The 56,827-nt window shown below is 71.9% G+C and carries 51 protein-coding genes; 26 read left to right on the top strand and 25 right to left on the bottom strand.

The window, feature by feature from the left end; genetic code table 11:
• Positions 1-32: 32 nt before the first annotated feature.
• Positions 33-1,901, bottom strand: coding sequence for a hypothetical protein (locus ABFX54_RS33055; protein WP_346110504.1), 1,869 nt, complete (start codon positions 1,899-1,901; stop codon positions 33-35).
• A gap of 165 nt (positions 1,902-2,066) precedes the next feature.
• On the opposite strand from ABFX54_RS33055, the gene ABFX54_RS33050 reads away from it, so the two are divergent.
• The 5 genes from ABFX54_RS33050 (at position 2,067) to ABFX54_RS33030 (ending at position 10,071) form a co-directional block, all read left to right on the top strand.
• Positions 2,067-3,716: an MmpA family trehalose lipid delivery protein gene (locus tag ABFX54_RS33050; RefSeq protein WP_346110503.1), complete on the top strand. Its 1,650-nt coding sequence runs from the start codon at positions 2,067-2,069 to the stop codon at positions 3,714-3,716.
• A gap of 127 nt (positions 3,717-3,843) precedes the next feature.
• Positions 3,844-3,978, top strand: coding sequence for a hypothetical protein (locus ABFX54_RS33045; RefSeq protein WP_281262581.1), 135 nt, complete (start codon positions 3,844-3,846; stop codon positions 3,976-3,978).
• An 11-nt stretch (positions 3,979-3,989) separates the two neighbouring features.
• A complete protein-coding gene (locus tag ABFX54_RS33040) occupies positions 3,990-4,793 on the top strand; it encodes a glycosyltransferase (protein ID WP_346110502.1) in 804 nt (267 codons plus the stop codon).
• The gene (locus ABFX54_RS33035; RefSeq protein WP_346110501.1) at positions 4,790-5,941 is read left to right on the top strand and encodes a glycosyltransferase family 4 protein; all 1,152 of its coding nucleotides are present in this window, start codon (positions 4,790-4,792) and stop codon (positions 5,939-5,941) included. Before ABFX54_RS33040 ends, ABFX54_RS33035 begins: the two co-directional genes overlap by 4 nt.
• Positions 5,938-10,071 (top strand): alpha-(1->3)-arabinofuranosyltransferase domain-containing protein, encoded by a 4,134-nt coding sequence (locus ABFX54_RS33030; RefSeq protein WP_346110500.1) that lies wholly within the window; start codon positions 5,938-5,940, stop codon positions 10,069-10,071. Before ABFX54_RS33035 ends, ABFX54_RS33030 begins: the two co-directional genes overlap by 4 nt.
• On the opposite strand, the gene ABFX54_RS33025 is transcribed toward ABFX54_RS33030, so the two are convergent.
• Positions 9,998-11,143, bottom strand: a complete 1,146-nt coding sequence (locus ABFX54_RS33025; RefSeq protein WP_346110499.1) for an acyltransferase family protein — start codon at positions 11,141-11,143, stop codon at positions 9,998-10,000. The two genes, ABFX54_RS33030 and ABFX54_RS33025, sit on opposite strands and share 74 nt — an antisense overlap.
• Before the next feature lie 167 nt (positions 11,144-11,310).
• Here ABFX54_RS33025 and pgfA point away from each other — a divergent pair, with 167 nt between their 5' ends.
• Together pgfA and ABFX54_RS33015 are read left to right on the top strand one after the other, a co-directional pair.
• Positions 11,311-12,234, top strand: a complete 924-nt coding sequence (gene pgfA, locus ABFX54_RS33020; RefSeq protein WP_346110498.1) for a cell envelope lipid trafficking protein PgfA — start codon at positions 11,311-11,313, stop codon at positions 12,232-12,234.
• Positions 12,235-12,394: 160 nt separating this feature from the next.
• Positions 12,395-13,501 (top strand): NAD(P)H-dependent flavin oxidoreductase, encoded by a 1,107-nt coding sequence (locus ABFX54_RS33015; protein ID WP_346110497.1) that lies wholly within the window; start codon positions 12,395-12,397, stop codon positions 13,499-13,501.
• Between the two features lie 4 nt (positions 13,502-13,505).
• Here the strand turns inward: ABFX54_RS33015 and ABFX54_RS33010 are convergent, their stop codons facing one another.
• From ABFX54_RS33010 to ABFX54_RS33000, 3 genes are all read right to left on the bottom strand, one after another.
• On the bottom strand, positions 13,506-13,910 hold the full coding sequence (locus ABFX54_RS33010; protein WP_346110496.1) for a type II toxin-antitoxin system VapC family toxin: 405 nt from the start codon (positions 13,908-13,910) through the stop codon (positions 13,506-13,508).
• Positions 13,903-14,181 carry a type II toxin-antitoxin system Phd/YefM family antitoxin gene (locus ABFX54_RS33005; protein ID WP_346110495.1) on the bottom strand — a complete coding sequence of 93 codons (279 nt, stop codon included), beginning with the start codon at positions 14,179-14,181 and terminating at the stop codon, positions 13,903-13,905. The genes ABFX54_RS33010 and ABFX54_RS33005 overlap by 8 nt, the downstream gene beginning before the upstream one ends.
• 61 nt (positions 14,182-14,242) lie before the next feature.
• Complete coding sequence (locus ABFX54_RS33000; RefSeq protein WP_346110494.1) at positions 14,243-15,052, bottom strand: crotonase/enoyl-CoA hydratase family protein; 810 nt, start codon at positions 15,050-15,052, stop codon at positions 14,243-14,245.
• A gap of 228 nt (positions 15,053-15,280) precedes the next feature.
• Between ABFX54_RS33000 and ABFX54_RS32995 the strand changes: the two genes are divergently transcribed.
• The 5 genes from ABFX54_RS32995 to ABFX54_RS32975 are packed head-to-tail and all read left to right on the top strand — an operon-like array spanning position 15,281 to position 21,470.
• Positions 15,281-16,828, top strand: a complete 1,548-nt coding sequence (locus ABFX54_RS32995) for an acyl-CoA synthetase (protein WP_346110493.1) — start codon at positions 15,281-15,283, stop codon at positions 16,826-16,828.
• Positions 16,818-17,717: a Zn-ribbon domain-containing OB-fold protein gene (locus ABFX54_RS32990; protein ID WP_346110492.1), complete on the top strand. Its 900-nt coding sequence runs from the start codon at positions 16,818-16,820 to the stop codon at positions 17,715-17,717. The genes ABFX54_RS32995 and ABFX54_RS32990 overlap by 11 nt, the downstream gene beginning before the upstream one ends.
• On the top strand, positions 17,714-18,733 hold the full coding sequence (locus ABFX54_RS32985) for a thiolase domain-containing protein (RefSeq protein ID WP_346110491.1): 1,020 nt from the start codon (positions 17,714-17,716) through the stop codon (positions 18,731-18,733). Before ABFX54_RS32990 ends, ABFX54_RS32985 begins: the two co-directional genes overlap by 4 nt.
• A gap of 2 nt (positions 18,734-18,735) precedes the next feature.
• Positions 18,736-19,884 carry a thiolase domain-containing protein gene (locus ABFX54_RS32980; protein WP_346110513.1) on the top strand — a complete coding sequence of 383 codons (1,149 nt, stop codon included), beginning with the start codon at positions 18,736-18,738 and terminating at the stop codon, positions 19,882-19,884.
• Entirely contained in the window at positions 19,884-21,470 is a 1,587-nt protein-coding gene (locus ABFX54_RS32975; RefSeq protein ID WP_346110490.1) for an acyl-CoA synthetase, read from the top strand. The genes ABFX54_RS32980 and ABFX54_RS32975 overlap by 1 nt, the downstream gene beginning before the upstream one ends.
• A gap of 140 nt (positions 21,471-21,610) precedes the next feature.
• Here ABFX54_RS32975 and ABFX54_RS32970 read toward each other — a convergent pair whose 3' ends face one another.
• Positions 21,611-28,462 (bottom strand): hypothetical protein, encoded by a 6,852-nt coding sequence (locus ABFX54_RS32970; RefSeq protein ID WP_346110489.1) that lies wholly within the window; start codon positions 28,460-28,462, stop codon positions 21,611-21,613.
• A gap of 157 nt (positions 28,463-28,619) precedes the next feature.
• Between ABFX54_RS32970 and tnpA the strand changes: the two genes are divergently transcribed.
• Together tnpA and ABFX54_RS32960 are read left to right on the top strand one after the other, a co-directional pair.
• Entirely contained in the window at positions 28,620-29,039 is a 420-nt protein-coding gene (tnpA, locus tag ABFX54_RS32965) for an IS200/IS605 family transposase (protein ID WP_346110488.1), read from the top strand.
• The gene (locus ABFX54_RS32960) at positions 29,032-30,216 is read left to right on the top strand and encodes an RNA-guided endonuclease InsQ/TnpB family protein (RefSeq protein WP_346110487.1); all 1,185 of its coding nucleotides are present in this window, start codon (positions 29,032-29,034) and stop codon (positions 30,214-30,216) included. The genes tnpA and ABFX54_RS32960 overlap by 8 nt, the downstream gene beginning before the upstream one ends.
• Before the next feature lie 144 nt (positions 30,217-30,360).
• On the opposite strand, the gene ABFX54_RS32955 is transcribed toward ABFX54_RS32960, so the two are convergent.
• Positions 30,361-30,987: a LysE family translocator gene (locus ABFX54_RS32955; RefSeq protein WP_346110486.1), complete on the bottom strand. Its 627-nt coding sequence runs from the start codon at positions 30,985-30,987 to the stop codon at positions 30,361-30,363.
• Between the two features lie 21 nt (positions 30,988-31,008).
• Positions 31,009-31,869: a LysR family transcriptional regulator gene (locus ABFX54_RS32950; RefSeq protein ID WP_346110485.1), complete on the bottom strand. Its 861-nt coding sequence runs from the start codon at positions 31,867-31,869 to the stop codon at positions 31,009-31,011.
• Positions 31,870-31,979: 110 nt separating this feature from the next.
• Here ABFX54_RS32950 and ABFX54_RS32945 point away from each other — a divergent pair, with 110 nt between their 5' ends.
• The 3 genes from ABFX54_RS32945 to ABFX54_RS32935 all read left to right on the top strand — a co-directional run bounded on the left by ABFX54_RS32945 (position 31,980) and on the right by ABFX54_RS32935 (position 33,517).
• Complete coding sequence (locus tag ABFX54_RS32945) at positions 31,980-32,507, top strand: cysteine dioxygenase family protein (RefSeq protein ID WP_346110484.1); 528 nt, start codon at positions 31,980-31,982, stop codon at positions 32,505-32,507.
• Positions 32,508-32,659: 152 nt separating this feature from the next.
• Positions 32,660-33,247 carry a helix-turn-helix domain-containing protein gene (locus ABFX54_RS32940; protein ID WP_346110483.1) on the top strand — a complete coding sequence of 196 codons (588 nt, stop codon included), beginning with the start codon at positions 32,660-32,662 and terminating at the stop codon, positions 33,245-33,247.
• 57 nt (positions 33,248-33,304) lie between these two features.
• On the top strand, positions 33,305-33,517 hold the full coding sequence (locus ABFX54_RS32935) for a hypothetical protein (protein ID WP_346110482.1): 213 nt from the start codon (positions 33,305-33,307) through the stop codon (positions 33,515-33,517).
• A gap of 23 nt (positions 33,518-33,540) precedes the next feature.
• Here the strand turns inward: ABFX54_RS32935 and ABFX54_RS32930 are convergent, their stop codons facing one another.
• The gene (locus ABFX54_RS32930; RefSeq protein WP_346110481.1) at positions 33,541-33,948 is read right to left on the bottom strand and encodes an ester cyclase; all 408 of its coding nucleotides are present in this window, start codon (positions 33,946-33,948) and stop codon (positions 33,541-33,543) included.
• 89 nt (positions 33,949-34,037) lie between these two features.
• Here ABFX54_RS32930 and ABFX54_RS32925 point away from each other — a divergent pair, with 89 nt between their 5' ends.
• Positions 34,038-34,565, top strand: coding sequence for a TetR/AcrR family transcriptional regulator (locus ABFX54_RS32925; RefSeq protein ID WP_346110480.1), 528 nt, complete (start codon positions 34,038-34,040; stop codon positions 34,563-34,565).
• A 497-nt stretch (positions 34,566-35,062) separates the two neighbouring features.
• Here ABFX54_RS32925 and ABFX54_RS32920 read toward each other — a convergent pair whose 3' ends face one another.
• Positions 35,063-36,418, bottom strand: a complete 1,356-nt coding sequence (locus ABFX54_RS32920) for a dipeptidase (RefSeq protein WP_346110479.1) — start codon at positions 36,416-36,418, stop codon at positions 35,063-35,065.
• 283 nt (positions 36,419-36,701) lie between these two features.
• Here ABFX54_RS32920 and ABFX54_RS32915 point away from each other — a divergent pair, with 283 nt between their 5' ends.
• Positions 36,702-38,084, top strand: coding sequence for an aspartate aminotransferase family protein (locus tag ABFX54_RS32915; RefSeq protein WP_346110478.1), 1,383 nt, complete (start codon positions 36,702-36,704; stop codon positions 38,082-38,084).
• A 64-nt stretch (positions 38,085-38,148) separates the two neighbouring features.
• Positions 38,149-39,258, top strand: a complete 1,110-nt coding sequence (gene ald, locus ABFX54_RS32910; RefSeq protein WP_346110477.1) for an alanine dehydrogenase — start codon at positions 38,149-38,151, stop codon at positions 39,256-39,258.
• 6 nt (positions 39,259-39,264) lie between these two features.
• Here ald and ABFX54_RS32905 read toward each other — a convergent pair whose 3' ends face one another.
• From ABFX54_RS32905 to ABFX54_RS32870, 8 genes are all read right to left on the bottom strand, one after another.
• Entirely contained in the window at positions 39,265-40,650 is a 1,386-nt protein-coding gene (locus ABFX54_RS32905) for a tetratricopeptide repeat protein (protein ID WP_346110476.1), read from the bottom strand.
• 53 nt (positions 40,651-40,703) lie between these two features.
• Entirely contained in the window at positions 40,704-41,591 is an 888-nt protein-coding gene (locus ABFX54_RS32900) for a sulfite exporter TauE/SafE family protein (protein WP_346110512.1), read from the bottom strand.
• A 20-nt stretch (positions 41,592-41,611) separates the two neighbouring features.
• Positions 41,612-41,812 (bottom strand): hypothetical protein, encoded by a 201-nt coding sequence (locus ABFX54_RS32895; RefSeq protein WP_346110475.1) that lies wholly within the window; start codon positions 41,810-41,812, stop codon positions 41,612-41,614.
• Between the two features lie 113 nt (positions 41,813-41,925).
• Complete coding sequence (locus tag ABFX54_RS32890) at positions 41,926-42,219, bottom strand: SHOCT domain-containing protein (protein ID WP_346110474.1); 294 nt, start codon at positions 42,217-42,219, stop codon at positions 41,926-41,928.
• A gap of 204 nt (positions 42,220-42,423) precedes the next feature.
• Positions 42,424-42,795, bottom strand: a complete 372-nt coding sequence (locus ABFX54_RS32885) for a VOC family protein (protein WP_346110473.1) — start codon at positions 42,793-42,795, stop codon at positions 42,424-42,426.
• Positions 42,779-43,543, bottom strand: coding sequence for a class I SAM-dependent methyltransferase (locus ABFX54_RS32880; RefSeq protein ID WP_346110472.1), 765 nt, complete (start codon positions 43,541-43,543; stop codon positions 42,779-42,781). The genes ABFX54_RS32885 and ABFX54_RS32880 overlap by 17 nt, the downstream gene beginning before the upstream one ends.
• Positions 43,544-43,589: 46 nt before the next feature.
• A complete protein-coding gene (locus ABFX54_RS32875) occupies positions 43,590-44,045 on the bottom strand; it encodes a Clp protease N-terminal domain-containing protein (RefSeq protein WP_346110471.1) in 456 nt (151 codons plus the stop codon).
• Between the two features lie 10 nt (positions 44,046-44,055).
• Positions 44,056-44,259, bottom strand: a complete 204-nt coding sequence (locus ABFX54_RS32870) for a hypothetical protein (protein WP_181307187.1) — start codon at positions 44,257-44,259, stop codon at positions 44,056-44,058.
• Positions 44,260-44,311: 52 nt separating this feature from the next.
• On the opposite strand from ABFX54_RS32870, the gene ABFX54_RS32865 reads away from it, so the two are divergent.
• A complete protein-coding gene (locus tag ABFX54_RS32865) occupies positions 44,312-45,748 on the top strand; it encodes an FAD-dependent monooxygenase (protein WP_346110470.1) in 1,437 nt (478 codons plus the stop codon).
• Positions 45,749-45,800: 52 nt separating this feature from the next.
• On the opposite strand, the gene ABFX54_RS32860 is transcribed toward ABFX54_RS32865, so the two are convergent.
• Both ABFX54_RS32860 and ABFX54_RS32855 read right to left on the bottom strand, forming a co-directional pair.
• Positions 45,801-46,448, bottom strand: a complete 648-nt coding sequence (locus ABFX54_RS32860; protein WP_346110469.1) for a response regulator — start codon at positions 46,446-46,448, stop codon at positions 45,801-45,803.
• Positions 46,445-47,557 carry a sensor histidine kinase gene (locus ABFX54_RS32855; RefSeq protein ID WP_346110468.1) on the bottom strand — a complete coding sequence of 371 codons (1,113 nt, stop codon included), beginning with the start codon at positions 47,555-47,557 and terminating at the stop codon, positions 46,445-46,447. Before ABFX54_RS32855 ends, ABFX54_RS32860 begins: the two co-directional genes overlap by 4 nt.
• A 95-nt stretch (positions 47,558-47,652) precedes the next feature.
• Between ABFX54_RS32855 and ABFX54_RS32850 the strand changes: the two genes are divergently transcribed.
• Positions 47,653-49,413, top strand: a complete 1,761-nt coding sequence (locus ABFX54_RS32850; RefSeq protein WP_346110467.1) for a gamma-glutamyltransferase family protein — start codon at positions 47,653-47,655, stop codon at positions 49,411-49,413.
• Here ABFX54_RS32850 and ABFX54_RS32845 read toward each other — a convergent pair.
• Entirely contained in the window at positions 49,403-50,857 is a 1,455-nt protein-coding gene (locus tag ABFX54_RS32845) for a flavin-containing monooxygenase (RefSeq protein WP_346110466.1), read from the bottom strand. The two genes, ABFX54_RS32850 and ABFX54_RS32845, sit on opposite strands and share 11 nt — an antisense overlap.
• Before the next feature lie 161 nt (positions 50,858-51,018).
• Positions 51,019-51,192 carry a hypothetical protein gene (locus ABFX54_RS32840; RefSeq protein ID WP_346110465.1) on the bottom strand — a complete coding sequence of 58 codons (174 nt, stop codon included), beginning with the start codon at positions 51,190-51,192 and terminating at the stop codon, positions 51,019-51,021.
• A gap of 105 nt (positions 51,193-51,297) precedes the next feature.
• Here ABFX54_RS32840 and ABFX54_RS32835 point away from each other — a divergent pair, with 105 nt between their 5' ends.
• Together ABFX54_RS32835 and ABFX54_RS32830 are read left to right on the top strand one after the other, a co-directional pair.
• Positions 51,298-52,083 carry an SURF1 family protein gene (locus tag ABFX54_RS32835; RefSeq protein WP_346110464.1) on the top strand — a complete coding sequence of 262 codons (786 nt, stop codon included), beginning with the start codon at positions 51,298-51,300 and terminating at the stop codon, positions 52,081-52,083.
• A 2-nt stretch (positions 52,084-52,085) separates the two neighbouring features.
• Complete coding sequence (locus tag ABFX54_RS32830; protein ID WP_346110463.1) at positions 52,086-52,397, top strand: DUF3817 domain-containing protein; 312 nt, start codon at positions 52,086-52,088, stop codon at positions 52,395-52,397.
• 37 nt (positions 52,398-52,434) lie between these two features.
• Here ABFX54_RS32830 and ABFX54_RS32825 read toward each other — a convergent pair whose 3' ends face one another.
• The 3 genes from ABFX54_RS32825 to ABFX54_RS32815 form a co-directional block, all read right to left on the bottom strand.
• Positions 52,435-52,626 (bottom strand): hypothetical protein, encoded by a 192-nt coding sequence (locus ABFX54_RS32825; protein WP_346110462.1) that lies wholly within the window; start codon positions 52,624-52,626, stop codon positions 52,435-52,437.
• A gap of 123 nt (positions 52,627-52,749) precedes the next feature.
• Positions 52,750-53,841 (bottom strand): protein kinase domain-containing protein, encoded by a 1,092-nt coding sequence (locus tag ABFX54_RS32820; protein WP_346110461.1) that lies wholly within the window; start codon positions 53,839-53,841, stop codon positions 52,750-52,752.
• Positions 53,842-53,893: 52 nt separating this feature from the next.
• The gene (locus tag ABFX54_RS32815; RefSeq protein ID WP_346110460.1) at positions 53,894-54,748 is read right to left on the bottom strand and encodes an arylamine N-acetyltransferase family protein; all 855 of its coding nucleotides are present in this window, start codon (positions 54,746-54,748) and stop codon (positions 53,894-53,896) included.
• A 73-nt stretch (positions 54,749-54,821) separates the two neighbouring features.
• On the opposite strand from ABFX54_RS32815, the gene ABFX54_RS32810 reads away from it, so the two are divergent.
• Positions 54,822-55,505, top strand: a complete 684-nt coding sequence (locus ABFX54_RS32810) for a response regulator transcription factor (protein ID WP_346110459.1) — start codon at positions 54,822-54,824, stop codon at positions 55,503-55,505.
• On the top strand, positions 55,502-56,827 hold a 1,326-nt coding region (locus ABFX54_RS32805), incomplete at its 3' end, for a sensor histidine kinase (protein ID WP_346110458.1). The genes ABFX54_RS32810 and ABFX54_RS32805, both read left to right, overlap by 4 nt.

Raw genomic sequence — 56,827 nt, 5'->3', positions numbered from 1 at the left:
GCCATGGACCAAGGGGGCCCGGGCGGCTGCGGTCATCCCCCCACCGGCCGCGGGGGGATGGCCGTGGCCTTCTCGTCGGGGATCGGGGTGCCGATCCTGATCTCGCCGACGCAGGCGCCGGGGCCGCCGGTCGTGCGCAGGGCCAGCTCGGCGCCCTCTCCGGCGATCCTGACGAACGTCCTGCCCAGGTCCTTGCCGGCCGCCGTCTGGGCGACGCCGAGGCCGAGGCGTACCGACAGGGTGGTCTCGGCCGCGTTCAGGTAGGAGATCTGCGCGGTGTACTCGCCCCCGGGCAGCCGCGCGGGCAGGCGGAAGCGGACCTCGCGCGTGCCGACCGGCACGCACGCGGGGCCCTGCGGGATCGTCAGGCCCTTGACGGCCACCGGTCGCAGGCGGCCGTGCGGGTCGAACGCCATCGGGTTCCGCAGGGGGCCGGAGAGGCTGGTCGTCCAGGTCATCGGCCAGGGGTCGGGTACGCCGAGCAGTTTGGAGTGGCGGGCGTACTCGTGGAAGAAGGCCGCGGCGGCGACGCCGGGCGGGACGTACGTGTCGAGCACGACCGTGCCCGCCGGCACCCGCGCGAGCGCCTGCCTGGCGGTCTCCACGTAAGCGCGTACGGGGGCGCCGAGCGGGCGGTCGGCGTAGGCGGCCACCGACCAGATAGAGCCCGCCGCGAACGTGGCCGCCAGCGGCACCCAGGCCCACCTGAGCCACGTCCACCTGAGCCGACCGGGCGGGCGCAGCCACGGCTGTCCCTCGCCGGACAGCGGGATGAAGGCCAGCCCGATCACGATGGCGACGACGGTGGCGGTGGCGGCCAGGTAACGCAGCTCGTGCCCGAGCACCCCGGGCCCGAGCACCTCGATCCGGCCCAGCAGCACCGGCACCACGTCGGCCGCCAGGAAGTAGCCGAGCAGCACCGGCCACGCCGCCCAGGCCCGCCGCCGATGACGCACGGACACCGCCACCGCCACCGCCGCGACGGCGAGCCCGGCCCAGACCAGCGGCTCTGGGGTGGCGGCCATGGCGTAGTCGTCGCCGACCGGCTGCCACGCCCACGGCCCGCCGAGCGCAGACGGCACCAGCGCCCGCGAGCCCAGCAGCCAGGCGAACTCGCCGGCCACCTCCGGCGACGGCAGCTTCGGGGTCTGCGTCGCCTGGTTGATCTGGACGGAGCCGTACAGGCCGGTGAAGAAGATCCACGAGTACGCCGCCAGGACCGCCGCGTAGGCCGCCCAGGCCCGCCACAGCCGCCACAGGCCCCGCCACGACGTCGTCAGCCAGCCGGCCGTGACCGCCAGCGCCAGCACCGGGATGAACGCGGCCTTGACGAAGAACGCCAGGCCGAACACCGCCCACGCGCACGCCGCCACCAGGTGCCGCGTCCGCCCGTCACGCGCGTACAGGACGTGGGACGCCAGCGCCATCGGCAGCGCCAGTTGCAGCGGCAGCGTCTCCAGCACCGCCGCCCACCACGACAGCGACGGCACCGTCATGGGCGTGAGCAGGTAGAAGCCGAGCGGTACCAGGATCGCCGGCCGCGCCCCGAACAGCACCACCAGCAGCCGCAGCAGCGCCAGGCTCGCCCCTGCTTGCAGCGCCATCGTCATCGTGTGCGCCAGCACCTCGTCGTAGCCGCCGAGCCTGGCCATCGCCCACGAGATGCCGAACCCCCCGGGCAGCAGGTGGCCCACGTCAACCCACATCAGGTAGTCCCAGGTGAAGCCGCTCTCCCGGCCCCTGATGAGGTAGTGGAAGTCGTCCTGGCGGAAGTAGGTCCGCCTGACCAGCTCGAACTTCCACACGAGCTGCGCCACGACCATCGCCAGCCCGGCCGCCAGCACGGCGTCGGCTCCGCGCGGCCGGTGGGTCACCTCTGGTGCCGCCTCCGCCGTCGTCATCGCCCCGTCCTCACCGGCGCAGCGTAGTCAGGTCGAGGTCGCCGGTGGAATGGCCGTGTCCCGGTTGTGATGCCCGGTTGCGATGTCCCGGTTGCGATGTCCCGGTTGCGATGTCCCGGTCGTGCTGTCCCGGTCGTGCTGTCCCGGTTGTGATGTCATAGCGCAATGCCGCGTACCGTCCGGGCCGGGCCCGCCTCCGCCCTCCTCGGGCTGGCCCTGGGCTGTCTGGCGCTCGGGCCCGCCCTGGGCTGGGGCTTCACGCTGATCCAGGACATGGTGTTCGTGCCGGGGCCGGAGTTCTCGGCGTTCACGTTCGGGATGGCGGGCGGGGCGGCGCGGGTCGTGCCGAGCGATGCCGTGGTGACCGCGCTGGCGCAGGTGCTGCCGGCCGAGCTGGTGCAGAAGGCGATCCTGCTGGCCGTCTTCGTGCTGGGGTGCTCGGGGGCGGCGCTGCTGCTGCCGTCGGGGTCGCTGGGGCCGCGGCTGGTGGCGGGGGCGTTCTACGTCTGGAACCCGTACGTGGCCGAGCGGCTGCTGATCGGGCAGTGGGCGCTGCTGCTCGGGTACGCGGGGCTGCCCTGGGTGGTGCGGGCCGTGTGGTCGGGGCGGCGAGTGGCCCTGGCGATGCTGCCCGCGGCGGTGGGCGGGTTCGCGGCGATGACGGTCACGGCGATCACGTCGGTGCCGGTCGCCTTGTCGCGCTGGAAAATCGGGCTTTCTGACCCGGCCGAGTCGCGCTGGTGGGGCGTGGTGCGGGTGGCCGGGGTGCTGGCGCTGTTCAGCCTGCCGTGGCTGGTGCCGACCGCGCTCAGGCCGCACGGCATCGAGGGCGATCCGGTGGGGATCGACGCCTTCGCCGCGCGGGCGGACACGCCCTTCGGCACTGTGGGCAGCCTGCTGTCGCTGGGCGGGATCTGGAACAGGTACGCGGTCCCGCCCGGCTTCGAGGGCGTGGCCGGAGCCGTGGCCCGGCTGGTGCTGACGCTGGCCGGGATCGTCGCCTTCCTGCGGTCGCGGGCGCCGTACCGGACGGGGCTGGCCGTAGCAGCGGGGGCCGGGCTGGCAGTGGCGTGCGCGGGGGTGAGCGAGCCGGGCCGGGAGGCGTTCAAGTGGCTCGTGGAGGTGTGGGGCGGGTTCGCGGTGTTCCGCGACGCGCAGCAGTTCGTCGCGCCGCTGGCGCTGGTCGCGGCGCTCGGGCTGGGCGCGCTGGCCGAGTCGGTGACGGGGTCGGCGGTCGGGCCGGTGACGGGGCCGGTGACGGGGCCGGTGACGGGGGCAGTGGCGGAGCCGGTGGCCGGGTCGGTGGCGGGGCGGCGGGCGTGGACGGTCGCGCTGGTGCTGGTGCCGTTGGCCGTGCTGCCCACGATGGCGTGGGGGTCACTGGGGCGGCTCGGCAGCGTGTCCTATCCGGCGAGCTGGACGGCCGCGCGGGAGATCATCAGGCGTGATCCCGTGCCGGGGGACGTGCTGGTGCTGCCGTTCGAGTCGTACCGGCAGTTCCCGTGGAACGGGGGCCGGGCGGTGCTGGATCCGGCCCAGCGCTTCTTCGCGGTGCCGGGCCGGCGGGTGGTCTCCAGCGACGCCGTACGGGTCGGCGAGCTGGTCGTCAGGAGCGAGGATCCCCGCGCCCGCGAGGTAGAACGCGTACTAGAAGGATCCTCGCCCGACCTGCCAGCGGCCGGATTCCGCTACGTCATTGTGGATGCGGGGACACTTGAGGAGCGGCGCCGGTTCGGTCTCTGGCTACGGAGCGCGAGGGTCCTGGTCGATACCCGTGACCTGGGGTTGTACAGATTCGAACGGGTTGGTCGCTGAGTCTTGCTCCGGATCGGACCCTGATCAGGCTCTTTGTTAATATTTCCGCTAGCTACTTCCGAGTAGCAAGAATTGGTTCTAAGTTGAGGGACGCCCGCACCGCTTGCCCGCTTGAGGAGGAACCCCGGTGATCAAGATCCTCTTAGCGGCGATGATCGGCATCGCCGTCGCGGCACTCGTGGCGACGGTCACCACCGTCACCTTCACCGGCGCCACCGCGACGCCGGTCAACCAGCCGCTCTACAACTACGGCGACCGGTAACCCGAGCCGAGATGCCGCCCTCTCCGCAAGGGGACGAGCGGACGAGTCGACCACCACTGCTTGAGATCGTCATTCCCGCCTACAACGAGGAAGGGCGACTACCCGGGGGGCTCCTGCAGCTGTGCGCGAAGCTTGCCCGCATGCCGTTCCCCAGCTCTGTCATCGTCGTGGACAACGACAGCACCGACCGCACGGCCGAGATCGTCGAAACCTGGCCGAGCGGTCCCGTTCCCGTCCGGCTGATCCGGTGCGCGATCCCGGGCAAGGGCGCCGCCGTACGCGCCGGACTGCTCGGCACGAGTGCGCCCTTCGTCGGATTCCTCGACGCCGACATGGCCACCGACCTCGGAGCCATCGACGTGGCGCTCGGGCTGCTGCTGTCCGGTGAACGGGTCGTGATCGGATCGAGGGGACACGACGGCTCACTCGTGGAGAACCGGCACAGCAAGGTCCGCGAGCTGGGCGCCTTCGGCTTCCGCGCGCTGGCCGGCGTGCTCGTGCACGGCGTGAGCGACACCCAGTGCGGCTTCAAGTTCTTCGACGGCGTGCTCGCCCGCGACATCGCCGCCGAGCTGCGCACGCCCGGCTTCGCCTTCGACGTCGAACTGCTCGCGCGCTGCCGACGGCAGGGCGCGGCCGTGATGGAGATCCCCGTGTGCTGGCGGGACATGCCGGGCTCGCGCTTCTCCCCGGCCCGGCACACGTTCGGCATCGTGCTGGAGCTCGGCCGGATCTGGCTGCGGCTGCGCGCCCGGCCACGGCCCGCCGCGCGCCCGGCGTGGGAGCCGCCGCTCGACCCCGTCGGATATCCGTGAAGATCGCGGTCGTCAACTGGCGTGACCCCTGGCATCCGCAGGCGGGCGGTGCGGAGACGTTCGCCTGGGAGCTGGCCCGCCGCTTCGCGCGGGCCGGCCACACGGTGTGCTTCGTCACCGCGCGGGCGCCGGGGCAGAGCCGGCACGAGAGCGTGGAAGGGGTGCGTTTCGTCCGCATGGGCGGGGTCTTCACCGTCTATCCGCTGGTGCTGGGTTGGCTGCTGCTGCGCCGGGGGCGCTTCGACGCGGTGCTCGACTGCCAGAACGGGATCCCGTTCTTCACCCCGTGGGTGCTGCGGCGGCGTACCAGGGTGCTGTGCGTCGTGCACCACGTGCACGACCGGCAGTTCGGGGTGCACATGCCGGGGTGGCTGGCGGCGGTCGGGCGCTTCCTTGAGGGGCCGGTGTCGCGGTGGAGCTACCGGCGGCACGAGAGCGTGGCCGTCTCGCCGTCCACGGTGCTGGCCATGCGCGAGCGGCTCGGGTGGACGGGTCCCGTGCACATCGTCCCGAACGGGGTTCCCGAGCCCACTGTGCCCGGGGAGCCCGATGCGCCCGGCGGGGATGCGAAGGGCGGGGTTCCGAGGCTCGTCTGTCTTGGGCGGCTGGTCGCGCACAAGCGCGTTCACCTGCTGCTCGACGCGGTGGCCGAGCTGCGTAAGCGCTGGCCCGGCCTGGTCGTGGACGTCATCGGCAGGGGTCCGGAGGAGGCGGCGCTGCGGGAGCGGCTGCCCGAGGGCGTGACCCTGCACGGGTACCTGCCGGAGGAGGACAAGGCACGCCTGGTCGCGCGGGCGTGGCTGCACGTCAGCGCCTCCCAGGGGGAGGGCTGGGGGCTGAGCGTGCTGGAGGCGGCCGCGCTCGGCGTGCCCACCGTGGCGTTCGACGTGGACGGGCTGCGGGACGCCGTACGGCACGGTGAGACGGGCTGGCTCCTGCCCGAGGGGACGGACTTGGCCAAGGGCATCGGCGCGGCACTCGACGAGCTGGACCACACTTATACCGTGAAATGTCGGGAATGGGCGGGCCGCTTCTCCTGGGACCGCAGCGCGGACCGTCTCATCGCGCTCATGCACGGCCGCGACCCCGGCCCCGCTCCCGGCCTCGATCCCGCCCCCGACTCCGGCCACGGCGGGGAGGTGCGGTGAGCGAGCCGACGGCCGCGCGGCGGGTCATGAGCCTGCTCCCCACCGACAAGCTCGTCGCCGGACGCCGCACGGGCGCCGGCCGGCCGGTCGGCGAGCCGGCCAGGCGCCGCCTCTGGCTGCTGCTGTGCTGCTTCGGCTTCGCCCTGATGGCCTTCACCACCAAGCCGGGCCACCTCATCTCCGACACCAAGATGGACCTGGCGCTCAACCCGGTCGGCTGGCTGGAGCGCGCCGCCCACCTGTGGGACATCCAGCACTTCGGCCAGTTGCAGAACCAGGTGGCCGGCTACGTCTTCCCGATGGGCCCGTTCTTCGCCCTGGGCGACCTGGCCGGCGTCGAGCCGTGGGTGACGCAGCGGCTCTGGCTGACGCTGCTCATGTGCGTCGCCTTCCTCGGCGTGGAGCGGCTGTCGCGGCAGCTCGGCATCGGCACGCCGGGCACGCGGATCGCGGGGGCGCTGGCGTACGCGCTGGCCCCGCGCACGCTGTCCATCCTCGGCGAGATCTCCATCGAGTGGCTGCCCGCCGCGATGCTGCCGTGGATCCTCATCCCGCTGCTCACCGCGTCGGAGACGGGCCAGCGGGCGCGCGGGGCGATCAGGTCGGCGCTGGCGGTGGCGCTGTGCGGCGGCGTGAACGCGGTCGCCGTGCTGGCCGTGCTGGTCGCGCCCGTGCTCTACATCCTGACCCGGCCGCGCCCGGTGCCGCGCTGGCGGCTGCTCGCCTGGTGGTCGGGCACGGTCGCGGTGGCCACCCTGTTCTGGTCGCTGCCGCTGCTGCTGGTGGGCCGCTACGCGTTCTCGTTCCTGCCGTACACCGAGACCTCCGAGACCACCACGGCCGTCACCTCGCTCACGAACGTGCTGCGCGGCGCCTCCGACTGGGTGCGGTACCTGCCGCTGAACGGCGTCTTCGAGCAGCCGCCCGGCTTCGCCATCGCCACCTCCGCCACGATGGTCGTGGTCACCGGCGTGCTGGCCGCGCTCGGCCTGGCCGGGCTGGCCCGCCGCGACCTGCCCGCCAAGGGGTTCGTGGTGGCGATGTTCCTGGTGGGCGTGGTCGCGCTCGTGGCGGGGCACGCGAGCGCGCTTGAGCCGGTGCTGGCCGAGCCGGTGCGCTGGCTGCTGGACGGGCCGCTCGCGCCGCTGCGCAACCTGCGTAAGTTCGACCCCCTGATCCGGCTCGCGCTCGCCTTCGGCCTGGCTCATCTGCTGGTCAGAGCCAGGATCCCGCTGCGCACGGTCGCGGTGGCGGCCGCCGCGGCGCTCGTGCTGCCCGTCTTCAACCAGGGACTGGCCGCGCCCGGCGACTTCGAGCGGGTGCCGTCCCACTGGCAGGAGGCGGCGGACTGGCTCAACCGCAACGCCGGCGACGACGGCGTGCTGATCGTGCCGGGCGCCAAGTTCGGCGAGTACGTCTGGGGCCGCCCCATGGACGAGCCGCTGCAGGCCCTGACCACCGCGCGCTGGACCGCCAGGCAGATCACCCCGCCCGGCAGCGTGGGCCTGACCAGGCTGCTCGACGCCATCGACCAGCGCCTGGCGGCCGGGCACGGCTCGGCCGGGGTGACGACCGTGCTGCGCCGGCTGGGCGTGCGTTACCTGCTCGTCAGGAACGATCTGATCAGGCAGAACCTCCAGGGCGCCTGGCCGTCCCGCGTGCACGAGGCGCTGCGCGAGACGCCGGGGCTGACGAAGGTGCGCTCGTTCGGCGAGCCGGTGGGGGACAGGGAGACCGACGACGCGGTCAACCAGCTCGACGCGCCGTTCCCCGCGCTCGACCTGTACGAGGTCGCGGGCAGCAGCGACCTGGTCTCCGTGCAGGCCGCGGCCGACGCGGTGGCCGTGCGCGGCGGGCCCGACTCGCTGCTCGCGATGGGCGATCTCGGCCTGCTCGGCGACGCGCCCGTCCTGGTCAACGGCGACGCGGGCACCCGCGAGGCGCCGACCGTGGTCAGCGACGCGCTCCGGCTGCGCGAACGTTCCTTCGGCGAGATCAGGACGAACCTGTCGCCCACGCTCACGGCGGGCAGCAAGGCGGACTTCGGCGGGGTCAGGGCCCTGGACCTGCTGGAGAAGGGCTGGCTGGACGAGACGGCCGTGGCCGAGTACCACGGCATCGCCGGCATCAGCGCCTCCTCCTCGGTCGCCGACCCGTACGCGATCGCGGGGATCAGCTCGACCGGCCGCAGCCCCTGGGCGGCCATGGACGGCAACGTCCGCACCGGCTGGGAGAGCGACGGCTCGAAGCGGCCGGTGGGCGAGTGGCTGCGGGTGGACCTGCCGGGCAGCACGCGGATCCCGTACGTGAACGTGATGTTCGCCCCCGACCTGCTGCTCGGCCAGGTCGTCACCCGGGTGGCCGTGGAGAGCGAGGCGGGCAGCCTGGTCCAGGACGTGCGGCGCACCACGGAGCCGCAGCGGCTGCGGGTGCCCGACGGGCCCACGAGCTGGGTGCGGATCAAGGTGGCCGGCACCGCGTCGAAGGAGTGGAGCTATGGGCAGCGGGTCGGCGTCGTCGAGCTGTCGATCCCCGGCGTCACCGCGGGCCGCTCGATCCGGCTGCCCGGCCAGGGCGGCGACGCGTACGTGATGGACCGAGGGCTGGATGAGCGGCCCGCGTGCATGCGCAACGCCTACCGGTGGGTCTGCAACGAGGTGGTGCTGGCCAAGCAGGGCGAGGAGACCGGGTTCGACCGGACTTTCCGCGCGGAGTCCGCCTCGGCGGCGAACGTGCGGGGAACGGCCGTGCTGAGGGATGCGAAGCTGGTCGACCGGTTCACCCGGGTCCGTGCTGACCTGACCACCGTGACCGGCTCGTCCCAGTTGAGCGAGGACGCGGTGGTGGCGCCCAGATCCGCCTTCGACGCGGACGGAAGCACCACCTGGATCCCCGCCGCCGGCGACACCGAGCCCACGCTCACCATCGCCTGGAAGGGAAAGCGCACGATCTCCCGGATCCAGATCGGCCGGCCTGGCGGCGACAGGCAGCCCATGGACGTGATCGTGAGCGGCGACGGCGGCGCGGTGCGCGGCGGGCGGGTGGACGAGCGGAACGTGCTCACGTTCAAGCACATGAAGACCTCGAAGATCAAGCTGCGCTTCACCCCGTTCTCGCAGCGGCTGCAGGTGACGGAGCTGGTGGTGCCCGGCGTCGACCCGGTGGGCCGGCCCGCGGACATCCCGCTCAGACTGGACTGCGGGCTCGGGCCGAACATCGAGGTGAACGGGCGCAACGTCGCCACCCGGGTTGTCGGCACCCACGCCGACCTGCTCGAACAGCGGCCGGTGCGGATCATCGGCTGTTCGAGGGCCGGGCTCGCCGCCGGTGACAACCGGGTGCGGGTGGCCGGCTGGGATCCGTACGCGATCGACTCGCTCGTGGTCGGGTCGCTGGCGGACGAGCCGCGCGGCGTGGAGGGCGCGGCGGTGCAGAGCACCTGGACCGCCGCGGAGCGCGAGGTCAAGGTGAGCGCGCCCAAGGACGCCTTCCTGGTCGTCAACGAGAACTACAACGCCGGCTGGCGCGCCCAGATCAGCGGCAAGACCCTCAAACCGGTGCGGATCGACGGCTGGAAGCAGGGCTGGGAGCTGCCGGCCGGCACGTCGGGGACGGCCAGGCTGGAATACCTGCCCGACCGCGCCTACCGGCTCGCGCTCCTGCTCGGCCTGGCCGGGATCGCGCTGCTCGCGCTGGCCGCGCTGGTGCTGCGGGGGCCGAGGCCCGAGCACGTACGCGAGACCGCCCCGGCGTCGGCCGCGCGGCTGGCCAGGCCGCGGGCCCCGTACGTGATCCTGCTGGCGCTGGCCTTCGGCGGCTGGGTGGCGAACTGGCCCGGCATGATCGCGGTGCTCGCGGCCGTCCTGGTGACCCTGCTGCTGCGCGCCCGCGGGCTGCCCGCCCACTGGGCGGCGGCCGGCGTCTACGCCGCCGCCACGGCCGCGCTGGCGGCGGCCATGGTGCTGCGCGAGTACGGGATCGACGTGGCCTATCTCATGGACGAGGTGCCGCAACTGGCGGCCTGCGCGGCCGTGGGCGTGCTGTTCGGGCAGCTCGTCACGGAGCCGGCGCGGCCGGCAGCGCCGCAGGAGCGGCCGGCGGCCGAGCAGGTGCTGACCGGTGTCGGCTGAGCTTGAGCGCGCTCACCTCGACGAGGTGATAGCTGCCGACGCTCAGCAGCATCGTGACCACGAACGACACCACGGCCACACTGGCGAAGTCGCCCTGGAACGGCTGCGCGCCCATGATCTTGAGCTGCAGTGTGATCACCGGGGCGTGCCACAGGAAGAAGCTGTAGGAGATGCGGCCCAGGTAGGCGCAGACGGGGTTGCCGAGCACGCGGTCGCGCAGCGAACCGGGCTTGGACGCCAGCGCGAACGGCGCCACCACGAGCACCGCCACGGCCGCCTCCAGGCTGATCCGCCAGAGCGACTGCGACAGGGTGGGCAGCGTGAGCGTGCGCGGCCCGGCCAGCCCGGTGCTGAGCAGCGCGTACAGCAGGGCGGCCAGCACGAGCAGCTGCGGCGCGAGCGAGTCGATCACGCGGCTGTGCCCGATCCACACCGACAGCACCGCCATGGCCATGCCGCAGGCGAAGAAGACCAGATGGTACGGGAGCAGCAGGGCGAGCTGCGGCTGCCCGAGCTCCCTGGCCGCGACCACGGCGGCGACCGAGATCGCCGGCAGCACGGCGATGCCCGCCAGCAGCCGCACCGGCCGGTTCCCGCCGCGCGCCCACTGGTGCAGCGCCCAGGCCAGCACCGGCAGCAGCACGTAGAAGGACATCTCGATGGGCAGCGTCCACATCTGGTAAAGCCCGTCGGGCACCGGGTCGCCCGGGAAGAAGTTCTGCAGCAGCAGCATCCACTTGAGCCGGCCCGTCCAGTCGAACGAGCTCCACGCCCACAGCGCCAGCCCGGTCACCAGCCAGTAGACCGGCATGACGCGCAGCACCCGGCGCCACAGGTAACGCAGCGGACCCGGGCGTGGCGTATCCTCGATCACCGCGCGCGCCCACGGGCGGTAGAGGAGCAGGCCGGACAGGAGGAAGAAGATCGGTACGGCGATGCCGAGACGGCTCATCATCCAGGGGAACATGCCCTCGCGGTACATGACCCCGGTGTTGCTCCCGACGTGCAGCAGCCAGACGCCGAGCGCGGCGAACGCGCGGATGCCGTCGAGCGCGGCGTCCCTGCTCCTCATCGCTGCTCCCACTTTCTCGCCTTCCGAGCCGAAACCACGATAGAACTTGTTTCTATCGATTTGGTTGCGGTGGTAGGGGCGCCGCTGACGGACCTCACCCCCTGTCATACTTTGTTGCTCGACGATCGCACCAGACGACAACGTGTTCTACTAAGGCGGAGGCCTCGATGGGTCGTATCTCAACGCTCGTCCTCATCGGGTTCGGGGCTTTCTTCATCGCGCTGGCGCCACTGCTGAAATTCTGGGCGGCCGGCCAGATCATCTCGGCCCCGGCCGACCAGTTCGGCATCTCGCGGCTGGAGGCGAAGGGCGCCCAGTACTTCTCGCTGCAGGACCTCAAGGTGCTGACCGGCGACCTCGACATCATCGTCACCACCCGCGGCGACGTGAAGGAGGCCACCAGCGACCGGGTGGTCTGGGACGAGGCCATGGTGGTCAACGACGTCACCAACAAGCGGCCGCAGATCGACATCTCCGAGCGGCGCAGCGCCTTCGACCGCTACACGGGCGCGGGCGTGAACTGCTGCGGCACCAGCGTGGAGAAGGCGCCGGTGACGATCGAGGGGCAGGTCTACAAGTTCCCGTTCGACGTGGAGAAGAAGACGTACAAGGTGTTCAACGCCACGGCGGGCAAGGCGTTCGACGCCACGTTCGTGCGCGAGGACAACGTCAACGGCCTGCCCGTCTACGTCTTCGAGCAGTCCGTGCCGCCGACCAAGACCGAGACCCGCACCGCTCCCGCCAACGTGCTCGGCATGACCGGCACCACCGGTGACGTGCAGGTGGACCGCTGGTACGACGGCAAGACCACGTACTGGATCGAGCCGGTCACCGGGTCGCCCGTGCGCCAGGAGGTGCAGCGGCACGAGGTGCTGAAGACGCAGGACGGCGTCGAGCGCACCGCGGCCTTCATCGCCACCGCGAAGATGACCGACAAGACCGTGGAAGGGCTGGTCAAGGACGCGCAGGAGGGCAAGAGCACCATCAACCTGCTGCGCAACACCATCCCGCTGGTCCTGCTCGTCGTGGGCGTCTTCCTGGTCCTCGCGGGGGTCGTCGTGGGCCGCCGCCGGCCGGCCGCCGCCGAGTGACGTCCGCGCACATTCCGAGGGCCCGTGCGAACGGGCCCTTTTCTTTTGCCGGAAAGCAACTAGAACAAGTTATAACGCAAGGTTACCCGCCAGTACCAGACGAGAAGTTCTAGTCTAGAACGCGTTGCAGTTTGCTGGTTTGCAGACGTATGGTCGGGCCATGCGGACACGTGTCACGGACATGTTCGGAATCGCACTCCCGATCTTCGCGTTCAGCCACTGCAGGGACGTGGTCGCCGCGGTGAGCCGGGCGGGCGGCATGGGTGTGCTCGGAGCGCTCTACTTCACGCCGGAGGAGCTCGAACAGGAGCTCAAGTGGATCGACGACCACGTGGACGGCAGGCCGTACGGGGTGGACGTGGTCATGCCGGCCTCGTACGAGGGCGCCGACTTCGCCCCCGAGGAACTGGTCGGCCGGCTGCGCTCGATGATCCCCGACGGCCACCGCGCCTTCGTCGAAGACCTCCTGGCCAAGCACGGCGTCCCGCCGCTGTCGGCCGACGCCGAGGCCGGCCGGGTGCTGCTCGGCTGGACGGACGCCACCGCCCGCCCCCAGGTGGAGGTGGCCCTGCGCCATCCCATCGCGCTCCTCGCCAACGCCCTCGGCCCGCCGCCCGCCGACGTGGTCGACCTCGCGCACGCCCACGGCGTCAAGGTCGCCGCGCTCGCCTCCACTCCCCGCCACGCGCTCAAGCAGGTGGAGGTGGGGGTGGACGTGGTCGTCGCCCAGGGCACGGAGGCCGGCGGTCATACCGGCGAGATCTCCACCATGGTCCTCATCCCGCAGGTCGTGGACGCCGTGGACGTGCCCGTACTGGCGGCGGGCGGCATCGGCAACGGCCGCCAGATGGCCGCCGGGATGGCGCTCGGGGCCGACGGGGTCTGGACCGGCTCCCTGTGGCTCACGGTCGAGGAGGCCGACACCCCGGAGATGGCCAAACGCCGCATCCTGGCCGCCACCTCCCGCGACACCGTCCGCTCCCGCAGCTGGACCGGCAAACCGGCCCGCCTGCTCAAGAACGAGTGGACGCAGGCGTGGGAGTCGGAGGATTCGCCCGGCACGCTGCCGATGCCGCTGCAGTTCATGCTGGTCTCCGACGCCCTGCGCCGCATCGGCCGCTCCGACGCCACCGAACTGGCCACCTTCCCCGCCGGCCAGATCATCGGGGTGATGAACCAGGTCCGGCCGGCCAAGGACGTGGTCTACGACCTGCTGGAGGAGTTCGGCGAGGCAGTGACCCGCCTCGACCGCCTCACCAACGACTGACCCCTCAAACGGGAACGACGGTCACCATGCTTTCGAGTCCCACGAAGTCGTCGGTGTTACGGGTGTAGAGCGGCAGGCCTCGGCTGGAGGCCACCGCGGCGATCATGAGGTCCATGCGCCGGGGCCGGGGGTCGCGCTTAGCCGCGATGGTGAGCGCGACGAGGCTCCCGTAGCGGGTAGCCGCATCGTTGTCGAAAGGGAGCGGCTCGAAGTCGGCTACGGCGCTGCCCAGTAGCTCCATGCGGGCGGCCCGGGTCGCCGCGTCCTGGGCCATGACCACACCTTGATGCAACTCGGCGAGCGTGATCGTTGTGAGCTTCGGTATTGCCGGCAGAGCGTCGGGAGCCAGCTCGCTGAGGTCGATGTAGACGCACGTGTCGATGACCCCGGAAGCGTGACGTTCAGTCACGTCGGCGCTCCCAGGGGTCGTCGTCTACCCGGTCCTCTGTCCCGAAGAACTCGTCAGCCTCGCGGCGCATCTCGGCGTAGTCGACCCGGGGGAGCAGCCGATGCTTCGCGACAAGCTCTTCGGCACTCAAGTGGCGCCTGCGTGGAAGTGGCCGCAGCTCCGCTATCTCGACGCCGTTGCGGGTGATGTGGAAGGTCTCGCCCGCTTCGACCTCATTCATGACGGCTGCGGAGTTGTTGCGGAACTCTCGCTGGCTGATGACCTTCAACATGCACCTCGCTGTAGCCTTGTGTAGCTCGCCGTGCTACGCGTTCAGTGTAACCCCGCGAAGGTCAGTGGCCTTGGTAGGTGGCGGGGCGCTTCTCGCGGAAGGCCCTGGTGCCTTCCTTGGCGTCCTCCGAGCCGATCACCGGCCAGCCCAGCTCGTCCGACACCTTCAGGGCCTCCGGCTCCGGCATGCCCAGCGTGTCCCGGTACGTGCGCAGGATGGCCTGGACCGCCAGCGGGCCCGAGGACGCCACGTTCTCGGCCAGTTCGCGGGCCGCCGTGAGCGCCTGGCCATCCGGGACCACGCGGTTGACCAGGCCCATCGACAGCGCCTCCGCCGCCGTGATCGCCCGGCCGGTGAGCAGGAGGTCCATGGCGTGGCAGTACGGGATCTGCCGGGGCAGCCGGACGGCGCTGCCGCCCATGGGGAACAGCGCGCGCTTGGCCTCGAACAGGCCCAGAGTGGCCGACTCGGCCACGATCCGCAGGTCCGTGCCCACCAGCAGCTCAGTGCCTCCGGCGACCGCGTAGCCCTCGACCGCGCAGATGATCGGCTTGGTCGGCAGGTCCTCGCGCAGCAGGCCCTTCCAGTGGAAGTTGGCGATCTGCGTGGCCCTGGCCTGCACCTCCGGGTCCGCGGACGGCTGGCCCATGGCCTTGAGGTCGGCGCCGGCGCAGAACGTGCCCTCCGCCCCGGTCAGGATCGCGACCCTGATCCCCGGCTCCTCCGACGCGTACGCCCACGCCGAGGCCAGCCCGATCAGCATGTCCGAGGAGAGGGCGTTGCGGGCCTCCGGCCGGTTCATCGTGATGGTCAGGACGTGGCCGTCACGCTCGATCCGGCAGTGGGGGGTGCTGATCGGCAGGAGCTCCACGGATGCCTCCGAAGTGACTTAATCAAGCGCTTGCTACGGACTTGGGCCCAGGATACGCTCCCACCAGCAAACGAGAACAGGTTCCTGTTTTGCTCGCGCGACGACGTGAGGGAGCGCCGTCGTCTGGAGGAGCGGCGAGAGCGGAGCGACCAGAGCGGGGGAAGACGGCGGCGTCAAGGGCGACCGAGCCCGCTTCACGGAGTGAAGCCATGAGCAGAGGAGAAACAGATGGGCACGCTCGGTTTCTGGAGGCTCGCGCAGGCGGATCCCGAGTGGATCGCGGCGGTGGACCCCGACGGTACGCAGCACCGCGCGGGTGACCTCCTGGCCCGCTCGAACCGCCTCGTCCACGGGCTGCGCGAGCTCGGGCTCCAGCCCGGCGACGGCATCTGCGGCCTGGTGCCGAACGGCGCCGACGGGCTCGTCCTGTATCTCGCCGCGCTCCAGGCCGGCTGGTACTACACGCCGGTCAACTGGCACCTGACCGGGCCCGAGATCGCGTACATCGTCTCCGACAGCGAGGCCAAGGCGTTCTTCGTACATCCGCGCTTCCTGGGCGAGGGCGTCAGGGGCGCCGAGGCCATCGAGCCCGAGCGCCGCTTCCTCATCGGAAAAGCCTCGGACGGCTTCCGGGCCGCGAGCGAGCTCACCGAGGGGCAGCCCGACACGGCCCCCGCCGACCGCACCGCCGGCGCCACCATGCACTACACCTCCGGCACCACGGGCAAGCCCAAAGGCGTCAGGCGGCCACTCAGCGGCATGGACCCGGACGAGTCCGCAGAGCTCATGACGTTCCTCCTCACCCTGTTCGGCATCACCCCCGGCCGCCCGAACGCCCACCTGGTGACCTCGCCGAGCTACCACACGGCGGTGACCCAGTTCGGCGGCACGGCCCTGCATATGGGCCACACCCTCGTCTACATGGACAGATGGGACGCCGAGGAGATGCTGGCGCTGTGCGAGCGGCACCGCGTCACCAACTCGCACCTGGTCCCCACCCACTTCAAGCGGCTGCTCGCGCTGCCGGAGGAGACCCGGACGAAGTACGACCTCTCCTCGCTCTCCTGGATGATCCACGCCGCCGCCCCCTGTCCAGTCCCGGTCAAGTGGGCGATGCTCGAATGGTGGGGCGACTGCGTGTACGAGTACTACGCGGCCACCGAGGGCGGCGGCACCCTGGCCACGCCCGAGGGCTGGAAGGCGCATCCGGGCACGGTCGGCTCGGCCTGGCCGATCAGCGAGCTGCTCATCGCGGACGACGAGGGCGAACCCGTGCCCACCGGGACGCCCGGGACCATCTACATGAAGATGATGGGCACCACGTTCGAGTACAAGGGCGACCCCGCCAAGACCGCCGCGAGCCGCCTCAAGGACTACTTCACCGTCGGCGACATCGGCTACCTGGACGAGGACGGCTTCCTCTACCTGTGCGACCGCAAGGCCGACATGATCATCTCCGGCGGGGCGAACATCTACCCGGCCGAGATCGAGAACGAGCTGATGATCCACCCCAAGGTGGCCGACGTGGCCGTGTTCGGCATCCCGGACGAGGAGTGGGGCGAGCAGATCAAGGCCGTCGTCGAGCCGGCCCAGAACGCCGAGCCCGGCCCCGAGCTGGCGGCCGAGCTGCTGGCCTCCCTGGAGGGCCGCCTGGCCAGGATGAAGTGGCCCAAGAGCATCGACTTCATCGCCGAGATGCCCCGCGAACCCAACGGCAAGCTGCTGAAACGCAAACTCCGAGCCCCGTACTGGGAGGGACACGACCGTGCCATCTGATCCCCTCGTCGCGCAGCACGTCCTGGAGTTCCCCGGCGGCTACACGCGGACGACGGGGCCGGTGATCGGCCGGTTCCTGACCGAATTACGCGCTCGCCGCATCGTGGGGGTCAGGACGGCGGAGGGCCGGGTGCTCGTCCCGCCCCTGGAGTACGACCCCGAGACCGGCGAGCCGGTCACCGGCGAGTACGCCGAGGTCGGCCCGGCCGGCACGGTGAAGACGTGGGCCTGGGTGGAGGAGCCGCTGGACGGCCACCCCCTCGACCGCCCCTTCGCCTGGGCGCTGATCGAGCTGGACGGCGCGGACACCGCGCTGCTGCACGCCGTGGCCGCGGAGAATCCCAAGGCGATGGCGGCGGGCATGCGGGTCTGGCCGGTCTGGAGCGACCGGCCCACCGGCCACATCACCGACATCTCCCACTTCGCCCCCGAGGTCACGAAGATCGTGTCGAAGGTACGCGCCGAGTACCGGCTCCAGGCCGGCGGCGCGCTGCGGACCTTCCTGGAGGGCGTCGAGCGGGGCGTCTTCCTGGCCGGCCGATGCGAGCGGTGCGCCAAGGTGTACGTGCCCTACCGGCTCAACTGCCCCGAATGCGGACAGAGCCTTGGGGACACGTTCGAGGTGCCCGACACCGGGACGATCACCACGTTCGCCATCAACAACCTGCCCGATCCCCGGGCCCCCGAGGTGCCGTTCGTCTCGGCGTACATTCTGCTCGACACCACCGACATCCCCATGATCGCCCTCATCGGCGACGTTCCCGCACACGAGGTGCGCCAGGGCATGCGGGTCAAGGCGGTCTGGGTGCCCGAGAGCGAGCGCACGGCGTCCATGGCGAACATCCGCTGGTTCGCCCCCACCGGCGAGCCCGACGTGGAGCTGTCATGAGAGATGTGGCGATCGTCGCGTTCGCCCAGACGCGGCACACCGATCACGACACCGGCCTGACCGAGCCCGAGCTGATCGCGCCCGTGATCGCCGAGATCAAGGAGCGCACCGGGCTCAAGCGGTTCGGCTTCACCTGCTCGGGCAGCTGCGACTACCTCGCAGGGGCCCCGTTCTCCTTCGTCTCGGCCCTCGACGCGCTGGCCGCCTGGCCGCCAATCTCCGAGAGCCACGTCGAGATGGACGGGGCCTGGGCCCTGTACGAGGCGTGGGTCCGGCTCCAGCACGGCGACATCGACTCGGCTCTCGTCTACGGGTTCGGCAAGTCGTCCCTGGGTGACCTGCGCACGATCATGACGTTGCAGCTGGACCCGTACTATCTGGCTCCGCTCGGCCTCGACCAGCTCTCCTACGCCGCGCTCCAGGCGAACGCCGTCGGCGCGGACCGGGCGGAGCTCGACGAGATCGTCCGGCGCAGCCGGGCCGACGGCAGGGGCAACCCGTACGCGCTCGATCTGCCCGAACCGGACGGCGAGGACTTCGCCGTACGACCGCTCAAGAAGACAGACGTGCCGCCCATCACGGACGGCGCCGCCGCGATCGCGCTGGCCACCGGCGACCTGGCCACCCGGATCTGCCGCAACCCCGCCTACATCAGGGGCATCGCCCACCGCACCGAACCCCACTACCTGGGCCTGCGCGACCTGTCGGCATCGGCATCCGCCGCCGACGCCGGGCGCGCCGCCGGAGTCGGCAAGGCCCCCGTCGAGGTGGCCGAGCTGCACGCCCAGTTCCCGCACGAGGAGATCATCCTGCGGCGGGCGCTCGAACTCGGCGGCGGCACCCTGATCAACCCCTCGGGCGGGCCGCTGGCCGCCAACCCCGTCATGGCCACGGGGCTCATCCGCATCGGCGAGGCCGCGCGGCACATCCACGACGGCCGCGCCCGCCGCACGGTCGCCCACGCCGCGAGCGGCCCCTGCCTGCAGCAGAACCTCGTGACCGTCCTGGAGGCATGACCATGGGAAACCGGTGCGCGGTCATCGGCGTCGGGCAGACGCACTACACGACCAAGCGCGGGGACGTCTCGATCGCCGGCCTGGTCCGCGAGGCCGCGCTGCGGGCGCTGGAGGACGCCGGGCTGACGTTCAAGGACATCGACGCCGTGGTCATCGGCAAGGCGCCCGACCTGTTCGAGGGCGTGATGATGCCGGAGGCGTACCTGGCGGACGCGCTCGGCGCGGCGGGCAAGCCCATGATGCGCGTGCACACGGCGGGCAGCGTCGGCGGCTCGACCGCGCTGGTCGGCGCCTCCCTCATCCAGGGCGGCGTGCACGAGCGGGTGCTGGTGGTGGCGTTCGAGAAGCAGTCGGAGTCCAACGCCACCTGGGCGCTGTCCACGCACCTGCCGTTCAGCGCGTCGCTGGTGGTGGGCGCGGGCGGCTACTTCGCCCCGCACATCCGCGAGTACATGCGCAGATCCGGAGCACCCGGGCACATCGGGACGCTCGTCGCGGTCAAGGATCGGCTGAACGCGCTGAAGAACCCGTACGCGCACCTGCGGATCCCCGGCATCGACCAGAAGATGGTCGAGTCCACGCCCATGCTCTGGGAGCCCATCCGCTACCTGGAGACCTGCCCGTCCAGCGACGGCGCCTGCGCGATGGTGCTGTCGTCCGAGTCGGCGGTCACCGGCACCCCCGCCTGGGTGCACGGGACGGCCATGCGCTCCGAGCCGATCTTCCGCGCGAGCCGCGACACGGTCAGCCCGCAGGCCGGCAAGGACTGCGCCGCCGACGTCTACCAGCAGGCCGGGATCGCCGACCCGCGCCGGCAGATCGACGTGGCCGAGGTGTATGTGCCGTTCTCCTGGTACGAGCCGATGTGGCTGGAGAACCTGGGGTTCGCGGCGGAGGGGGAGGGATGGAAGCTCACCGAGTCGGGCGCCACGGCACTCGACGGTGACATCCCGTGGAACGCCTCGGGCGGGGTGCTGTCCAGCAACCCCATCGGGGCGTCGGGGCTGATCAGGTTCGCCGAGGCCGCGCTCCAGGTGCGCGGGATGGCGGGCGAGCACCAGGTGGACGGCGCCCGCACGGCGCTCGGCCACGCCTACGGCGGGGGAGCCCAGTTCTTCGCGATGTGGATCGTCGGACGGGAGAGACCCTGATGGAGTTCAACCACGCTGACCTGTTCGAAGGGCTCGCGGACACGATCGGGGACAGGACGGCCATCGTCTGCGGCCAGGAGCGGCGCACGTACGCCGAACTGGAGGCCGAGGCGAACCGGCTCGCCCACTACCTCATGGACCTCGGCGTCCAGCCGGGCCAGCACATCGGCCTGCACCTCTACAACGGCGTCGAGTACGTCGCCGGCATGCTCGCCGCCCTCAAGATCAGAGCCGTGCCGATCAACGTCAACTACCGCTACGTCGAGGCCGAGCTGCTCTACCTCTACCGCGACGCCGACCTGCGGGCGCTGATCTACGACGTGGAGTTCGAGCCCCGGGTGGCCGCCGTGGCCGGCCAGGCCCCGCTGCTGGAGCACCTGATCTCGGTCGGCGGGCCTCCGTCGATCGGCTCGGCGGTCCCGTACGGCACGGCGCTCGAACGCGGCAGGCCGGAACGCGGCTTCCCCGCCCGGTCGGGCCAGGACGTCTACATCATCTACACCGGTGGCACCACCGGCATGCCCAAGGGCGCGATGTGGCACGTCGAGGACCTGTTCATGGGCTTCGGCGGCGGCAACCCGTACGGCGAGCCGCGCACCACCCCGCAGGAGGTCGTCGACGAGGCCGTCAAGGCCACCCCCATGGTCATGATGGCGGTGCCGCCGCTCATGCACGGGGCCGCGCAGATGACCACGTTCATCTCCTGGTGGATGGGCTCGACCACCGTCTTCGTGCGCAAGTTCGAGGCCGCCGAGGTGTGGCGGACGGTCGAGCGGGAGCGCGTGTCCACCATGAACATCACCGGCGACGCCATGGCCAGGCCCCTCACCGAGGCGCTGGAGGGCGGCGAATACGACCTGTCCTCCCTGTTCGTGATCAGCTCGACCGGCGCCATCCTGACCGGCGCGGTCCGCGACCGCCTCCAGGAGCTGCTGCCGAACGTGATGATCCTCGACAGCTTCGGCTCCACCGAGTCCGGCTACACCGCCTCCGGCGTGGCCGGCTCCTCACCGGAGAAGGGCCTGCGCTACAAGCCGAACGCCGTCGTCACCCTGGCCGTGCTCGACGAGAAGAACCGGCCGGTCGAGCCCGGCTCCGGCCAGATGGGCACCGTGGCGAGGTCGGGGCGGGTGGCCTTCGGCTACTACAACGACCCCGAGAAGACCGCGCGCACGTTCGTCACCGACGAGGATGGCACCCGCTGGCTGCTCACCGGCGACCTGGCCACCGTGGACGCCGACGGCACCGTGAACGTCTTCGGCCGGGGCTCGCAGTGCATCAACACCGGCGGCGAGAAGGTCTTCCCCGAGGAGATCGAGGCGGTGCTCAAGGGGCATCCCGGCGTGTTCGACGCGGTGGTGACCGGGGTTCCGGACGAGCGGTGGGGCACCAAGGTGGCCGCCGTGATCGAGCCGCGGCCTGGGGTCGAGGTGACGGCCGCGGAGCTGGACGCGCATTGCCGGGGGTTGCTGTCGGGGTACAAGGTGCCGCGGACGTACGCGTTCGTGGGGGAGATGGTACGGTCACCGGCCGGCAAGGCCGACTACCGCTGGGCCAGGGAAACCGTCGAGAACGCCGGCGGCTGAGGGGCCTTCCGCGTCGGGCCACGGGGCCGCGTGCGGCCCTGGGCCTTGGGGCGCGTGAGGCGCCGGGTCTTGGGGCGCGTCGGGCCGGGCGGAGGTCAGGCCAGGCCAGGCCAGGTCAGGCCAGGCCAGGTCAGGCCAGGTCAGGCCAGGCGACGCAGCTCGGCCTCGACCGCCTTCACTTCCGCGCCCTTTCCCGCCTTCTCCAGCAGCTTCAGCCGGCCGAGCAGCACGTCCCGCAGCAGATCGCTCTCGGCCCCGGGCAGTTCGCGGAGCAGGCCGGCCGAGACGCGCAGGGCGGCGTCGGCGGCGTCGTCCCGGCCCAGCTCCTGCTGGCAGAAGCCGAGCCGGGCGTGCGCCACGGCCCTGGTCAGCTCGTCCCGCGTCACCTGTGTGGTGCGGTGGAAGACCAGCCCGGCCTCCAGCGCCCGCCCCGCCTCCATCAGCGCGTCGCCCAGCATGAGCATCGCCCGCGACAGCAGCCCGCCCTGCATCGGGTTGCCCGGCGAGAACCGTTCCAGCGCCGCCACCGCCTCTCGCAACGGCTGGATCGCCTCGGCCGCCAGCTCCCGCATCCGCAGCGCCCCGGCCAGCGTGAGACAGGCGCCCGCCCTGCTCGTGTGCACGGCCCGCTCGTCCATGCCCGTGGTCAGCAGCTCGTCGTAGATCGCGATCGCCTCACGCGCCCTCGCCTCGGCCTCGACGCCGTCGTCCAGCCGCAGCAGGGGCAGCAGCTCTGAGCTCTGCGCCAGGGAGTCCGCCAGCACCGCCCGGTACGTCAGGTCGTCCGGCGACCGCCTGGCCACCGGGATCAGCTCCTCGACCAGGGCGTTGGCCTGTTCCAGCTCACCCAGCATCATGTGGCACCTGGCCAGCCGCTGGGTCGCCAGCACCCGCTTCACCGTGCCCGTTTCGTGGCCGTTCACGGCGATCTGCGCGTACTCGGCCGCGTCCTGGGGCCGCCCGGACGCGAGGAGGTCGTCGGCGGCCAGCCCAGCGGTCTCGGCCGCCGCCAACGGCTCCGGCAGCCCGCTGAACAGGCGCAACGCCTCCACAAGATGCGCCATCGCCTCCTGCTCCCGCCCGAACGCCCGCAGCACCCGCCCCCGCACTTGAACAGCCTGCGCCCGCACCCGCACCAGCTCCACCCCCGCCGCCGCGGGTCGACCCAATCCGGCTCGGTCCAGCTCGGCCAGCGACCAGGCGATCGCCTCAAGGGCGGCCTGCGGGCGGTCCAGCGCGGCCAGGGTCGAGCCGAGCTGCGCGTAGGTGACGGCGGCCACGGCCGGATCGTCCAGCTCGTCGCAGAGATCGGCGGCACGCTCACAGTGGGCCAGCGCTTCCACAGCGCGGCCCTGTTCGAGCAGCCCCGCCGCGTAGTGATTCAGCGCCATGGCCAGCGTACGGTCCTGGCGTGCGCCGAGAAGATCGATCGCCTGCTCGACCACGGCCGGCCCGACCCGATCCCCCCGCCTGCCCCCAGCCCCACCCCGCTCCCGCGCCGCCACAGCGGCAAGCGCCGCCAGCGCCGACCCGAGCGACTCCCGATGGGCACCGGAGACGATGGCAAGCCCCCGGTGGACCCGTACGGCCAGCTCATGGAGGTGAACGGCGGTCGCAACGTCCCCAGCCCGCTCCGCAGCCACCGCAAACGCACCCAGACACCGACCGAACCTCGCATGCACCCCCAGCCCACCACCCACCAACCCCTCGTGCCCTACTGGCCCAGGCGCCGCCACCGGCCCTTCGTGCTCCGTCGGCGCGGACGCCGTCACCGGCCCTTTGCGCTTTGCCGTTCTGGACGGCGTCAGCGGCACCTCACGTTCCAGTGCCTCGGTGAATCCCGTCAGCGGCCCCACCAGCCCGGCGGCCGCCCCTTCACCTGCGTCCGCGAACCAGGAAAGCCGCTCGATGACCGCGTCGAGCACCTCGACCCCGGGAAGCGGGCGTACCCCGAGCACCTGGGCGTACAGGCCGGTGGCCGCAGCCGGCCCCGCCTCCTCCACCCGCGACTCCGCCAGCCGGAGCAGCGCCTGCACATGCACCTCGGACAGATCACCAGGAATGGGCCCGAGCCGCGTCATCGCCGACGTGCCCGACGTCAGCCGTTCCCTGGCCGCGTCGCTCTCGTGCAGCTCGGCCAGGCAAAGGCCGGCCAGCTCCCAGCACGTGGCGGCGAGCAACTGCTCACGCTCGCCCTGCTCCTCCGGCGAGGACGGCAGGAGACCGAGCGCCCGCGTGATCGGCTGGAGCGCGGCTTCGGCGTTCTGACCGGGATCCGCATCGCGCCTGTTCCAGCGGATCTCCGCCTGGAGCCGCAACGCCCCCGCCAGCAGGAGCGGCGGCCGCAACTCCTCCGCCACCAGCGCCGAACACAGCCGCACCAGCCGATCCGCTGCCTTCTCCGCCTCCGCCGCCTTCTCCGCCTCCGCCGCCTGCGCTGCGCCTGCCTGTGCTGCGCTCGCGTGCGCCAGGGCGGTCGTCTCAAGGATCATCAGCTCGGCCAGCTCAGTACGGAACTCGGCGCTCGTCGCGGCGTGCGGCCCGTACGACTCGATGGCGGTCCGCAGATGCGGGAGAGCCTCCTCGGTGCGCCCGAGCCCCACGTGCGAGCGGCCGAGCGCCGCCGCCACCATGCCCACGGCGATGGCGTGCGGCCCGTCGGGCGCGGCATGCCGCTGGAGCAGTTCGGCCGCCCGGGTCGCCAGCGTGAACCCGTCCGCCGGCCGTCCCGCGTCCGCCCAGGCCCGCGCAAGCATGGCCTGTGCCGACAGATGCGCATGAACCCGCTCGACCCCGGCCGTACCGTCAATCTCGCCCTGCGCGCGGACCCGCTGCTCGGCCCTGCTCACGGCCTCCTCCGGCCGGTCGAGGAGCAACGTCAGCAGCCACGGCAGCCCGGTGCCCGGCGCACCCGATGGACCTGGCGGACCGGACGGGCCTGGCGGACCCGATAGGCCCGGCAGATCCGACGGGCCTGGCCAACCCGATGGACCTGGCGGGCCGGGCTCCAGCCTCCTGCGTATTCTGGCCCGCACCTCGGCGTGATGGCGGGCGTAGCCGGCCTCCTCGGCGCTCAGCAGCTCGTACCGCTCGGTGGCGAGCGCCAACTGCGCCAGGCCGTCGGTCGTTCGGCCCAGCTCGTCCAGGCAGAGGCCGAGCAGCCACGTTCCCCTCGCCCGGGTGGCCGGGTCCGGCTCGGACGGCAGCGCCATGGCCTCCTGCAACGGCCCCAGCGCCTCCTCAGGCCGGTCGTCGACCAGCAGCAGCTCGCCGAGATCGAGCAGTTGGCCGGTCAGGGCGGGGCGGTGCTCATCCGGTTCGAGGGTGACGAGGGCGCGCAGGTTGCGTACGGCCTCCGCGGCGTACCTGACGGCGGCGTCCAGATCGTCCAGCCGGGCGTGCAGCCTGGACAGGACGGAGGCGGCGAACGCCAGCAGGACCCGCAGCCCAGGCTCCTCGGCCGCCAGCGTCCGCAGCCGCCCGACCGCCTCGGTGGCCGGTCGGAGGGCGTCGGCCGGTCGGCCGTACGCCTCCAGCCAGGTGGCGATCAGGTGCAGCCGGTGGGCCACGTCCCTGCTGGTGGGGGCGACGCCTCTGACGGCGGAGGTGACGGCGACGGCGATGCGGGCGGCCAGCTCGGGCAGCGCGGCGGCGGTGCCGATCCCCTCGAAGGGGGTCAGCGGCTCGGGAGCCTGGAGAGCCGGAGCTACCGCCGCCCGCCCCGCCACCGTCCGCTGGGGCGGCGTGAACGCCTCGAACCCACTCCCGACGGCCCCCGCCTCCCCAACGGACCCACGAGTGGCCACCTGCGGGGGCGGGGTGGGCATGTGTGCGAATGGGTGCGGGTCTGGGGCGGATATGCCTCCAGGCGGCTGCGCGGCAGGGCCGGGCCTGCCCGCGAGCGGTTCCCCATCCAGGCCGGGCCCACCGGCGGGCGGTCGCTGGGTTGGGACGGGTGCTCCGGCGAATGACGGCCGGGCCGGAGGATCGTCTGCCGTGGGGGAGTCGGCTGGTGGCAGGACGGACAGGACACTCGTCACGTTCGCCGCGAAGCCCGCGTCACCGCCCGCCGCCTCGAACGCCGCCACCGCCTCCCCCAGCCGCCCGACCCCCAGCAGCGCGCACGCGACGTTGTAGTGAGCCCGGGCTGCCTGCTCCAGGTGGCGGGGGTCGTCCTCGGCCAGGATGCGGAAGCGGGCCGCCGCCTCCTGCGCCGGCTTGAGCGCGCCGCCGGCCTCGCCCCCGAGCAGCAGGGCCGCCCCCAGCTCGAACGCCGCCTTCGCCCGCCCGGCCGCCTCCTCGTACGGGGGAGCGCCCGCGTACATCTCGACCGCCTCCGCCACCGCGACGACCGCCTCACCGACCCGGCCCACGGCCGCCAGCGCGGCCGACAGCTTCGTCAGGGCCTTGGCCAGCGCGATCCGTTCGCCGCTCGTCCGCCGGTGCCGCACGCTCAGCTCGGCCAGCGTCACCTCAAGCGCCCGCAGCCCCGGTCCGGCGGTGGCAGGCGGATCCGGTCGCGCGGTGTCCGGCGTCCGTCGCGGGGGCGGCAGCGCGGCCACGGACGCGGCGAGCCGCTGGTCGGTGGCGAACAGCAGGAGCGCGGCGTTCAGCATGTCGCCGAGCCGGGCGGCGGGGTTCGCCTCCGCCTGGGCAACCAGGGGGCCGAGCCGACCGGAGATCAGGGCCCACAGCGCCGCCCGCACTCGTTCCCGGCCGGCGCACGATCGCAGGACGTTCAGCATGCGTACGAGCTGCTCGACCGTCCGGCCCTCATGGTCGTGTACGGCGAGCACCAGCGCGTCCAGGCCCGCTGTCGTGGCGAGGAGTTGCTCGGCGAGGAGGTCGGGCCCGAGCGGGGTCAGCCGCTGGTCCCGGCGCGAGCCGGGTGCAGGCGGGGGAGGGGGGAAGAGCCGCCCCAGCCAGCCGGCCGCGTTGGAGGCGGCGCTGCCGTGCGGACCGAACGCGCCGCCGGATGCGCGGGTGCTGATCCCCGGCACGGTCGTCAGCAGGCCGGGCAGCTCTACGGGGGTGGGCGCGGTGAGCGTGAGGACCGCTATGGCTCGGCGTGCCGTCACGTCGGGCAGACGTTCCTGCCCGTCCGGCCAGACCCGCGCCCACTGATCGCACTCCCGAACCAGAAACCGCCCCAGCAACCCGCTCCCGCCCGGGTCGGTGCGCCCACCCGTGGTGGTTCGTCCGCTCGTGTCAGTGCGCCTGTCCACGTCGGGGTGTTCGTTCGTGCTGGTACGTGCGCTTTCACCGGGGTATTCGTCGGCCACCTGGCCTGCGCCCGTTCTGCCGTCCCGGCTCCCGTCCCCGTCCCCGTCCCCGTCGCTGTCGCACAGGCGGAGCAGGGCGGCCAGGTGGACGTGGAGGGGGAGACCGTACTCGGGGTCGTCGAGGCGTGGCGGGCTGGGGAGGGCGGCGCGGCTCGGTGCGAACGCCTTCATGGCGGCGAGTGCGTGCTCGGTCCGTTCCTGCAGCGTGAGGGGGCGGCTGTTGAGGCGCACGGTCGTGGTGTTGAGCCGCCGCAGCCACCCGCCGGCCGCCGTGTCGAGCCGCCGCCACCAGTCCGCCTCGCCGGGCTCGCGGACCAGCAGCAGGAGACGTACGCGAGGGTTGTGGCCGTGCTTGGCCAGCCGCCGGATCAGCTCGCCCACGAGCGGTGCCGACGGTTCGGGACGGTCGACGACGAGCAGGGTCGGCCGCAGCGCCTCAAGTGAGGTGCTCCGGGTGGCCAGGGCATCCGGCGTCGTGTCGTGACCGGCTAGGGGATCCGTCACCGCGCCGCGACCGGCCACCGGATCCGGCACCGTGTCCGGGCCGGCCAGCGGACCCGCCAACGCGTCCAGGGGCAGGAAACCCGCGTCCCAGCCCTCGCTCTCCAGCTCCACGCACAGCTCGCCCGCCAGCCGGGTCTTCCCCATGCCGCCGCGACCGCTCACCGCCGCGATCGACAGCGCGCCCGGTTCGTCGGTGGCCCACGTCCGCAGTTCGGCCAGTTCCTCGCGCCGCCCCAGGAACGGGACCACCGCGTGCCGCGCCATCAGCAGCGTCCAGTCGGGGCAGTCCGGCGGCAGCTTCTCGCGGGCGGGTGTCATCAGGGCGGGAAGGGGGACGGCGTGGTCGTTGCCCGTCACGGTCTCCAGCCCGCCGGGGGACACGCCCGCCAGCTCTCGAAACCGCTCGTCGCCCAGTAACGCGGTCACGGGAACGACGTCCAGCCGTCCCTCGGCATGTCCGGCCGTCGTCGGGGTGACCACGCCGATGAGCTGCCCGGCGGGCTCGGCAACTAGGACGGCCCCGCACATACCCCGCCAGAGCGCTTCCGGTACCCCTTCGCCTCCGGCACTCGCCCCGCCGGCCGGCTCGGCTGCTCGTTCGGGTTTGGGACTCGTCTCGCCGGTCACCCCCGCGCTCCCCATCGGCCCCGCCTGGTCCAAGGTCGCAGAGGACGAAACGCTGACCGTCAGAGTCTTCGAGACCGCGCCCGTGGGCGGGGAGACCAGGCCGGGCAGTGTCTCGGCGATGCGGATGCCGCCGCGCCGGACCTCCTGGGCGAACCCCCTGGCGACGCAGCGCACCGGAGCGGAGTCGCCCACTATCCGGACCCAGCGATTGTGCTCGATGCCCGGAAGGTCGGCCCACACTGGTTCGGCGGTCCGGAGCAGGACCACGTCGGCGCCGCCGCGTCCCCGCCACACCGGCTCGGCCGCCGACCAGCGCGCCGACCCGGGCAGACGCACGTGACACGAGGCCCGGCCGCTTCTCCACGGCCCCTCGCCGTCTCCAGCCGGGCGTCCACCGGTGAACACCGGCCGTTCGTCGTCATGGGCTGATCGCCCAGGACCGGGTGCCAGGCGGCCGGAGGTCAGTACCAGGTCGGGGCCGATCACGTAGCCGGAGCCGGTCACGCCGACGATGTCGTCATGACCGGAGAAGACCTCGACGATCCGTTCGAGTCCGAGGCGGTGCAATGGCGTGTCCATCAGCGTCTCCCGATTCCCCCGTCGCCTGCAGGCGACGGGGGAATCGGGAGCGGGAGGGTCGCCGAGGCCCGGGCGTGCAGTGACCCGCTTGGTCTGCACCACATCAGAGATCTCCGTTCGTCGCATGTGAGATGGGCGGTGCTGTCATAGGGATCGTGTGACTCGTCAGGTACGCACTTGTCCCGGTGCGGCGTATGACCTCGGATACCACGTGGTGTGGTGTGCGAAGTATCGCCGCCCGGCCCCAGGCGGCCGGGTGAAGGATCGTCTTGAGGAGTTGATCCGCGCCAAGGCCGACGAGCACGGCCGGGAGATCGTGGCGCTTGAGATGATGCCGGAGCACGTGCGTCTGTTCGTCGAGCCCCACCCGGAGAGCTCGTCGTCGTATGTGGCCGGCCAGTTCAAGGGCTTCACCTCCCATCGTCCGCGCGCCGAGTTCGGGCGCCTGCGCTCTCGGCCGCTCACTCTGTGGTCGCGGTCCTGCGTCGTGGCCAGGGTCGGCGCGGTGGGGGCCGAGACGGTGCAGCGCTATGTCGAGACGCGGGACGAGCGGTCCCAAGGCGGTGGCCGTGCGTAGGTCGTTCAAGTTTCTGCTGCGTCCTACGAGCAAGCAGGCCGTCGCACTTGTCACATGTCTGGAGGACCATCGGCAGCGTTACAACGCCGCCCCGGAGCACCGCCGCATCGCTTATGCGAAGGCGGGTGTGAGTGTCCGGTACGGCGAGCAGTCGGCGGAGTTGAAGCACATTCGCGGTGACGACCCCGGCGGGCAGGGCCGCTGGAGCTTCTCCTCCCAGCAGGCCACCCTGCGCCGCCTGGACAAGGCGTTCCGCGCGTTTTTCGACCGGGTCAAGACGGGACGTACGCCGGGGTTTCCCCGGTTCAAGGGCCGGGGATGGTTCGACCCGGTCGAGTGGCCCAAGGACGGCGACGGCTGCCGGTGGGACTCCCAGCCCGAGCACCCGGCCTCGACGTTCGTGCGGTTGCAGGGCGTCGGGCAGGTCCGGGTGAACCAGCATCGGCCGGTCAGGGGCCGAGTGAAGACGATCAGTGTTAAGCGCCAGGGCCGCCGCTGGTACGTGGTGCTGTCGTGTGAGGAGGTGCCCGCCGAGCCGCTGCCCCCTGCGGGCGCGGTCGCCGGGATCGACCTGGGCCTCGCCTCGCTGGCCACCACCAGCGACGGCGCACATGTGGCCGACCCACGCCACCTCGCCGCGACCGCCGATCGTCTGGCGACGGCGCAGCGCGACCTCGCCCGCAAGAAGCGGGGCTCCACGCGTCGTCGCAAGTCGGTGGCCCGTGTCGCCGCGCTGCACGCCAAGGTCCGGCGCCAGCGCCTCGACACCGCGCATAAGGCCGCGCTCGCGCTGGTCCGCGCCTACGACGTGATCGTGCACGAGGATCTGCGGATCGCGAACATGACCCGGTCGGCGTCCGGCACGATCGCCGCCCCCGGCCGCAATGTCGCCGCAAAGGCCGGTCTCAACCGTTCGATTCTGGATGCGGGCTGGGGGGTGTTCCTGCAGGTCCTCGCGCACAAGGCTGAAAGCGCCGGTCGAGAGCTGATCGCGGTGAACCCGGCCGGCACCTCCCGCACGTGTGCCCGCTGCGGGCACCGCGCGAAGGACAACCGCGTCACCCAAGCCTCGTTCGCCTGCACGGCGTGTGGACATGCCGCGCACGCCGACGTGAACGCGGCGGTCAACATCCTCAGGGCAGGGCTTGCCCTTCGCGACGCTGCGCAAGCGGCTTAGCGAGAAGCCGCTCCCTTCAGGGAACGGAGGAGTCACGGGTCCGCCTATGAGCTACGTCTTAGCCACGTCCCGGCGTGCCGTCTTTCTGGTCAGTGCCTGATCCCATCTCACTATCGCACTATGGCCAGGAAATTTCCCGGCTTGTCATGCCTTCTCGGTTGTGAGCCACGCGGCCAGCCCGAGGTACACGATCCCGCTCCCGACATCCAGCCGCCGACGTGCGCGTACGGACTGGCGGACCCGGCCGGCCAGGGCCGAGGCGAGCATCGCGTACGTGCCGTCGGAGGCCATCCCGAGCAGGATCCACACCGCGCCGAGCAGGAGGATCTGCGGCCCGATCGGCCCCACCTCCGGGTGGACGAACTGCGGCAGGAACGCGAGGAAGAAGATGGCGGTCTTGGGGTTGAGCACGTTGACCACGAACCCCTCCCAGAACAGCCGCCGCTTCGACTGGACCTTGAGCTCGATCGTCTCGCCGCCGTCGCCCCCGCGCATCAGCTTGCGTACGCCGAGCCAGAGCAGGTAGGCCACGCCCGCGTACTTGACCACGGTGAAGGCCGTGGCCGAGGCCGAGATCAGGGCGCTGATGCCCAGCGCCGCCGCGGCCACGTGGACGAGGGAGCCGGTGTGCACACCGAGCACGGAGATCAGGCCGGCGGAACGGCCTTGGGCGACGCTCCTGGTGACGATGTAGAGAACCGCGGGCCCGGGCACGATGAGCAGCCCGAGCGTGGCCACGCAGAAGACGGCGAGCGTCGTGATTTCCGGCATGGGGCCATCGTAGTTATGGCGTCAAAGGCTTTCCGTGAGTGCTGAGAGGAGTGCTTCGACGGCGGGTGGGTGGGGTGGCTCGCCGTAGACGGCGGCGTACACGTGCCTGGTCGAGCCGGGCACCCGGGCGACCTCCACCTCGGGGTGGCGGTGCGCGGTGAGCGCGAGCCCCGGCAGCATGGTCAGCCCCAGCCCGGCCGCCACCAGCGCCTGCACGGCCACGATGTCGTCGCTGGTGAACGAGATGTGCGGCTCGAACCCCGCCTTGTCGCAGATGTCGAGCAAATGGCTGCGGCACCGGTCGCACCCGGCGATCCAGGACGACTCGGCGTGGTCGGCGAGGTCGCCGGGCGGTGCGCCGGACACCAGGTAGCTGGGGTCGTCGAGGAGGTGGAGCATGTGGATGCCGTTGTCCTCGGGGGCGGTGTCGTCGTAGCGGAACATCACCGCCGCATCCACCCGCCCGGCGCGCAGCAGCCGCAGCGCCTCCGGCGGCTCGGTCTCGGTGAGTTGCAGGCGCAGCCCGGGGTGCGCGCCGGCCAGCAGCCGGGCCGCCTTCGGGATGAACGTGCCCAGCGCCGAGGGGAAGGCGGCCAGCCGCACCCGGCCCGAACGCAGCCCCACGTGCGCGGCCAGCTCCTCGGCGGTGGCGTCGAGCCGGCCGATGATCTCCGCGGCCCGCTCGGCCAGCAGCCGGCCCGCCTCGGTGAGCCTGATGCCGCGCCCGGCGCGCTGGACGAGCTTGGCGCCGGTCTCGGCCTCCAGCCTGGCCAGGTGGTGGCTGACCGAGGGCTGGGAGTAGTGCAGCTCCTTGGCCGCCGCGGTCAGCGAGCCCTTGCGGGCGACCGCGACGAGGACGCGCAGGCGTACGACGTCGAGCATCCATCAATCATATCTATCGATCAGCCAGAAGACTTCTGTTGGACCTATCGGTCGGAAAGGAGGAGCGTAGGGAGGGAAGGAAGTACCGCTGGAGCTCCCGGGAGAAAGCCATGAACCTGGCCGCCACGGCCGTCCGACCCGGACTGGACGTCCTGGTGAACGGCGTGTCCCGCATCGCCGCCCGCCGCCTCGGCCGCCACGAGAGCGCGCTGGCCGTGGCCGCGTTCCTGCGCGAGCACCTGCCCGCCCTCGACATCCTCACCCCGCAGGAGCGCGCGGGCTCGCCCGACGGGTACGTCTCCCACGTGCTGCACGCCGAGGAGGACTTCTCGATCGCGGCCGTCGTCTGGCGGCCGGGCCAGGACACGGTGATCCACGACCACGTGTCGTGGTGCACGTTCGGCATCATCAGCGGGATCGAGCACGAGACCCTCTACCGGGACATGGGCGACCACCTCGTGGAGATCGGCCGGGCCGACAACCGGCCGGGGGAGGTCAGCGGGTTCGCGCCGCCCGGGGACATCCACAAGGTGTGCAACACGAGTGACGAGGTGGGTGTGTCGCTGCACATCTACGGCGCGAACGTGGCCCGGCTCGGCAGCAGCGTCCGCCGCGTCTACGACCTCCCGGTCAGGTAGCCGCCCGTCACGGCCTCCCCCGTCGGGTCGCCGCCCTGTCCTGATCTGCCCCGCCCTGACGTGTCCGTCCGTCGCAGGGACGTCCCCGTACGCCCGGCGCAGATGCGAAATTTTATTTGCGCAAATTTATTTTCCCTTCTAGGGTGGGTGCCATGGCCCCCACCGAGAAGACCCACCGCGTCAAGGACCTCGACACGCTCAAGGCCCTCGGCCATCCGCTGCGCATCCAGCTCTACCGCGCGCTCTCCGTCGCGGGCACGGCCACCGCCTCGCAGCTCGCCGACCAGGTCGACGAGGCCGTGTCGCTGGTCAGCTACCACCTGCGCAAGCTGGCCGCCCACGGCATCATCGAGGAGGCGGAGGGGCGCGGCGGGGATGCCAGGGAGCGCTGGTGGCAGCCGGTGTCCACCGTCATCACCACCAAGGACGAAGACTTCGACGCGCCCGAGCGTGCCGCCGTCCACACCGCCGTCTCGCGGGTCTACGCGCGCCAGCGGGGTGAGCTCTACGAGCGTTATCTCGACGAGAAGCAGGCCTGGCCCGCCGACTGGCGTAGCGCCGCCTTCGCCTCCGAATACCTGCTCCGGCTCACGCCCGCTGAGCTGGAGCGGCTGCATGAGGAGCTCGACGAGGTCGTTCTGCGGTGGCGGCGGCACGGGAACGCGGCCCGCGAGGCGGGCGACACGCAGGGGCGGGAGAACGTGGCCGTGCAGGCGCACGGCTTCCCGTTCCGTACGTAGGGCTCACCTGTCCGTGACCGGACGCGCTCACTCGAACGTTATGGAGGAGAGGTAGGGATGTATCCGGACTTGTATCTGTATGTCGAGCGGGCGAGAGGCCGGGAGTTGCGGGCGGAGGCCGAGCGCCACCGCCAGTGCCGGCGTCGGCGCCGTGCGGAGGGTCGTGCTGAGGGGCGCGGCTCGCTGGTCCGCGGGTTGGAGACGCGCCTGGGCTGGGCGCTGGTGGAGGCGGGGCTGCGGCTGGTGCATCGCCGCGCGGTCGACTACTGATCCCGCCGTCCACATGCGGACCGTCAGGCGTCGAGGCCGAGCTGGTGGCGTCTGGCCACCGCGTCCATGACGGCCCAGTGCTCGACGATCCTCCCGTCCCGTACGCGGATCATGTCCAGCCCGCGCACCTCGTACCGCCGGCCGGAGGCGGTGTGGGTGCCTCGGCTGAGGTAGACGTTGGATGACACTTCGTCGTCCGAGACGTTCCGCTCGACCGTGACCGAAAGGTCGTGGAAGCCCGTCTCTCCCGACCTCATCAGCTCCCACTTCTCCCGCCACGCCCCCAGCCCGTGGTGGTCTCCGGCGGCTCCGCCCCGGTGGTCGATCACGTCGGGGTCGATGAGGGCGAGCGCCTCGTCCATCCGCCCGGTGGCGAGCACCTGGGGGTAGAGCTCGATTATCTGTCGATGTACCTCTCCTGCGGTCGTCATCCTGATGTGCTCCTCAGATAAGTGGGGAATTCCCCGTTTCTGGTCGCCGCTACACTAAACGGGGAAGTCCCCATTTGGCAAGGAGAACGATGCCACGCCCTCTGCGGGCGGACGCGCAGCGCAACCGCGACCTGCTGCTCGCCGCGGCCGCCCACGTGTTCGCCGAGCGCGGCGCCGACGCGCCGATGGACGAGGTCGCCCGCCGTGCCGGGGTCGGGAACGCCACGATGTACCGGCATTTCCCGACCCGTTCCGACCTGCTGGCCGCCGTCTACGCCGACGAGGTAGAACAGCTCCGGGCGAGCGCGGAGTCGCTGCGGGCGGCCGGGCCTCCGGGGGAGGCGCTGCACGCGTGGCTGCGGCTGTTCATGGACCACCTGACCACCAAGCGCGATCTGGCCCTGGCCGCGACGGATGACACGGCCCTGCACGCCGCCTGGCACCGCACCATGATCGAGGCCGCCTCGATGCTGCTGGAGGAGGCCAGGCAGGCCGGTCTCGTACGAGCCGATCTGGACGTACGCGACCTGCTCACGCTCGTCAGAGGCATCACCCTGACCGCCACGGACCGCGCACAGGCCGAACGGCTGCTGTCGCTCGTGGACTGGAGCGCCTGATCAGACGGCGCCCCTGACCAGGCGTTCGTGGCCATGCGCCTGATCGTGCCCCTGTGTCGATCACGCAAGGACAGTCCGTCCTGCCTGCGACTCCGCCTGCGCCCCGGCGCCGCCCGGCCCCTGCTCGGAGTGCCGGTGAACGAGCTGGTCGACCGGGTGATCGACCTGGAGGAGCTGTGGGACGGCCCGACGGGCGCGCTGACGGGTGCGCTGATGGAGGCCGGCTTCGATCTCCGGCGCGTTCTCGCCCGGCTCGGAGCGGCGCTGGCCGAGCGGATCGAGCGCCGGTCCGCCGTGGACGTGGCCCGTGGCGAGCTGGAGCGGCTACTACGACCAGTCGCACATGGCCGCCGAGTTCCGCCGCCTGATAGGCGCCGCCCCGGCGGCCTACTTCGCCGGCCGCCTCCCCGCCCCACACGCCTGCTGAAGCGCCGCACGAACCCCGCACCACCCGCCGAGCCCGAGCCGCTGCCCGCACGCCGCATGCACGCCCGGAGCTACACCCCCAGGGCCGAGGGCAGGCTCAGCTCGTTCAGGAAGAGCGCCTCGGTGGTCGCCACCCTGCGCAGTTCCTCCAGATCGACCCGCTCGTTGGGCGCGTGGATGGCCGCCTCCTCGTCCTCGGCGCCGAACAGCAGGATCTCCGCCGCGGGGAACTGCTTGAGCAGCGTGTTGACCAGCGGAATCGACCCGCCCGCACCCACGTCACGCGGCGGGCGGCCGAAGGCGCGCTCCATGGCCCGGTTGAGCGCCGCGCGGGCCGTGCCGCCCGAGTCGGCCTGGAAGCCGGAGCCGACCGTGAAGTCGCCGAACGACACCTGCACGCCCCACGGCGCCACCTGCCGCAGGAACTCCACGACCGCGTTCACCGTCGTCTTCGGGTCGCCGGCCGGAGGCACGCGCACGGTCACCCGCGCCCTGGCGGCGGGCTGGACGGCGTTGATCGCCCCCGACACCGACGGCACGTCGAGGCCCGTGACGGTGATCGCGTACGACGACCAGAGCCGGTCGGCCAGCGAGCCGGAGCCCACCAGCGACACCCCGTCCACGACCCCGGCCGTCTTCCTGAACTCCTCCTCCGACGGCCCCTGGCCGAGGAAGGAGCCGCGCGGCAGGCCGGGCACCCGGATGTCGCCGTTGTCGTCGTGCAGCGAGGTGAGCATGCGCATCAGCGCCGCCAGCGCGTCGGGCGCCGCGCCGCCGAAGGAGCCGCTGTGGACGGCCTCCCGCAGCGTGCGGACCTCGACGGTGAACGCGGCCATGCCGCGCAGCGACGTCGTGACCGCCGGATCGCCCACGCGCGGGTTGCCGGTGTCGGCCACCACGATGGCGTCGGCCCGCAGCAGGTCGGGGTTGCGCTCGACGAACGCCTCCAGCCGGTCGCCGGCGTATTCCTCCTGGCCCTCGATGATGACCTTGATGCCCACGGGGAAGCGCCCCTGGAAGGCACGCAGCGCCGTGACGTGGGAGATGACGCCCGACTTGTCGTCGGCGCAGCCCCGCCCGTACAAGCGGCCGTCGATCAGCGTCGGCTCGAACGGCGGCGTACGCCATGCGGCCGGGTCCCCCGCCGGCTGCACGTCGTAGTGCGCGTAGAGCAGGACGGTGGGCATGCCGGGGGGCGCCGGAGCCTCGCCGAAGACGGCGGGGAAGCTGCCCTCGACGGGCACCTGCTGCACGCGCGGCAGCCCGGTGGAGCGCAGCAGCTCCTCCGTCATGGCGGCGGCGGCGAAGACGGGCTCCTCCGGATGACCGGGAAAGGCCACGGACGGTATGGCGGCTAGCCGTCTCAGCTCGTCGACGGCCTGTGGCATCGCGGCGGAGACGGCGCTCTCGATCTGGTCAGGAGTCACGGAGGGTCCCCCGGGGGTCGTTCTCAACAGTGCATGGCTGTTCACACGAGTTAACAGCAGTTTGTCTCATTGGATCACAACGGGCCCTGCGCTGCGGAAACAGGGCGGGAACAAAGCTGGGACGCGTGTGACCATGCGGGCCAATGTACCTGCGGATTTCGTTGCCGTTACAAAGGGGTTCTGCGGATCTCGATTTTCTTGCATAGTGCTGCGACCGATTCGCTTGGCAAGGTGCACGTGAGCAGGCAGACTGTGGGAAGTTCAGACACGAGGGAAGATAACCATGACGCTGCCGGAACACGACGTCCTCAAGGCCGCGCAAGACAACCTGTGGTTGCACTTCACCAGGCACAGCGCCTACGACACCGCCGAGATCCCGACGATCGTGCGGGGCGAGGGATCCTACGTCTACGACATCCACGGCAAGCGCTACCTCGACGGTCTGGCGGGGCTCTTCGTGGTCCAGGTGGGCCACGGTCGCCAGGAGCTGGCCGAGGCCGCCGCCAAGCAGGCTCAGGAGCTGGCGTTCTTCCCGCTGTGGTCCTACGCCCACCCCAAGGCGGCCGAGCTGGCGCAGCGCCTGGCCTCCTACACCCCGGGCGAGCTGAACCGCGTCTTCTTCACCACCGGCGGCGGCGAGGCGGTCGAGACCGCCTGGAAGCTGGCCAAGCAGTACTACAAGCTCGTCGGCAAGCCGCTCAAGCACAAGGTCATCAGCCGCCAGATCGCCTACCACGGCACCCCGCAGGGCGCGCTGTCGATCACCGGCATCCCGGCGTTCAAGCAGATGTTCGAGCCGCTGGTGCCCGGATCCGTCCGGGTCCCCAACACCAACCACTACCGCGCCGACGAGATCACCGGCGTCAAGGGCATGACGCCCGAGGAGTACGGCATCTGGGCCGCCGACCGCGTGGCCCGCGCGATCGAGATGGAGGGCCCCGACACGGTGGCCGCCGTCTTCGCCGAGCCCGTGCAGAACGCCGGCGGCTGCTTCCCGCCCCCCGACGGCTACTTCCAGCGCCTGCGCGAGATCTGCGACGAGTACGACGTCCTGCTCGTCTCCGACGAGGTCATCTGCGCCTTCGGCCGGCTGGGCACCATGTTCGGCGGCCAGAAGTTCGACTACGTCCCCGACATCATCACCTGCGCCAAGGGCCTGACCAGCGGCTACTCGCCCATCGGCGCCATGATCGCGCACGAGCGGCTGTTCGAGCCGTTCAAGGACGGCGACACCATGTTCGCCCACGGCTACACCTTCGGCGGCCACCCCGTCTCCTCGGCCGTGGCGCTGGCCAACCTCGACATCTTCGAGCGCGAAGACCTGCTCGGCCACGTGACCAAGAACGAGCCGGTCTTCCGCCAGACCCTCGACGACCTGCGCGACCTGCCGATCGTCGGCGACGTGCGCGGCGCCGGCTACTTCTGGGGCATCGAGCTGGTCAAGGACAAGGCCACGAAGGAGACCTTCGACGCCGCCGAGTCCGAGCGGCTGCTGCGCGGGTTCCTGTCCAAGGCGCTGTTCGACGCGGGCCTGTACTGCCGCGCCGATGACCGCGGCGACCCCGTCATCCAGCTCGCCCCGCCGTTGATCGCGGGCCAGAAGGAGTTCGACGAGATCGGCTCGATACTGCGCGGCGTGCTCTCGGAAGCGTGGGCGCGACTGTGACACCCCTTAGTTCGGCCCTCAATCCGGTACGAGGGAGTGCCGGTTCCCGAAAGGATCCACCGCAATGAAGATCGGCGTTCCAGCCGAGGTCAAAAACCACGAGTATCGTGTCGCCGCCACCCCGGCGGGCGTGCACGAGCTGGTGCGCAACGGGCACGACGTCACCGTTCAGCGGGGCGCGGGCCTGGGCTCGCAGATCACGGACGAGGAATACCTGGCCGCGGGCGCCAAGATCCTCGACAGTGCCGACGCCGTGTGGGCGCAGGCCGACATGGTGCTCAAGGTGAAGGAGCCCATCGCCGAGGAGTACCACCGGCTGCGCGAGGGGCTGGTGCTGTTCACGTACCTGCACCTGGCCGCCTCCCGTCCCTGCACGGACGCGCTGCTGGAGGCGCGGACCACCGCCATCGCGTACGAGACCGTGCAGGTCGGCCACTCGCTGCCGCTGCTGGCTCCGATGTCGGAGGTCGCCGGCCGGCTGGCGCCGCAGGTGGGCGCGTACAACCTGATGCGCTTCAACGGCGGCAGGGGCATCCTGCCCGGCGGCGTGCCCGGCGTGGCGCCGGCGAAGGTGGTCGTGATCGGCGGCGGCGTCTCCGGGCTGAACGCCGCGCAGATCGCCGTCGGCATGGGCGCCGAGGTGACCGTGCTCGACACCAACATCGACCGGCTGCGCTTCATCGACGCCGTCTACCAGGGCCGGCTCAAGACGCTGGTCTCCACCTCGTACGCGATCGAGCAGGAGGTCCTCCAGGCCGACCTGGTCATCGGCGCGGTGCTCATCCCCGGCGCGAAGGCCCCGACGCTGGTCTCCAACGACCTCGTAGCGCGGATGAAGCCGGGCTCCGTGCTCGTGGACATCGCCATCGACCAGGGCGGCTGCTTCGAGGACTCGCGCCCGACCACGCACGCGGACCCGACGTACAAGGTGCACGAATCGGTCTTCTACTGCGTGGCCAACATGCCGGGCTCGGTGGCCAACACCTCCACGTACGCGCTGACCAACGCCACCCTGCCGTACGCGGTCAAGCTGGCCGACCTGGGCTGGCGTGCCGCGCTGAAGGCGGACGCGGGGCTCGCGGGCGGGCTCAACACGCACGACGGGCGGCTCACCAACGAGCCGGTCGCGCAGGCGCTCGGGCTGCCGTACACGCCGGTCGCCGAGGTGGTGTGACAGGGGTCAGTGCAGGCCGAGCCGGCGGCGCAGGTCGCGGGCGGTGGTCAGGACGTGTTGCAGCTCGCCGGGGCTCGGCCACGGCGCGCTGCCCGGACGCACCAGCGTGCCGCGTACGGACGCCAGGTGCTCGACCGCGCTCTCGTGCACCCCGCTCCGCTCGGCCAGCCACGCCAGCACGTCGGACAGGTCGTGCAGCGGCCTGGTCACGATGTCCCAGGTGCTGAGCACCTCGGCGAGCTCCGCCGCGACCAGCGGGACGCCGCCCCCTCGGGCGGTGGCGGCCGCGGCCAGCTCCGCCCTTGCGGTCAGCTCGGGCTCGGCCGGACGGTCCCAGGAGGGCGGCGGCGGGTCCGACAGCCACTCCTGCGCCTCGCCGTGCTCACCGGCCACCGTCAGCAGCCCGCCCAGCTCGACCGCGGCGCCGTGGTGCCCCGCCCGTGCCGCCTGCCGGAACCAGTGCCGGCCGCCCGCCAGGTCGCCGAACTCGGCGATGAGCAGCAGGCCGTAGTTGAAGGCCGCCTCGGCGTCCCCGCCGGCCGCCGCGCGGCCGAACCAGTGGCTGGCCGCCGCCGTGTCGCCCAGCTCCACGCAGACGAACCCGGCCATCCGCTGGTCCTCCGCCCGCCCCGCCCCGGCCGCCTGCTCGAACCAGCCCCGCGCGGTACGCAGGTCGCCCCGCGTCAGCGCGATCCCGCCGAGCCGCGAGGCCGCGCCGGGATGCTCGCTCCTGGCCGCCAGCCGGTAGTACGCCTCGGCCCCTTCGGGGTCGCGGCAGGCGTGCAGGTAGAGGCCCAGGCAGTAGGCCGACTCGGCGTGCCCGCCCCTGGCCGCGCACTCCCACCAGTGCACGGTCTCGCCCTCCTCGCCCGCGCAGTAGGCCAGGAAGCCCAAGTCGTGGGCGGAGGCCGCGTCGCCGTCGATGGCCGCCCGGCGGTGCCACTCGCGGGCCAGTCCCAGCTCGCCCGTCTCCTCGCACATCAGCGCCAGCCTGCGGGCGGCCGTCCTTGAGCCGGCCTCGGCCGCGCTCTCGTACCAGACCCTGGCCGCGCCGGCGTCGCCGCGCTGCTCCAGCAGGAGCGTGGCCAGGTTCGTCGCGGCCTCGGCGTCGCCGGTGCTGGCCGCGGCCTCGTACCAGGTGACGGCGTCCTCCAGGCTGCCGTGCATCTCGTGCCAGATGCCCAGGTTGTAGGCGCTGTCGACGCTGCCGCCCGCGGCGGCCCGCTCCCACCACAGCCGGGCGGCCACGCGGTCGCCGTGCTGGGCGTAGAGCCGGCCGAGCCGGTGCGCCGCCTGCGCGTCGGCGGCCTGCGCCGCTGCCAGCAGCTCGGGTTCGTCTCCCGCGCGCGGCGCCGGTACGGCCGGCACCGCCGCCTCTCCTTGCCAGGACATGGCGACAGCGTGGCACGTGATCGCCCGATCGCGAACCGTAATCGCCGAAGGCGCTAGGAGAAGTTGATGAAGCCCGCGTACATCCCCATTCCGCAGACGTACCGCAGCAGGCCGGGCGGCTGGGGCGGCAGTCGTACGGTGGCGGGGACGGCGACGTCGCGCCCGCCGATCACGACGGTCCCGGTGCAGCCGCGGTCGAGCAGCTTGAAGACCACGTCGACGGGCTCGCCCGCCCGCGCCTCCACCATGGCGGGCCGGTAACCCTCCCGCGTGGCCCACACGGTCACCGACCGCACGACGCCCGGTCCCCCCGTGGTCATGGAGGGAGTGGGGACGGCGGCGGTGGCCGCCCAGCCGCCCAGGCTGATCCCGCTCCCGGCCGTCCAGAGGCCGGCGGCGAGTGCCGCGACCCCGGCCAGCCGCGCCAGCCGGGTCCGCGAGACGCGCCGCAACACGTAGCCGAGCAGCGCGAACGCCGGCGCGGTGCCGGCCACGAACCCCGCCATGGCCGCCGCCCCCGCCAGCGGCGAACCGCTGGAGACGGCCAGCATCTCCACGCTGAGCGTCACCCCGCAGGGCACCAGGACGGTGGCCGCGCCCAGCAGGGGCGCCTTGCAGCGGCGGGACGGAGCCGACGGCTCAGGTGCGGCGCAGGCGCCGTGGCCGCGCCGCAGCAGCCTGACGGCGAAGCCGGCCACCGTGAGGCCCGCCGCGACGAGCAGCGCCGCCCGGGCCTGGGGTGGCAGGCTGACGGCCGAGCCGAGCAGCCCGAGCAGCGCCCCCGCCAGCGTGTACGAGACCAGCCGCCCCGCCAGGAACCAGCCCACCAGCGCCCGGTCCCGCCCGTGACGGCCGTCGGCCAGCCCCATGAGGAGCCCGCCCTGCGTGGCGGTGCACGTGGCCGCGCCGGCGACGAGGCCGGCGACGACCCCGCCCGCCAGCAGTGTGACGGCCTGGCCGCTCAGTGGACGAGCGCCAGGCTGTCCAGAGCCCCGCTCTTGGCGGCCTCCACGATGGAGCCGAACTGGTCGTGGCTCATTTCGACGCGCTGACCGAAGTCGTCCACGATGATCACCTGGCGCTCGCCGGGCGCCGTGGCGTCGACGAACAGCTCCGGGCAACCGCAGCTGCACTGGCCGCAGAACTTGGTGATGGACCGCATCTGTCGTCCCCACTTCCTTGAAGCCCTCACCCGGAACGTAACGCGGCCCCATAAGTACGACCAGTGACAGTTGTCGCACTCAAGGTGACGTTTATGCCGCACCGCCATCAGCGTCAGGCGGCGCCGCCCCTCAGTACGGACATCTTCTCGAAGTACTCGTCGTCGCTCATCTCGCCACGGGCGTACCGCTCGGCCAGGATCTGCTCGGCCGACGCGGTGGGAGAGCCGACCGGCCCGCCGGCGGTGTGGGCGGAGGGTCCGCGGCGCGGCCCCCACCAGCCCTTGCGCCACCCCGTGACGGCCAGCGCGATGACGGCGATCCAGAACAGGCCCCAGACGGCCGGGAAGATCGGCGAGAAGCCGACGCCGGGACCCCAGTGCGGAACCAGCAGGGCGATCGTGTTCATGTCTCCTCCTCCTTGACGTGTACCTCAAGGGTCCGCCGGAAGGAGGCGCGGCGAATCGCACCACGGGCGCTCTCGTGGCTGCGCCCGTCGGAGTGTTCGGCGGGGTCGCGCGTACGACAGCGGGGGTAGGGCAGCGGCACGTCCCCTCGTTCTCACGACGGGGGTGGCCTCATTCTCGCGAGGGCGCCGGAGGAACCGAACAGGTCAGGCCAGGCAGAACTCGTTGCCCTCGGGGTCGGCCAGGACGACCCAGTCGTCGTGGGTCTCCAGCAGCACGGCCCCGAGCCCGATCAGCCGGTCGAGCTCGGCGTCCACGTCGTCGGCGCGCAGGTCGAGGTGGAGCCGGTTCTTGACGATCTTGCGTTCGGGCACCCGCTGGAACCACAGTCGCGGCGACCCGCCCTCGACCAGCACGGTCGGGTCGTCCTCAGGGTCGTCGACGCCCTCACTGCGCAGCCGCTCCAGCTCCGCCTCGTCGTACGGCGCCACCGCGTAGCCGTCGAGCGCCTCGGCCCAGAACCGGGCCAGCGAGGCGGGATGCCGGCAGTCGACCACCACGTCATGCAGCCTGGCCATCGGGCCTCCTCGCCTCGATGAGGAACCGGGAGGAGTGCGCCACGAACGGACCTTCCGCCTCGATCAGCTCGTGCAGCTCGCGCAGCCGGTCGGCGTAGCGCTCGACCGAGAACCCGGGCACGGTCCAGATCACCTTCCGCAGGAAGTAGACGACCGCCCCGATGTCGCGGAACTCCATCCGCAGCCGCTCGTAGCGCAGGTCGACGACCTCAAGGCCGGCGGCCTCCGCCTCGGCCACGGCGTCGTCGGGCTGACGCTCGCCCGCGCCCCGGGGCCCGAGGAAGTATTCGTACAGCTCGGCCACGCTGCGCGGCCCGACCTGCTGGGACAGGTAGGTGCCGCCGGGCTCCAGCACGCGGGCGATCTCCTGCCACCAGGTCTTCACCGGATGGCGGCTGGTCACCAGGTCGAAGGTGCCGGCGGCGAACGGCAGGCGGGCGTCCTCGTCGCTCGCGACCACCCAGGCGCCGCGCGGGCGCAGCCGGGAGGCGGCCAGCCTGAGGTTGGGCGGCCAGCCCTCGGTGGCCACGGTCACCGGCGGCAGGGAGGGCAGGCCGGCCAGGATCTCGCCGCCGCCGGTCTGGATGTCGAGCGCGGCCCTGGCCCCCGCCATGCGCTCGCCGATCAGCCGGGAGTAGCCCCAGGAGGGACGCTCCTCGCTGGCCCGCCCGTCGAGCCAGGAGAAGTCCCAGCCGTCCACGGATACGCTGTCGGCCTCCTGGACGAGGTCTTCGTACGTGCGCCGCATCTCTCGACCTTCTCAACAGCCGGGCCCGCTGATCAACCAAATTTCGTCAAGCGATACGGCTGCGTATGGCCGCCCGGTCGATCCCGAGCTGGTCGATGAGCTGCGCGGCCGGGTCGGGCCGCTTCTGCTCCAGCAGCCCGAGCATCAGGTGACGCGGCGCCTGCGCGTCTCTCGTCTTCATCGTGGTGGCCCTGATGGCCTCGTTGAGCACGGCGCGCGCGCTCGACGTGAGCGCCGTGCCGGGGACGCGCGGATGCTTGCGCGGCCGCTCGGGCAGGTCGCCCACCTCCAGGCCGAGCATGCGCAGCGAGGCCCGGTCGAGCTCGACGAGCGCCGCGCGGCCGGCGGCGAGGTCGACGCCCAGCGCGCGAGCGGACTCCTCGTGGTGGAGCAGGCCGAGCAACAGGTGCTCGGTGCCCATCCGGCGGTCGCCGCGCTGCTGGGCCTCCTTCAGCGCGCCCTTGATGATCACCGATACGGGGCTCTTGTCTTTGCCGAACATCGTCATCCCCTCACTTGCCGTATTTGGCGTGCACCGACTGCCGTGACATGCCGAGCGCGTCGCCGATCTGCTCCCAGGTCCAGCCCTGCTCTCTGGCCACGGCCACGGAGACGGCCTCGACCTGCTCGGCCAGCCGGTGCAGCGCGCCGACCGCCCGCAGGCCCATCGCCGGGTCGTTGGCCCTGATCCGCTCGGACAGCTCTGTTACGTCCACGCTTGTCAGGCTAGATTGACAAGCGCGATTTTGTCAATCTAGCCTGACGGGCATGGAAGATGTGCTGATCGTGGGGGCGGGCCCGGTGGGGCTGATGCTCGCGTGCGAGCTGAGCCTGGCCGGAGCCCGCCCGATCGTGCTGGAGAAGAGGGCCGGGGCGAGCGAGCTGCCCAAGGCCAACGGGCTCGGCGGGCAGATCGTCGAGTTGCTCGACCACAGAGGGCTGCTCGATCGCTTCAGCGCGGGCAGCCCGTTCTCGGGCCGGGCGCCCGGGTTCCCGTTCGGGGCGGTGCCGCTGCGGTTCGACGGGATCGACGACATCCCGCTGCGGCTGCTGCTGATCCAGCAGCCCCGGCTGGAGCGGCTGCTGGCCGACCGGGCGCGGGAGCTCGGCGTCGAGATCAGGAGAGGCTGCGAGGTGCGCGACCTCTCCCAGGACGAGGAGGGGGTGACGCTCGGCACCGGTGACGGGCCGATCAGGGCCCGGTACGTGGTCGGCTGCGACGGGGCGCGCAGCGTGGTCCGCGAGCGGGCCGGGATCGGCTTCCCCGGCACCACCGAGGCGGAGGGGCTGCTGTTCGGCCACTTCAAGGCTGACATCAAGGTCTTCGAGTCGCTGGAGGGCGAAGGGCTCGAACCGGGCTGGAACCGCCGGCCGAACGGGCGCGTGCTGCTCACCTCGCTGCAGGACGGCGTGCTCATCGCCGGCGTACGGGCGCCCGGCCGGCACCCCGGGGAGGAGGTGAGCCTGGCGGACTTCCGCGCGGCCGTCCGCGACGTGCTGGGCGTGGACGTGCCGCTGGGCGAGCCCATCTGGATGTCGAGCACGGTCGCGCAGGGGCGGCTGGCCGAGCGGTACCGGGCCGGGCGGGTGTTCCTGGCGGGGGACGCCGCCCACCTGTTCCCCGCGGGCGGCTCGGCGCTCAACGTCGGCATGACGGACGCGGTCAACCTCGGCTGGAAGCTGGCCGCCGTGCTGCGCGGGCGGGTGCGGGAGTCGTTGCTGGACACGTATGAGGTGGAGCGCCGGGCGATCGGCGAGCGCACGCTCATGCACAGCCGGGCGCAGTCGGCGATCGACCGGGTCGAGGGCGAGGACGGCGAGGCGCTGCGCGAGCTGCTCGGCGAGGTGTTCGCCTTCGCCGAGCCCGCCCGCCACCTCGCGACGCTGCTGCACGACTCGGGCGTCCGGTACGGATCGAGCGGCGGGGGAGTCGTCGGGCGGTTCGTGCCCGATCTGGCGCTGGAGGGAGGTGGCCGGGTGGCCGAGCTGATGCGCGCGGCCCGTCCCGTGCTGCTCGACCTGGGCGGCGGCGCCGGCTCCGAGGCGCTGCTGGGCGACGACTGGATCGACGTGGTCAGGGCCCGCTGCGACGACCCGCCCGCCGACACGCTGCTGATCCGCCCCGACGGCTACGTGGCCTGGGCGGGGGCGGACGGCGTCGAGGAGGCCGCCCGCGGCTGGTTCGGCCTCGCCGCGGTCCCGTAGCGGCCCCGCCCGGCCGTCGCGTGGTGGCCCGCCACCCCACGATGGCCGGCGGTCAGAGCCAGCCGGGTTTGACCAGGCCCGACTCGTAGGCGATGACGACGAGCTGGGCCCGGTCGCGGGCGTGCAGTTTCATCATGGCCCGGCTCACGTGCGTCTTCGCCGTGGCCGGCGACATGAACAGCTTGGCCGCGATCTCGTCGTTCGTCATCCCGGTGCCGACCAAGGCCAGCACCTCGCGCTCGCGTTCTGTGAGCTGGTCGAGGCCGTCGGCGGCGACCGGCTCCTTGGCGCGGGAGGCGTACTCGGCGATCAGCCGGCGGGTCACGCTGGGCGACAGCAGCGCCTCACCGGCCGCCACCACCCGCACCGCCTGAATCAGCTCCGCCGGCTCGGTGTCCTTGACCAGGAAGCCGCTGGCGCCGCCGCGCAGCGCCTCGAAGACGTACTCGTCCAGCTCGAACGTGGTCAGGATGATGATGTGCGGCCCCGGCGGCATCTGCCGGGTGGCGGTCAGGCCGTCGGTGCCGGGCATGCGGATGTCCATGAGCACGACGTCGGGCCGGTGCTCGCCCGCCAGCCGGACGGCCTCCGCGCCGTCGGACGCCTCGGCCACCACGGTCATGTCCGGCTGGGCGTCGAGCAGCGCCTTGAATCCCGCCCGGACCAGCGCCTGGTCGTCCGCCAGCAGAACGTTGATCATGAGGTCTCCTCGTCGGGTAGTGGCAGCCGGGCCTCGACCTGGAAGCCGCCGCCGGAAGGGCCGGCGACCAGCGTGCCGCCAAGCGCGGAGGCCCGCTCGCGCATGCCGGGGATGCCGTTGCCGCTGCCGGCCTCGGCCAGGACGGCGGGGGCGGTGGCGCCCGTGTCGGAGACCTGGACGACCAGCTCGCGCTCGCCGTACTCCAGGCGCACCCCGACCTCGGAGCCGGGCGCGTAGCGAGCGGCGTTGGTGAGCGACTCCTGCACGATCCGGTACGCCGCCCGTTCCACCTGCGGCGGCAGCGGCCGGGAGCCCACGCGTTTGAGCGACACCTGGAGCCCGGAGCGCTCGATGAGCTCGTCGAGCCGGTCGAGCCCGGCGGTCGGGGAGCGCGGAGCGCCCTCGCGCAGCACGTTCAGCACCGAGCGCATCTCGCCGAGCACCTCCTTGGAGGCCGTCTTGATCGTGGCCAGCGCGGTCCTGGCCTGCTCGGGGTTGGCGTCGATGAGGTGGAGCGCGGTGGAGGCCTGCACGTGGATGAGCGAGATGTTGTGCGCGAGCACGTCGTGCAGCTCCTGGGCCATGGTCAGGCGCTCCTCGCTGGCCTGCCGCCTGGCCTCCTCCTCGGCGATCCGCTCCTGCTCCATGCGCCGCTCGCGGACGATCCTGACCAGCTCGCCGACCACCATCAGCAGCATGATCGCGGTCAGGACCCACACGCTGTGGAAGAGGTCGGGGCGGCCCACCAGCCAGGCGTAGGACAGGAACGACAGCAGCGTCATCAACGCCATGAACCAGGCCATCCACCGCTTGCCCCGCGTGACCAGCAGGAACAGCATGACCGCCGGGCTGATGAAGCTGGGGCCGTAGGCGTACCCGCCGATCAGGAACAGGTCGCACGCGCCGAGCGCGGCGGCCGTGGTGAGCAGCGGGAAGCGGCGGTGCACGAGCAGCGCGAGCGGGCCGACCAGCAGCAGGAGGTGCGGGTACGGGCCTTCGAGCGGCTCACGGAACGCGCGCTGCCCCCAGCTGGCACCCCTGGCGACCACCATCTGGGCGACCGCCACGATCAGGGCGAGATAAGGATCGAAACCGTACTTCCTGCGCACCCCATCCACGCTAGATCACCCCTGTGACCAGCGCATCACCCCTGCGTGTGAGGGGGCCCTACCACGACGGGCGTATGTGGTCCAAGGTGAAGACCATGCGCCGTGTGCTCATTCCCGCAGCAGCAGTTCTCCTTTCGCTCGTGCCCGCGCAGGTCGCGCTGGCCGGGCCTCCACAGCAGCAGCATCCTCAGCAGCAGCACCATCAGCAGAAGGTCCCCGTGGCCGAGGGGTACGGCGGAGCCGTCGCCACCGTCGACCTCGACGCCAGCAAGGCCGCCATCTCCGTGCTCAGGAAGGGCGGCAACGCCATGGACGCCGCCGTCGCCGCAGGCGCGGTGCTCGGCGTCACGGAGCCGTACTCGTCGGGCCTGGCCGGCGGCGGCTTCATGGTCTACTACGACGCCAGGCAGCGGAAGGTCTTCACCATCGACGGCCGCGAGACCGCGCCGCGCGCCATGACCGCCACCACGCTGGAGGGCATCCCGTTCGACGAGGGCGTGACCAGCGGCCTGTCGGCGGGCGTGCCCGGCACGGTCGCGAACTGGGACCTGGGCCTGCGCCGGTTCGGGACGATGTCCCTCAAGCAGGCGCTCCAGCCGGCCATCGAGGTGGCCTCCAAGGGCTTCGTGGTCGATCAGACGTTCCACGATCAGACCGCCCAGAACGCCGACCGGTTCAAGGACATCACCTCCACCGCCAAGCTGTACCTGCCGAACGGGGCCCCGCCGCCGGTCGGCTCGGTCTTCAGGAACCCTGAGCTGGCGGCCACGTACCGCGAGCTCGGCAAGCGCGGCCCCGAATGGCTGTACGGCGGCCGGCTCGGCCAGGAGATCGTGGCCACGGTCAAGAACCCGCCGGTCACCCCGGGCAGCACCCGTAATGTGCGCCCTGGTCTGATGGAGCTGTCCGACCTGCGCGCCTACCGGGCGCTGTTCCGCGAGCCGACCAGGATCTCCTACAAGGGCATGGACGTGTACGGCATGGCCCCGCCCTCCTCGGGCGGCTCCACGGTGAGCGAGGCGCTCAACATCCTGGAGGCCCTGCCGCAGGTCGGGCTGCACGAATACCTGGAGGCGTCCCGGCTGGCCTTCGCCGACCGCGGCAAGTACGTCGGCGACATCCCCGGCGTGCCGCTGAGGGAGCTGCTGTCCGACGGCTTCGCCAAGGAGCGGGCCTGCCTGGTCGGCGACACGGCCATGGCCCACCCGGCCGCGGCGGGCAACCCCGACGGCTCCTACGAGGGCTGCGACCGGCCGACCGGCGAGGCGGCCCCGCCCGCGCAGGAGGGCCCGGAGACCACCCACCTGGTGGTCGCCGACCGCTGGGGCAACGTGATCGCCTACAACCTGACCATCGAGTCCACCGGCGGCAACGGCATCGTGGTGCCGGGGCGCGGGGTGCTGCTCAACAACGAGCTGACCGACTTCACCTTCGGCCCGGCGCCCGGTGACCCGAACCTGCCGGCGCCCGGCAAGCGGCCGCGCTCGTCCATGTCGCCGACGCTGGTCTTCCAGCACGGCAGGCCGGTGCTGGCGGCCGGCTCGCCGGGCGGCTCCACCATCATCACGACCGTGCTGCAGATCCTGGTCAACCGGTACGAGCTCGGGATGAACCTGCCAGAAGCGCTGGCCGCGCCGCGCGCCACGCAGCGCAACACCGCGCAGACGCAGGCCGAGCCGGCGTTCCTGGCCGCGCACCAGGCGGAGCTGGAGGCCAAGGGGCACACGTTCGCGCCCAACCCGGAGATCGGCGCGGCCACCGCGCTGGAGTTCCTGAGCCGGGACCGGATCCAGGCCGTGGCCGAGCCGACCAGGCGCGGCGGCGGCAGCGCGCTGGTGGTCTCGCCTAGAAGATGAGCTCGTAGGCGCCGGGCTTCACCCTCCGCGTACGCGCCCAGTACTCGAAGGTGAAGCCCGGCCAGAGCGTCCGGTTCACGCCGTGCTCGTCCAGATACCAGGACCTGCAGCCGCCCGCGCTCCAGACCAGGGGGTCGAGCCGGGCCCGCAGCCGGTCGTTGTAGTGGCGCTGCGCCCGCGGCCGCACGTCCAGGGCCCTGGCCCCGGTGCGGGAGAGCAGGCGCAGGCATTCGATGACGTACCTGACCTGAGACTCGATCATGAACACGACCGAGGTGTGCCCGAGGCCGGTGTTGGGGCCGAGCAGGAAGAACAGGTTGGGGAAGCCGGCGGCCGTGATGCCGTGGTACGCCTCCACGCCGCCCTTCCAGGCGTCCTGGACGCTCAGCCCGTCCCTGCCGGTGATGTGCCGGTCGGTGAGCGCGTCCACCACCTTGAAGCCGGTGCCGTAGACGATCGCGTCGGCCTCGTGCTCCACCCCGGCGGCGTCCACGATCGAACGCGGCCGGATCTCGGTGATCGCGTCGGTGACCAGTGAGACGTTCGGCCTGGTCAGGGCCGGATAGTAGTCGCTGGAGACGAGGATGCGCTTGCAGCCGATCACGTAGTCGGGGGTGAGGGCGCGGCGCAGGACGGGGTCGGCCACCTGGGCTTCCAGGTGGCGCAGGGCGAGGCGTTCGTGGCCCTTCATCAGGCGCGGGTCCACGGCGAAGCCCAGCGCCCTGCTCTCCAGGGCCCAGTAGATTCCGCCGCGCAGGGTCCTGGCCGCGCCGGGCAGGCGCAGGAGGCGGCGGGCGGCGGGGGAGAAGGCGAAGTCGGGCTTGGGGTGGATCCAGGGCGGCGTGCGCTGGAAGACGGTCAGGTGGCGGGCGTCGGGGGCCAGTTGGGGGACGAACTGGACGGCGGAGGCGCCGGTGCCGACGACGGCGACGCGTTTGCCGGTCAGGTCCGCGGAGTGGTCCCATTCGGCGGAGTGGAAGGCGGGGCCGGTGAAGGACTCACGCCCCACAATTTCCGGAAATTTCGGGATATGGAGGGCGCCTATCCCCGAGACGACCGCGTTGGTGCGCAGGACCTCGCCGTCCCGCGTGGTGACCGTCCAGCCGCGGCGGCCGTCGTCGTACTCCAGCGCGACGACGTCCTTGCCGAAGCGGAGGTGCGGGGTGATGCCGTATTTGGCGGCGCAGGCGCGCAGGTAGTCCTGGATCTCCTCGCGTGGCGCGAACATCCGCGACCAGTCCGGATTCAGCTCGTACGAGTACGAGTACATGTGCGACGGCACGTCGCACGCGCAGCCGGGATAGGTGTTGTCCCGCCAGGTGCCGCCCAGCTCGGCGGCCTTCTCCAGGATGACGAAGTCGTGGTAGCCGGCCTCCTTGAGCTTGACGGCCATGCAGATGCCGGCGAAGCCGGAGCCGACGATCACCAGTCCTGGCTCGCCCACGGGTCCTCCTGAGGGTCGTGCGCTTATTGGACGCCTTATCCAATGTAAGAAGCGCCGCCCGTCCTGGTCCAGAGTGATACCCGTCACGCCTTCAACCGCGCCACGCCCGGGAACGACGAAAACCCGCCACGGCCTCCGCGGCGGGTGATGCTGTCGGCTGACTACTGGAGCAGCAGGAAGGCGGCTACGCCGACGATCACGACCGCGACGACGACCGCGATGATGGGGATGAGGGGCGACTTCTTGGGCTTGGCAACGGCTTCCTGCTCGCGCGCGTTCGCGAACGCGCGGAAGGCCTGGGTGTTGCCCGCCGGGTCAATATGCTGGTCAGACATGGGCAGCAGCCTAGCGTGATCGCCTGTTCCGTTTGTGCCTTTTGGTGTGATCCGTAGGCATGGCCTGATTGGCAGACCGCCCTGCCCGGCGGATACGTTGAAGGCATGCTGAGGACCCTGCTCTCACCCCGCATCCTGGGGCTGCACCTGCTCACGATCGGGGTCCTCATCGCCTTCATCCTGCTCGGGCGCTGGCAGCTCGGCGTCTTCCAAGATTCGGGAAAGCCTCAGGCGGCCACCGATCCCGCGCCTGTCGCGGTCGCCACCCTCGCCGGGGTCGGCACCCAGATGACCGGCGAGGCGGTCGGCCGCAGGGTCAGCGCGCAGGGCGTCTACGAGGCCGATCGGCAGCTCCTGGTCGCCGACCGCAAGCCCGACGCCGACGCCCCCGGCGGCAACGTCTCGCGCGACGAGGGCTACTGGGTGCTCACGCCGCTGCGGCTCGACGACGGCACGCTCGTGCCGGTCGTACGCGGCTGGACGGCCGAGGCCGACGACCCCGCCGTGGCCGCCGTGCCGCAGGGGAAGGTCGCGGTGACCGGGCGGCTGCGGCCGCAGCAGGGCACCGACAGCGTGCAGCGGCGCGCCGAGGGCCTGCCCGCCGGCCAGGTGCAGACCGTGTCCACGGGCGAGCTGGTCAACCTGTGGAGCGGGCAGCGGGTGCGCACCGGCTATGTCGTGGCGCAGCCGGCCTCCGGCTCGCTGGCGCAGGTCCAGGCGAGCCCGCCGGTGGTCGGAGGCACATTCACCTGGCGTAATCTGGCTTATGCCGCCAACTGGTGGATCTTCGCTGGATTCGCCGTCTTCATGTGGTTCCACTTCGTCCGCGACGCCGTGCGCGCGGATCGGGACCGCGGCAAGTCGTCCCCTGAGATGGTTCTGGAAGGTTAACGGTGGAATCGGCTCTGAAGCCCTTCCGGGCACTCGCGTACGTGGTCGGCGTCATGCTGCTCGTGCTCTGCGTGGGCATGGTGCTGCGCTACGGCTTCGACCAGCCGGCCATGTCGAAGATCATCGCCCCGATCCACGGCGGGCTCTACATGATCTACCTGGTCACGGTGATGAATCTGGGCATGAAGGCACGCTGGTCGTGGCCGTACATGCTCGGTGTCATGCTCGGCGGCACGGTGCCGTTCCTGTCCTTCTACGTGGAGCGAAGGGTGACCCAGCGCGTGCAGACGGCGCTGGCCGCGGCGGAGGTCTGACCGTGTTCACCCTGGCCGGGCCCCCGCCGCCGGAGCCTCAGCGGCCGATGCCGCGCCTGCGGGCCCGCTTGAGCCGCTCGCGCTGCGACGGATCGAGCATCAGGTAGCCGACCACCGGGGCGGCGACCAGGCCGAGGACGACCAGCAAGGTGACCCAACCGGGCAAGAAGAACAGCGAGAACAGGAACGCGACGCCCGCGCCGATGGCGTACTTCTGAACTGGCGACATCCTCAACTTCCTCCGAACGCGGAGCGCGCGCCCCGCCTCTCCCACATTCTGCGTCCTCTGTCCAACGTGTGAACCCGTCGCTGAGGTTCCGTTCGCGATGTATCGCAATTGTTGTGCCGGAGGTCAAGCGTTTCCCGCGGCGATCCTGAGCAGGTCGCGGCGGAGTTCGTCCAGTGTGGGACGTTCCAACGGGTTGCCCGACAGGAGCCGGAACAGCACGGGAGCCAGCGGGCCCGCCCGCCGCAGCGGCGCGCCCGGCGCGGGCGCCGCGCCCTCGACGGCGGTGAAGAGGGTGGCCCCGAGCGACCACAGATCGGCGGCCTGGGTGGCGGCCCGCTCGGGAGCCGTGTACGCCGGGAGCGTTCCCGGCCCCGGCAGCGGCGTCAGCCGGGCCCGGCCCCAGACGTCGATGAGCACGTTCCCCGGCTGCACGCCGCCGTGGAAGCCGCCCCAGTCGGCGAGCCGGTCGAGCACGGCCAGGCCGATCGCGGCCACCTGGCCGGGCGGCAGCGGGCCCGACGCCCTGACCACCGCGTCCAGCGGCCGGTCCACCGCCAGCCGCTCCAGCGTCTCGCGCACCACCTCCGCCGGCGGCGGCCCCGAGCTCCCTGACGAGCCTTTCGACGGCCGGAGCATCGCCCTGACCAGCGACCTGAACGGGTCGGCCGCCTCGGTGGGCGCCTGGCCCGGCGGGCGGCCCTCGACCGCGAAGTGCAGCGTGGCCGCCAGCGACCACAGGTCCGCGGAGGGCAGCATGCTGAGACTGGGAAAGCCGAACCCCGTGAGCAGCGCCCGGCCGGTCGCGGTGAGCAGCACGTTGCCGGGATCGACCCGGCCGTGCACGATCCCCGCCGCGTGCGCCGCGGTCAGCGCCGACAGGACGCACACGCCGATCCTGGCCGCCTGCGGGACGGGCAGCGGACGCCGCGAGCGGACGGTCTGCTCCAGCGACGCCCCCGAGACGAACTCCATCACCAGCCACGGCTCGCCGTCCTCGACCAGCACGTCGAGCACCCGCACGACGAAGGCGTGGCGCAGCGCGGTGGCCCTGCGCGCCTCGTGCAGCGCGGCCTCGCGCAGCTCAGGGGGCACCCGCAGGCGCCTGACCGCGACGTCGCGGTGTTCCGTCTCGTCGAAGGCCAGCCGTACGGATCCCGCCCCCAAGGGATTCAACAGCCGGTAGCGACCGTTCAGCTTCCTGGTCTCATCAGCCATTCCGAGTCGCACGATAGCGCCGCGACCGCCTCATGACCATGGGCCTGAGCCGTCAATCCGAACCGCTCTTCAACCAGCTCTCGTGGGCCGCGCGCACCTTGCGCCAGAGCTCGTCCTTCTCCTCGGCGCTCACGTCGTCCAGCGGCAGCAGGAACACGTCCGCCAGCGCCGCGTAGTAGTCGCGCGACGTGCACAGCGTCACCGACTGCGTGCCGTTCCCGAGACGCTTGAGCCGCAGCCCGCGCAGGACGTCCACGCCGTAGGCGTCGCGCCGCTGCACCGTGGCCACGCGCACGAACCCCGAGGCCGGCGACGTGGTCAGGTGGCGGTGCATGTCCGCGAACGCAGACATCCGCGCCGGTTCGAGGGTGAAGTCCATGCCCTCGAACGAGCCGCCCGGGTCGTGGTCGAGCCGCCAGCCGCCGGGCGCCACCTCCGACGGGCGCAGCGCGTACTGGAACGGGCCCTGCCGGTAGCCGCCCGCGACCAGCGGCAGCGGCTCGTGCAGGGCGTCGCCGAGGCCCACGTCCACCAGCCACGCGCCGCCAGGGTTGGCCTCCGACGGCAGCCCGCGCACGGTGAGCACCAGGTGGTTGCCGGTGACGCCGGGCTCGCCGCCCCGGTTCTGCACGCCGCCCACGTGCCGGGTCACCTCGTAGCCGAGGGCCGCGAGCAGCTCGGAGAAGGCGCCGTTGAGGTGGTAGCAGTAGCCGCCCCTGCCACGCAGGATGCGCTCGGCCGACTCCAGCGGATCGACGGTAGTGGCCCGGCCGAGCCAGATCTCCAGCGCTTCGTAGGAGACCTTTTCGATGTGGGCGGCGTGCAGGGCGCGCAGCCCCTCCGCGCTCGCGGGAGCGCCGAGCAGCGCGGGCAGGCCGAGACGGCGGAGGTATCCGGCGGTGTTCACGCCGCCAAGTCTGCACGGATTGTGCACGAATCGGGGAGTGTCGTCTGCACAGGGCACTCGTAGTCTTTCGTACGTGGCAGAGCAGCGACGCATTCTCGTGGTCGAGGACGACGTGACCATCGCGCTCGCCGTACGGAACAGGCTGGCCGCCGAGGGCTTCGACGTCAGGGTGGCCGGCGACGGGCAGGACGCCCTCGTTCAGTACGGCAGCGCGGAACCGGATCTGGTGATCCTCGACCGGCTGTTGCCCGGCATGGACGGGCTGGAGGTGTGCCGCAGGATGCAGGCCGCCAAGCCCGTGCCCGTGCTCATGCTGACCGCGCTGGGGGAGGAGACCGACGTGCTCGTCGGGCTCGGGGTCGGGGCCGACGACTACCTGACCAAGCCGTTCAGCATGCGCGAGCTGGTGGCCAGGATCCACGCGTTGCTGCGCCGGGTGGAGCGCGCGGCCCAGCTCGCGGCCGAGGACACCGTGATCAGGGTGGGCGAGGTGGAGATCGACACCGCCGCGCGCCGCGTCTTCGTGGGCGGCGCGGAGGCCCAGCTCACCAGGACCGAGTTCGACCTGCTGCGCCGCCTGGCCGAACGGCCCGGGCAGGTCTTCGAGCGCGACAGGCTGCTGTCGGACGTGTGGGGCTTCTCCGAGGCGGCGGCGACCAGGACCGTCGACAGCCACGTGCGTGCGCTGCGCCGCAAGCTCGGCTCCGACGTCGTGCGCACGGTGCACGGCGTCGGCTACGCCCTGGTCCGGCGATGAACCCGCTCGACTTCCTCGGCCGGATCAAGGTCAAGCTCGGCATCGTGATCGTGCTGGCCGTCGGGACCGCGTTCGTGGTGAACGAGGTCGGCATCCAGTCGGGCCTCACCCGCGAGACGCGCATCGCGGTCGCGGTCGTCCTGGCGCTGATCATGGTGCAGGTGCTGGCCATGGGCATGACCAAGCCGCTGCGCCAGATGGCCAGCGCCGCCCAGACCATCGCCAAGGGCAGCTACACCCTGCGCGTGAACTCCACCTCGCGCGACGAGGTCGGGGAGCTGGCCAGGGCGTTCAACGCGATGGCGGCCGACCTCGGCGAGGTCGACCGGCAGCGGCGCGAGCTCGTCGCCAACGTCAGCCACGAGCTGCGCACCCCCATCACCGGGCTGCGCGCCGTGCTGGAGAACGTGGTGGACGGCGTCTCCGCGCCCGACCCCGTCACCATGCGCACCGCGCTCGCCCAGACCGAGCGGCTCGGCCGGCTCGTCGCCCAGTTGCTCGACCTGTCGCGGCTGGACTCCGGCACCCGCCTGATCGAGGCCGAGGCCGTCGAGCTGGCGCCGCTGATCGAGCAGGCGGTGCGCGAGGCGTCGCTGGCGCGCGAGGACGTCGTGATCCGCTCGTCCGTGCCGGCCGACCTGGTCGTGCGGGCCGACCCCGACCTGCTCGCCCAGGTGCTGGCGAACCTGCTCGACAACGCGGTACGGCACAGCCCGCCCTCGGGCGAGGTGGTCATCCGGGCCACGGCGTCGGGGGCCTCGGTGCGGATGGAGGTCGCCGACCAGGGGCCCGGCATTCCGGCGTCGGCCAGGGCGCGCGTGTTCGAACGCTTCTCCCGGCTGGACGCCGGGCGCGCGGCCGACTCCGGCGGGGCCGGGCTGGGGCTGGCCATCGTGAAGGAGATCGTCGAGCTGCACGGGGGATCCATTCGCATCGAGGACTGTGCGGGCTGCCGGATGGTCGTCGATCTACCAGGGAGGACGACGATGGCTGAGGCGCCATTAGAGGGTGGACGCGACACGGGGGACGTGGAACGGCCACTGCCCGCCGCTGTCGTGCCCGCCGGTGCCGGTGAGGCGGCCGGGGCGGCGGCGGGGGCCGCCGCACCCGACCCGGCCGGACAGCCGGTTGACGCGGTGCCCGCGTCCGGCGGACCGGCGAGTCCGGTCCTGACGGCGGGTGAGCCTGAACCCGCCGGGGCCGGTGCGTCGCCGGACGGTGGGTCCGGTGAGAAGGTCCCGGCAGCCGGCGCCGCGTCCCTGGTGGGTGCGGGCCCGGGGGTGGGCGCTGAGGTCGCGACGGCGGCCGGCCGGAGTGGCGCT

The organism is Nonomuraea maheshkhaliensis, assembly GCF_039529435.1.
GTDB lineage: Bacteria > Actinomycetota > Actinomycetes > Streptosporangiales > Streptosporangiaceae > Nonomuraea > Nonomuraea maheshkhaliensis.
Note: the sequence above shows the minus strand (reverse complement) of the source record. Positions and strands in the feature narration are given on the sequence as shown.

Coding starts and splice junctions, on each gene's coding strand:
- ABFX54_RS33055 (WP_346110504.1), bottom strand. CDS start 1,901: ATGACGACGGCGGAGGCGGCACCAGAGGTGACCCACCGGCCGCGCGGA.
- ABFX54_RS33050 (WP_346110503.1), top strand. CDS start 2,067: ATGCCGCGTACCGTCCGGGCCGGGCCCGCCTCCGCCCTCCTCGGGCTG.
- ABFX54_RS33040 (WP_346110502.1), top strand. CDS start 3,990: ATGCCGCCCTCTCCGCAAGGGGACGAGCGGACGAGTCGACCACCACTG.
- ABFX54_RS33025 (WP_346110499.1), bottom strand. CDS start 11,143: ATGAGGAGCAGGGACGCCGCGCTCGACGGCATCCGCGCGTTCGCCGCG.
- pgfA (WP_346110498.1), top strand. CDS start 11,311: ATGGGTCGTATCTCAACGCTCGTCCTCATCGGGTTCGGGGCTTTCTTC.
- ABFX54_RS33015 (WP_346110497.1), top strand. CDS start 12,395: ATGCGGACACGTGTCACGGACATGTTCGGAATCGCACTCCCGATCTTC.
- ABFX54_RS33005 (WP_346110495.1), bottom strand. CDS start 14,181: ATGTTGAAGGTCATCAGCCAGCGAGAGTTCCGCAACAACTCCGCAGCC.
- ABFX54_RS32995 (WP_346110493.1), top strand. CDS start 15,281: ATGGGCACGCTCGGTTTCTGGAGGCTCGCGCAGGCGGATCCCGAGTGG.
- ABFX54_RS32985 (WP_346110491.1), top strand. CDS start 17,714: ATGAGAGATGTGGCGATCGTCGCGTTCGCCCAGACGCGGCACACCGAT.
- ABFX54_RS32980 (WP_346110513.1), top strand. CDS start 18,736: ATGGGAAACCGGTGCGCGGTCATCGGCGTCGGGCAGACGCACTACACG.
- ABFX54_RS32975 (WP_346110490.1), top strand. CDS start 19,884: ATGGAGTTCAACCACGCTGACCTGTTCGAAGGGCTCGCGGACACGATC.
- ABFX54_RS32970 (WP_346110489.1), bottom strand. CDS start 28,462: ATGGACACGCCATTGCACCGCCTCGGACTCGAACGGATCGTCGAGGTC.
- ABFX54_RS32955 (WP_346110486.1), bottom strand. CDS start 30,987: ATGCCGGAAATCACGACGCTCGCCGTCTTCTGCGTGGCCACGCTCGGG.
- ABFX54_RS32950 (WP_346110485.1), bottom strand. CDS start 31,869: ATGCTCGACGTCGTACGCCTGCGCGTCCTCGTCGCGGTCGCCCGCAAG.
- ABFX54_RS32945 (WP_346110484.1), top strand. CDS start 31,980: ATGAACCTGGCCGCCACGGCCGTCCGACCCGGACTGGACGTCCTGGTG.
- ABFX54_RS32940 (WP_346110483.1), top strand. CDS start 32,660: ATGGCCCCCACCGAGAAGACCCACCGCGTCAAGGACCTCGACACGCTC.
- ABFX54_RS32935 (WP_346110482.1), top strand. CDS start 33,305: ATGTATCCGGACTTGTATCTGTATGTCGAGCGGGCGAGAGGCCGGGAG.
- ABFX54_RS32930 (WP_346110481.1), bottom strand. CDS start 33,948: ATGACGACCGCAGGAGAGGTACATCGACAGATAATCGAGCTCTACCCC.
- ABFX54_RS32925 (WP_346110480.1), top strand. CDS start 34,038: ATGCCACGCCCTCTGCGGGCGGACGCGCAGCGCAACCGCGACCTGCTG.
- ABFX54_RS32915 (WP_346110478.1), top strand. CDS start 36,702: ATGACGCTGCCGGAACACGACGTCCTCAAGGCCGCGCAAGACAACCTG.
- ald (WP_346110477.1), top strand. CDS start 38,149: ATGAAGATCGGCGTTCCAGCCGAGGTCAAAAACCACGAGTATCGTGTC.
- ABFX54_RS32905 (WP_346110476.1), bottom strand. CDS start 40,650: ATGTCCTGGCAAGGAGAGGCGGCGGTGCCGGCCGTACCGGCGCCGCGC.
- ABFX54_RS32895 (WP_346110475.1), bottom strand. CDS start 41,812: ATGCGGTCCATCACCAAGTTCTGCGGCCAGTGCAGCTGCGGTTGCCCG.
- ABFX54_RS32890 (WP_346110474.1), bottom strand. CDS start 42,219: ATGAACACGATCGCCCTGCTGGTTCCGCACTGGGGTCCCGGCGTCGGC.
- ABFX54_RS32885 (WP_346110473.1), bottom strand. CDS start 42,795: ATGGCCAGGCTGCATGACGTGGTGGTCGACTGCCGGCATCCCGCCTCG.
- ABFX54_RS32880 (WP_346110472.1), bottom strand. CDS start 43,543: ATGCGGCGCACGTACGAAGACCTCGTCCAGGAGGCCGACAGCGTATCC.
- ABFX54_RS32875 (WP_346110471.1), bottom strand. CDS start 44,045: ATGTTCGGCAAAGACAAGAGCCCCGTATCGGTGATCATCAAGGGCGCG.
- ABFX54_RS32865 (WP_346110470.1), top strand. CDS start 44,312: ATGGAAGATGTGCTGATCGTGGGGGCGGGCCCGGTGGGGCTGATGCTC.
- ABFX54_RS32860 (WP_346110469.1), bottom strand. CDS start 46,448: ATGATCAACGTTCTGCTGGCGGACGACCAGGCGCTGGTCCGGGCGGGA.
- ABFX54_RS32850 (WP_346110467.1), top strand. CDS start 47,653: ATGCGCCGTGTGCTCATTCCCGCAGCAGCAGTTCTCCTTTCGCTCGTG.
- ABFX54_RS32840 (WP_346110465.1), bottom strand. CDS start 51,192: ATGTCTGACCAGCATATTGACCCGGCGGGCAACACCCAGGCCTTCCGC.
- ABFX54_RS32835 (WP_346110464.1), top strand. CDS start 51,298: ATGCTGAGGACCCTGCTCTCACCCCGCATCCTGGGGCTGCACCTGCTC.
- ABFX54_RS32825 (WP_346110462.1), bottom strand. CDS start 52,626: ATGTCGCCAGTTCAGAAGTACGCCATCGGCGCGGGCGTCGCGTTCCTG.
- ABFX54_RS32820 (WP_346110461.1), bottom strand. CDS start 53,841: ATGGCTGATGAGACCAGGAAGCTGAACGGTCGCTACCGGCTGTTGAAT.